The sequence below is a fragment of the Bordetella trematum genome (assembly GCF_900078335.1).
GTDB classification, from domain to species: domain Bacteria; phylum Pseudomonadota; class Gammaproteobacteria; order Burkholderiales; family Burkholderiaceae_B; genus Bordetella; species Bordetella trematum.
Genome location: NZ_FKBR01000008.1, coordinates 33,316 through 83,298 on the forward strand (window position 1 = coordinate 33,316; position 49,983 = coordinate 83,298).

Genomic DNA, 49,983 nt, shown 5'->3' on the forward strand with positions numbered 1-49,983 from the left:
CACACCGCTGGATGTGGTGAAGGAAGGCTCGGGCCCCGGCCTACCGGACGATGAGCGTTTTGATTCGGATTTCGCCCTGATGACCGGCGAGCTGGCAAAGCTGCTGGCCGAACTGGTTCATGCCCTGGGCGGCGAGACGGCCGCATAGCAATCCAAGGAGAGCCCCATGAGTGCATTTTGCGTTTTTTGGAATGACGGAAATTCTGGCGAAGAAGGCTGCCGAGAAGGCATGGCAAAAGCACGTGACCGCCATGCCCCCCCAGGAGCGACAACACGTCACTGAGGCCGATGAGTCCGCGTGGGTTTCCCTCAAGACGGCGGTGATCCTTCAGAAGGCCAAGCCGGTCCAGTTGTCAGCGCCATTTTCCACCCCGCACTTCGCGCAAGACTTCATGACCCTCGCCGGGCGGGCTGGCAGAACGTCCCGGCTCCGCATCATGGTTCGCGGAGAGCTTCACGACAAAAGCGGTGCTTTGCGCATTAGCAAAAGAACCAAGCGGCCAATCATCGGCTGGATTCCGTACTAATCCTGCGACTTCAGTCCAGCCCAGCCACGAACAGGAATCAGCATGGCAAAGAACAGCATCGACGCCTACGGCGCCAGCGGTAAAACCAACGTCCTTTTTTTCGACCCTGACGCCCTAACCCTAGTTGCCGATCCAGTATCGCCGCTGTACGACGAGCGCGTACACCTTCCGGTAGACGAACAGCTGGCCCGCAATATCGACTACCAGGGCGTGCTGGAACCCGTCGCGGTATCCAAAAACCCGGAAACAGGTGCCGTCGAAGTCGTCTATGGCCGCCAGCGTGTCAAGTCCACTCGCCTCGCAAACGAATGGCGCAAGGTCCGTGGCGAACCTCCCCGCATGGTGCCTGGCATCGTCTACCAGGGGAAACGCCAGAACGCCCCGGATGCCATCGCCAGCGAGAACGAAGCCCGTACCGCTGATACACCAATGGGCCGCGCCGAAAAGATGCGCCGGCACATGGCCTTGGGCCGTGGCGAAGATCAACTGGCGGTCATCTACAACTGCTCAGTGGCCACCGTGCGTAACACCCTGGCCTTGCTCGATTGCTCCGCCCCCGTGCAAAAGGCCGTCGAGGCTGGGCAGATCACGGTATCCCATGCAACAGCACTGGCCAAACTGGCGCCCGATGAACAGCGTTCCAAGGTGGCCGAATTGATCGATGCCGGCCAGGGTGTCAAACCCCATGAGCGCAGCCGTAAGCAGGCCGCAATCATGGGCGAGCGCCCCCGCCTCAAGTCCCGAAAGGAAATCACCGCCGCCCTGGCAGATGCCCAGGGCGAATACGCCGCCGCACTCCGCTGGGTGCTGGGCGCAGATCAAGCTACCGAAGGATCAACCCATGCGGAATAAGAAAACGGATTTTGATACCACCCCAGTCTGTCCCGCCACCCCTGCCGCAGACGAGCGCGCCCCTGTGGCCCCCAAGGCGAAGCAATGCGTTGCCTGCGAAGGCGCGCCATCCGGCGACAACATCCCATGTGCCGTGTGCGGGGCGGATCCCGCGCCACCGGCCAGCGAAAACCCGCTCAGCGATGAGTACGTCAATGTAGTGATCCGTGGCTACGGCTACGGCAGCCCGGAATGCGTGATTGCCCGGCTTCACCAATGGATCGGGCTGCACGGCGGTAAGAACAACGTCACCCTGCTCATGTACGAAGCCCACAAGGCGCTGGTAAAGCTGCGCACCCCTGTAGCCGATGAGCGGGCGGCGTTCACCGCGTGGCTGGCGGGCTCCTACCCGAGCGTCTACAGCGAGCCTGAAGCCGTGCGCCTTTGGCATCACGGGCACGTTGCCGCCCTGGCATGGCAAGAGCGCGGACGCCGCGCCGCCCTGGCAAGCGCCCCTGTAGCCAAGCCTTGCCCGGTGGAGGAACAGCCGGACGGCACCGTAACGCCAGTAGACCCCGTGGACATGGCAAGCGCCCCTGTAGCCGGGGAGGCGATCCAGAAAGCGAAACACGACACCGCCAACGCCGAGACAGAACGCGAGCGCGTTATGGCGCTGGCCTACTGGCTTGATCAGCAGACTTTCGAGCCAGGGATGCTTAGCTGCGCAGCCGCCACCCTGCGGGCCATGTTTGACCGGTATGCGGTGAATGAGCTTGTCGCCGCCGAGTACAACCGCTGGATACGCGCCCATGCAGCAGGGCAAAGCTATGACACCTTCCTGATTGCCGAGCTTGCCGCCCAGCAGGGCGAAGGGGGTGGGGTATGAAGCGCATGACGTTGGAAGATTTTCAGACCGCGTGCAAGACCCAAGCCCGCAGCAGTGAATTGACGACGGTGAAGTGCCCGATGTGTGGCTGCCTGCAGAACGCGATCGACTTCATCGCCGCGGGCGCCGGCAATGATTGGGACGGCGTGGCGCGCTATGTCGGCTTTTCCTGCATCGGGCGCTTCACTGGCGCCGAATCGCCCAGGAAGGTGCCGGACGGCAAACCCTGCAACTGGAGCTTAGGAGGGCTATTCAAGACCCACCGCATGGTGGTGGTCACACCCGACGGTAAAGAGCACCCACATTTCGAGCTGGCGAGCCCAGAGGAAGCTGCAGCGCATTGCGCCGCCCAGCAGCACAAGGGGGGAGCGTGATGCGAATCCTGGTCACAATACTGGCAGCCTGCACAATTGCGGGCTGCTCCAAGGACCCTATCTCCGTATCCGACACAGACAACGTCGGGATTCAGGTCGCAAAGCTGTTCACGCATAACGGTGTGACGGTCTTCCGTTTCAACGACGCCGGCCGCTGGGTCTACTTCACCAGTAATTCCAGCGATGTAACCGCGCTGCATACGGAGACATACGGAAAGGGACGTACTCGGACAGTAAGGGTTGAAACGAAAGGCGTTTGCCCATCCTGCCGAGGCGAAGGGAGGTGAGGCATGACAAACGGCCCCGATATCCTTAACGAGTTCACGAAGGAAGAAATCATTGCCTTCGTGCGTGAAAAGGGACTCTTCCTACGCATCAGCCGCCGAGACCTGCTTTTCATCCGCTGGAGGATTGCCAGCGAGAAGCTGCTGGCCGACTACGATGCGGAGTTAGCGCGCTGGGAAGCCGAGAAGCCCGACCTCGCGAAGCGCGACGCACTGGCCGCCCAATGTAACGCGACCACCGACCTCCAAGAAAAGCTCCGGCTGTTACGCGAGATCGAACCATACGACAAAGCCCTGCAGGACCACCTGACGCGCACCAGAAAGCTGGACGCCCGGCAGAAGACTGTGGACCGCATGTATCGCGACATCGGAAGGGAGGCAGCATGACCACCAACACCAGCAGCACTGTATTGACAGACGCCGAGCGCCGCACACTGCTCATTCGGGCAAACCACCCCGGAATCGAAGGCTGCCGCCGCGAGTATCTCATAGCAATTACGGAGTCTGCGGTACTGGAGAAGCTGCGCAGAAATGGCTCATATATGAGTCACAAATCCGCTTTTTGCTTGACTTATAGACCACCGAAATGACCGAAGCCATCCAGCAGATGCTGGACACCACACGTAATGCATAAGGCCCGCCTGGAGCGGGCCAATCTTTGGAGCCGACATGGCCATTCTGACACCAGCCGAAGTCGCGGCCAGGTTGCGGGTCAGCCCCAACACTGCGCGGCGACTGGCCGCCCCCGGCGGGCCTATCCCGTGCTATCGGGTAGGCAGGCAAATCCGCTTTGAATCCACCGATGTTGAGGAATACGAGAACTCATGTCGATCTACTTCGATAAAAGCCGCCGTCGATATCGCTTTGAGTTCGACCGCGTTATCTCCGGCCGGCGCGTCCGGGCTACGAAGCTTCTTCCAAAAGCATGGAGTCAAGCTCAAGCCGACGCGTTCGACCGGGAGGAAAGCAGCCGCCTCTACGCGATAGCGCAAGGAATCGAGCACGAATCGCCATTGATCGAGGCGGCGGTTCAGTTCTACCTGGAGAAAAAAACCGACCTGAAGTCCCATGGCACGGCCATGGGGCACCTGGCCGCAGTGCTTGAGCACTATGAGGGAAAGCGATTCAACGAACTGTCCGAAGTGTGCGAGCGGATCACCTCAGCAGGCCAGAATAAACTAGCACCCGCGACAATCAAGCAACGCATCGTCTTGCTGCGAGCGGCATGTCGGTTCTACTGGAAATCGAAACGACTTGGCATCCCTGACCCGGCCCAGCACGTGGCACTGCCGGAAGTGCGCAACGAGCGACATGAGTACCTGACCAGGCAGCAAGCCCTGCAATTGGCCAGGGCGTGTAAACGCCGCCCCGCTCGCGCACTGATCCTCATCGCCTTCTATACCGGCATGCGAAAAGGCGAAATATGGAAGGCAAAGATCGAGCCAGGGCGGTTTATTCTGGAAGACACAAAGAACGGCGAGCGGCGCGTGGTACCCATGCTGCCAAAAGTCGCGCGATACGCACTCAAGCACCTCCCGCCGAAGATCAGCTACCGGTCTATGATGATCTGGTTTCGAAAAGCAGCCGAAGCTGTGGACCGGCCAGGCCTCCACTTCCACGATCTACGGCACTCGACCGCAAGCGCAATGGTCCAGGCCGGCACACCGCTCTATACAGTCGGCAAAGTGCTAGGCCATAAGAGCGCACGATCAACCGCTCGGTACTCGCACTTGTCGACCGATAACCTGGCTGACGCCCTGGGGGCAATCACTCAAAAGGGTGTGGGGAAACTTTGACATTGCCCTGCTCTTTAAGCCCGTTTTGGCTTCGAATTTGAAGGTTGCTCCACTGGGAAGGCGCTGTATGCCCGTACAGTCACACCGCATTGCAAATCCGTGTACGTCGGTTCGATTCCGGCTTGCGCCTCCAAGTACCGAAAGGCCCACAGCAATGTGGGCCTTTTTCTTTTGCGGCGCTGTGTGGGGATGATTGCGCAGACATCGCTTGACCGCCCCCCTTGCTTTCCTGCCGGGCCTGAACGGCTGCCACTGCCTATAATGCCCAGGCACAGCCACTACGGAGCCCTCGATGGATCAAGCCGTCCTTGACGCCCTGCAACGCTGGCCCGATGTGCCCGCCGCCTACGGCTGGCTCTCTCTGGACAGGCGCGGCCGCTGGCACCTGCACCCCCAGGGCGCCCCCGAATCCATCACCAACCCGCAGATCCTGGCCTTCATCAATCGCAACTATGCCGCCAACGAGGCCGGCCAGTGGTTTTTCCAGAACGGCCCGCAACGCGTCTACGTCATGCTGGAGGGTGCGCCCTACATCCTGCGGCTGGACGATCAGGCCCATGGCCTGATCACGCACAACGGCCTGGAAGCCGGCACGGTGCTCGGCTGGTGGCTCGATGACGAAGGGCAGGTCTGGGCCCACACGCAGCAAGGGCCGGGCCTGATCGACGATCGCGACCTTCCCGCCATCCTGGAGCGCCTCACCCTGGACAGCGGGCGCCCTCTCCTGGCGGCCGACGATCTCACCCTAACGCAGACCGTGCACGGCCTGGGCGGCGCAGCCCCCTGGCGTCACGCGGATCGCGCAGCCATGCCCGCCCTGCTGGGGTTCGACCCCAGGCCGCAAGCCTGACCGCTTTTTCCGACCCGCAACGGAGCCGCCATGGACACTCCCACCGCCATGCAGACCTTTGTCAATGTCGTGGAGCTGGGCTCCTTTGCCGCGGCAGCCGAACGCGCCAACGCGGCACGCTCGGTGATCACCCGCCAGATCGCCTTTCTGGAACAGAAGTATGGCGTGCGGCTGCTCAACCGCAGCACGCGCAAGCTCAGCATGACCGAGGCCGGGCGGGCCTTCTACGACAGGGTGCGTCCGCTGCTGCACGAGCTGGATGAACTGAGCCTGGCGCTGCTGGCGCAGGGCCCGGGCCAGCCCCCCAGCGGGCAATTACGCATCGCCGCGCCAGTCTCTTTCGGGATACTGCAGCTGTCTCCGGCCATCAATGCCTATCTGCAGCGCTATCCGCAAGTCACGGTCGATCTGGATCTGAACGACCGCACCGTGGATCTGGTGGAAGAGGGCTTCGACGTGGCAGTGCGCATCGGGCCCTTGAATGACTCCTCCCTGGTCGCCCGACCGCTGGCGCCCCAGGCGCTGCACGTCTGCGCCTCGCCCGACTATCTCGATCGCCACGGGATGCCGGCCCATCCCGAGGCGCTGCGCCAGCACCGCTGCCTGCACTACCGCTACGCCAGTGGCGGCGTGGACTGGCCGTTCGAGAAAGACGGCCAGACCACCCTGGTGCGCATCACCCCGGCGATGCGCGCCAACAATGGCGATGTGCTGCGCACCGCCGCCCTGGCCGGCCAGGGCATCATCCTGCAACCCGAGTTCCTGGTGGGCGATGACCTGCGCGCCGCACGCCTGGTCGCCGTGCTGCCGGAGTATCGCCGCCCGCCCATCACCATGATGGCGGTCTATCCACAACGCCGCCTGCTCTCACCCAAGGTGCGCACCTTCGTGGATCATCTGGAGATGCATTTCGGCCAGCGCCGGGCGCAAACGGTAGAATCCGCATCATGACCGACCCCATCCGCTACTTCCCGGCGCCACGTCGCGCCCGCTTCTGCAGCCAGTGCGGCTCGCCCGTCCAGCATCGCGTCCCCGAAGATGACAACCGGGCCCGCGACATCTGCGACCACTGCGGCGCCATCCACTATCAGAATCCGCGCATGGTGGTCGGCACGGTGCCGGTCTGGGAAGGCAAGATCCTGCTGTGCCGGCGCGCCATCGAACCCCGCTACGACACCTGGACGCTGCCGGCCGGCTTCATGGAGCTGGGAGAAAGCACGGCCCAGGGTGCGGCACGCGAAACGCTCGAAGAAGCCGGCGCCCGGATCGAACTCGGGCAGTTGTACACCATCATCGACGTACCGCAGGTCGATCAGGTGCATATCTTCTATCTGGCCCGCGCCCTCGGTCCGGAGCTGGATCCGGGCCCGGAGAGCCTGGAGGCGCGTTATTTCGCCCTGGATGAAATCCCCTGGCCCGAACTGTCCTTCCGCACGGTGGCCACCACGCTGGAACGGTATCGCGAGGATCAGCGCGAGGGGCGCTTTCCCACCCACCACTGCACCCTTCCTTCGCATCGCACCTCTTGAAGCTGCCCTGGCTGGACGCCGACACCCCCTTTCCCGACGCCAGCCTGGCGCTGGCCGAGCCCAACGGCTTGCTGGCCGCCGGCGGCACCCTGTCGGTCGAACGGCTGCGCATGGCCTACGAGCAGGGGATATTCCCCTGGTATTCGGAAGGCGAACCGGTGCTGTGGTGGAGTCCCGATCCGCGCATGGTGCTGGCCTGCGCCGACTTCTCGCTCTCGCGCTCTATGCGCAAGACGCTGCGACGCCTGGCCCGCGACGAGGCCACTGACCACTCTCCTGTCCAGGTCCGGGTGGACACCGCCTTCCGGCAGGTGATCGCCGCCTGCGCGCAAAGCCGCGAAGGCCAGCAAGGCACGTGGATCACCGCTGACGTCCAGGCCGCCTACGCCGCCTGGCATGCCGCCGGACAAGTGCATAGCATCGAAACCTGGATCGACGGCGAACTGGCCGGCGGGCTGTACGGCATCAGCCTGGGCGGCATGTTCTTCGGCGAATCCATGTTTGCGCGCGTGACCGACGCCTCCAAGATCGCCCTCGCCTATCTGGTGGCCTTCCTGCGGCGCCACGGCGTGGCATGGATAGATTGCCAGCAACAGACCGGTCACTTGGCGAGTCTGGGCGCGCGCCCGCTGCCACGCCATGAGTTCCAGGCCCGCCTGGAACTCGCCCGGCAACAGCCAACCCCGCCCTGGCAGGCGGGCGTGCTGCGCCAGGACGGGCGCATCGTGACCGACGCCAATCAGCGTTAATATCGGACAGCAGGCGCACTGTCTGCGCCGTCACGTCACGCATGAGCCAGCTTAAAGAACTTCCCTTCGCCACGCTGCAGTTCTATGCCACCGCCCCTTATCCCTGCAGCTATCTGCCGGGACGGCAGGCTCGCTCCCAGGTGGCCGCCCCCAGCCACCTGATCCATGCCGGCACCTACTCGCAATTGGTGCAGCAGGGCTTTCGCCGCAGCGGCCTGTTCACCTACCGACCCTACTGCGACAACTGCAAGGCCTGCGTGCCGCTGCGCGTGGACGCGACAGCCTTCGCTCCCAACCGCAGCCAGCGACGCGCCTGGAAGGCCCACCAGGAACTGCGCCCGCTGGTAGCGGAGCTGGCCTGGTCGCCCGAGCACTATGAGCTCTACACCCGCTACCAGCAGAGCCGCCACCCCGGCGGCGGGATGGACGAGGACAGCCGCAGCCAGTACGCGCAGTTTCTGCTGACCTCACGCGTGAATACGCGGCTGGTCGAGTTCCGCTACCCCGACGACCAGCTGGCCATGGTCTCGCTCATCGACATCCTGGAAGACGGCCTGTCGTCGGTCTACACCTTCTACGATCCTGATGCGGCCGGCAGCCTGGGCACCTACAGCATCCTGTGGCAACTCGATCAATGTCGTCAGCTGGGCCTGCCCTGGCTCTATCTCGGTTACTGGATCCGCGACAGTCGGAAAATGGCATACAAATCCGGCTTCCTGCCGCAGCAGCTTTATGTTGACGGGCAGTGGCGCAACCCTTGATCATCCCCTCCCCGCACGCCCGGCCCTCGCATACAATTCCGCCTCATGTCTATCCTATTCAACGCCTACCCCCTGGCCCGTCCGGCGCTCTTCGCCATGGATGCGGAAACCGCCCACGAAGTCACGCTCGCCGGCCTGCAGCGCGCCTACGATTGCGGCACCACCCGGCGCTGGCTGCACGACCAGCCGCAATGGCCCGTCACGCTGATGGGGCTGTCGCTGCGCAATCCGGTCGGGCTGGCCGCGGGTCTGGACAAGAACGGGGCGCACATCGATGCGCTCGGCAACCTGGGGTTCGGTTTCGTTGAGGTCGGCACGGTGACGCCGCGCGCGCAGCCGGGCAACCCCAAGCCGCGGATGTTCCGTCTGCCCAAGGCCAATGCGCTCATCAACCGCCTGGGATTCAACAACCAGGGCTTGGACGCCTTTCTGGCCAACGTCACCCGCAGCCAGTTCCGCCAACAGGGCGGCGTGCTGGGGCTGAACATCGGCAAGAACGCGGACACCCCCATCGAGCGTGCCGCAGACGACTATCTGATCGGCCTGGCCGGCGTCTATCCGCACGCCGACTATGTCACGGTGAACATTTCATCGCCCAATACGCAGAACCTGCGGGCCCTGCAAGGCGGCGACGAGCTCTCGCAACTGCTGGCTGCGCTGCGCGACAAACGCAATGAACTGGCGCAGCTGCATCAGCGCCAGGTCCCCCTGGCGGTCAAGATCGCTCCCGACCTGACGCCCGAGCAGATCGACATCATTGCCGACACGCTGCTGGCCCACGGGGTGGATGGCGTCATCGCCACCAACACCACGCTGTCGCGCGACGCCGTACAAGGCATGGCCCATGCCCAGGAGGCCGGCGGCCTGTCGGGTGCGCCGGTCCACGAGCTGTCGCTGGCCGTCATCGAGCGCCTGCGTCAGCGCGTGGGGCAAGCGCTGGCCATCATCGGGGTGGGCGGGATTCTTTCAGGCCAGCAGGCGCGCGAGAAAATCGCCGCCGGCGCCGATGCCGTCCAGCTTTACACCGGCCTGATCTATCGCGGCCCGGCGCTGGTTGGCGAATGCGTGGCAACCCTGCGCAATACCGCCAGCAGATAAAGACATTGCGGCCATCGAAATGGCCGCAATGTCTCGCCCCGCGCTGCGCGAGCCAGGCATAAAAAAAGGCCACCCGAAGGTGGCCCTAATTCCAGCTCTGCTCTGTGACAACACGGTACTACATACCCGGTCGCCATCACAAGCCCAATCTGGTCATATGCGCCGCAAGCCAGGCTTGCGGCGCATGAGTCACGGCTGACGAATCAGGCGCGGCGGGCGCGGCCAGCGGCCTTGGAGGCCACTTCAGCGGCATCCGAAGCAGCCTTGAAGGTCGCATTGGTCGCGGCGTTCAGGTTGGACTCGGCCACGTCGGCAGCCTGCTTGGCAGCCTTGGTGAGCGACTCGTAGGCGCTGTTGGCGGTAGCCAGCGACGACTTGATCAGCGCCACAGCGCTTTCCGAGCCGTTGGGGGCGTTGCGCGACAGTTGCTCGACGGCCTCGTTGATGTGCTCCTGACCTTCGGCGATCTGCGCTTCGGCCAGCTTGGCCAGGTCGCTTTGCACGCTGTTCAGGATGTCATAGACATGCTTGCCGTAGGCCAGGGCCTTCTCGGCGCTGGGCTGCACCAGGCCCGTGGAGAAGGCGGCCGCGTCTTGCGGATCCTTCAGGTCAACGGCCTGCTGCGACTTCTGGGCCACTTCGTCCAGGGTGGCCTTGACCACCTTCAGGTTCAGGTCGACCAGCTTTTCAAAGCCGGTGAACATGGCGGTCTGGGCAGCGACCAGGGTATTGAGGGCCGACTTCTGACGGGCCAGGATCTGTTGCGGGATAGCGCTCATAGGGGTTCTCCTTCACGGTAATTAGGATCAGGACACCGCATTCACGATGACCTGCCACCAAACGGGCGCGGACCTGGCGTTGATCGCTGCCGGCTCGTTTGCTGCGATGCACAATGCCTATTGTAGGAGCTAAAAAAAACCTGTCAACAACTTTTTGTGCAACGCACAATTCCAAGCCGAACGCGTGTCTTCTCGCCCCGACTGCGGAATTTCCCCAGGGTGACGCGCCCTGCGCTGCTGTCTACACTGCGCGGACGCTGGCGCGTTGAAAGCCATCCGACAGCCAGACGATCCCAAAAAAAACAAGACATCCTTCATCGCAGCGCATTGCAAATCACAGGAGACGCCATGAACCGACTTCCCCGCATGTTTTCGCTCGCTGCTGCCCTGGGCGTGGCTTTTGCCGCGGGAGGCGCCCAGGCGAAATATCCCGACCATCCGGTCAACATGGTGGTGCCTTTTGCCGCCGGGGGCCCCACCGACAACGTCGCCCGCTCGCTGGCCGAAGCCATGCGCCCGGCCCTGGGTGAAACCATCGTGGTAGAAAACAAGGGCGGCGCCGGCGGCACGATCGGCACCACCCAGGTAGCGCGCGCCGCGCCCGATGGCTACCAGATTCTACTGATGCACGCCGGCTTTTCGACCGCCCCCTCGCTCTATAAGAATCCCGGCTACGACCCCTACAAGAGCTTCGCGCCGATCGGCCTGGTCGTCGATGTGCCGATGACCATCGTGGCGCGCTCCGACTTCCCGGCCGACAACATTCAGGAGCTGGTCGAATACGTCAAAAAGAACCCGGACAAGGTCTCTCTGGCCAATGCCGGGATCGGCGCTGCCAGCCACCTGTGCGGCGTGATGCTGGCCGAGGCCTTGGGCGTGGACCTGCTGACCGTTCCCTACAAGGGCACGGCGCCAGCAATGAACGATCTGCTAGGCAAACAGGTGGACATCCTGTGCGACCAGACCACCAACACCACACCTCAGATCACCTCGGGCAAGATCAAGGCCTATGCGGTAACCAGTCTGGAGCGCGTGCCCACCCTGCCGGATCTGCCTACGATGGACGAATCCGGCTTCAAGGGTTTCGAGGTCGGTATCTGGCACGGAATGTGGGCCCCCAAGGACACCCCTCCTGAGATCCAGAAGAAACTGCAGGAAGCCCTGCAAGCCGGCCTGGCCGACCCCCGTTTCCAGGACCGCATGCGCCAGCTGGGGGCTTCGGTACTGACCAAGGAAGCCAATCCCGAAGGCCTGGACGCCAAGGTGAAGCAGCAGGTCCCGCAATGGGAAAAGCTTTTCTCCAAGGCCAAGATCGAAAAACAATAACCCGCCAGCAGCCCACCGACGCACAAGGCCTCCCTGTCAGGGGAGGCCTTGCGCATTCCGGGGACAGCGTCGCAGCAGGCGGACTCAGGCGACCGCAGCGCTGGAATGGCTGTCGGGCTCGAAGCCCAGGGCCTCGGAAATGAGGGCAGCGGCATCCGTGAGCAGCGCTACCCATTCGTCCTGCAGACGCTCGGCGGGGGCGGAAATGGACAGCCCGGCCACCAGGCGGCCGGTGTCATCCTGGATGCCGGCAGCAATACAGCGCACGCCCAGCTCGAGTTCTTCGTTGTCGCGCGCGTAACCGTGACGGCGCACCAGCGCCAGCTCGCGCTCCAGGCGTTCCAGCTCGGTGAGGCTGTTGCGCGTATTGCCGGCCAGGCCGGTACGCAGGGCATAGGCACGCACCTGACGCTGATCCCAGGTTGCCAGAAACAGCTTGCCGGTGGAGGTCAGGTGCAAGGGAGCCCGCCCGCCGATGGCGCGCACCACCTGCATGCCGGAACGTTCGCTCCAGGCGCGGTCGATATAGACGATTTCATCGCCCTGCTGGACCGACAGGTTGATGGTCTGGCCGGTCGAGCGGTGCAGATTGCGCATGACGCCGATGGCCGCCTCGCGCACATTGAGCCGCCCCTTGACCAGCGACCCCAGCTCCAGCAGACGCATGCCGAGCTGGTACAGGCCATTGTCGACCCGCTCGACATAGCGGCCCACCACCAGATCATTGAGGATGCGGTGCGCCGTGGAGGCATGCAGGCCGGTGGTCGCCGACAATTCCTTGAGCGTGACCGGCTCTGGCTGGGCAGCCAAGGCGTCGAGCAGGCTCATCGCCCGCTCCAGAACCTGGATGGCGATTTGGGATTGGCCGACATCAACATCGGACGAGGAAACGGAGGCGGAAGGCGCTCGAGACATGTTTGGGCGTGGCGCCGTCAAGAATGCGGCAGCGCAGCAATATTTGTTTTACCGTATTGTGAAATTCAAGCGGCGATTTGGCAACCCTTATTTGTCCCGTCGGTCCGCCCCGTCCCCGTTCAGCGTGCCGGCGGCACGAAGCTGCCGCCCAGACGCTCGACCTCCGCGCGCAGGAATTCAAGCGCCTGCGCCGCGGCGTCGGGGTCGCCTTTGACCCCCAATTCGATGTGCGGCGCAGCACCCGCCTCGCCCACGCTGGGCAGGCTGAAGGCCTTGACGCCTGGCCAGCGCGATTCCAGCGTCTGCAGGGAAAGCGTGATGCGGGACTCGGGCAACCCGAAAACCAGGAAAGAGTGTTCGGTGTGCACCACCGTGTGCTGCAACTCGCGATAACGGGTATCCAGGGTCCATTCCAGCATGGGCCAGGCCATGACGGGAAAGCCCGGCACGAAGCTGTGATCCCGCAGATAGAAGCCGGGGATACGGTTATAGGGATTGGGGATGATTTCACAGCCCGAGGGGAACATCCCCATCTGCAGACGCTGCTGGTTCTCCGGGGTGCTCATGTCCAGGCTTCCCTGGCCCTTCGCCACCAGATCGCGGGTGCGCTGCACGATGGCCTCCTCGGCCAGGGGGTGCAAGGCCAGTGACAGGCCCAACGCGGCCGCTGCCGCCTGGCGGGTGTGGTCATCGGGCGTGGCGCCGATGCCCCCGCAGGAAAACACGATATCGCCACTGGCGAAGCTGCGCCGGTAGGCATCGGCCAGCACCTCGCGGTCATCGGGCAGCACCTGCGCCCACGACAGTTTCATGCCGCGCATGCTCAGCATTTCGACCACTTTGGCAAAGTGCTTGTCCTGGCGTCGACCGGAGAGAATTTCATCGCCGACGATGATGAGGCCGATCCGGCGCGAGGCAGTGTCAGTAACCATGGAAAGCCCTGGAAAAGAAAACGGGAAAAAGTGGATTCACTGTTCCAGCCGCGGCGGATCGCCCACCGTTGCGGCCTGCGTCGCCCGCAGGCGCTGCAGCGCGTCCAGCCCATAATGGGCGTAGACCAGGCTGGAGAAGGTGGGCAGGATGATCCAGGCCGGCGGCAACAGATTCAGCAGTGCGCAGATCAGGCCGATGATCCAGAACCCGATATTGTTGCGCGCAAGCAGGTGGCGGCGCTCTTCGGGACTGGCGTGCTCGACGATGGCATCCACGCGCAGCATGCGCGAAAAGGCAAACGCCCACCAGAAAACCGACAGCAGCAAAGCCATGGGCGGCACGAGCCAGAACGGCAGGGTCAGCAACCAGCCGGCGGCAAAGGCCAGGCTGACCCACAATGCGTTCCAGACGCTCACGGCAGTGGCATGGCGGCCCCGCGCCTGCAGTGCGGCGTATTCGCGCCGGCTGACATGACGCAACACAAGCGGCATGACGAAGACCGCCGCGATGGCCAGCCCCAGAATGCCCGAGATCGGCAGCAAGATGGCGGCCGCCAGCACCGGCACCAGATACAGCTTGAGCGAAAACAGCCCGACCGCCACCAGCCACTCATCGACGCGATTGACCACATCCGAGCGCGACGCTTCCAGCGTCAGCCAATCCGTCAATGGCGTCCAGAACAGCCAAAGCAGCAGAAACGCCCCGACCAGGGCGATGAGAAAAGGCAGCAACACCGCGAACAACATGTTCGGATGCAGCTGGGAGACCAGGGCGCGCTTGAACGCCCGCGCGATATGCGCGCTCGCGGCGGCGGCCGCAGGCGGCGTGGTGGAGGGCAGATTCATGGGCAGGCCAGGAGAGACGGCATGCCGGGTATCATAGTCAAACACGCCACGGTTTGCCCACATGCCTTTACTTCTGCCCGCCACCGACTCTCTGCCTCAGCGCGAAGCGCTCTCCCGCCCGGACAGCTGGCTGGTGGCCTGCTTCTGCGCCGCCTGGTGCGACACCTGTCAGCAATACCGCGCCCGCTTCGAAGCCCTGGCCCGCGAACGCCCGGATCTGGTGTTCGCCTGGATCGACATTGAAGATCATCCCGAACTGCTCGGCGATGAAGACGTCGAGAATTTCCCTACCCTGCTGGTGCAGGTCGGCGGGCAGACCCGCTTCTACGGCACCATGCTGCCGCATATCGCTCATCTGGAAAGGCTGCTCGACAGCCTGGCCGAAGGCGGGGAACGTCACATCGATACGACCCTGCCCGACCTGACGCGGCTGCTCAGCCGCAATGGCGGCCCGGCCTGAAGGCCGGGCATTGCGCTGCTCAGCCGGGCTTGCGCCCGCCGCCCAGCAGCACGGCCAGCTGGCGCTTGGGCGCCGGCGAAGCGGCCGCATCGGGCTCCGGCGTCAGGGCGTTTGCCGCCGCACCGGCTGACGGCTCATAGGGCTTGAAGAAGAACTCATCGACCGGCTGTCGCGGCGTGCGGCGCGCATGCTCGCGCCCGCCATTGTCGCGATGGTTGTCGCGACCTTCGCGACCGCCCTCACGGCTGCCGCGCTCGGCGCGACCCTGGTGGCCATGGCCCAGCAGTTCGGGCGGCAGCTCCAGCTTGCCACGCGGCACCTGACGCTTGATGAGTTTTTCGATGTCGAGCAGATAACGCTCTTCATCGGGGGCAAACAAGGCAATCGCCTCGCCGCTGGCGCCGGCCCGACCGGTACGGCCGATGCGGTGCACGTAGTCCTCGGCGTTGTACGGCAGGTCGTAGTTGATGACGCAGGGCACACCGGCGACGTCCAGGCCCCGGGCCGCGACGTCGGTCGCCACCAGCACCTCGAGTTCGCCGGCCTTGAAGGCTTCAAGAGCCTTCATGCGGTCGAGCTGCGACTTGTCGCCGTGAATCGACTCGGCCTTGACGCCGTCGCGCTCGAGCTGGCGGGCCAGACGCGCCGTGCCGAGTTTGGTGTTGGAGAACACGATGACCTGCTTGAGGCCGCGCGACTTGACCAGATGCACCACGGCGGCACGCTTGGCGTCGCCCGACATCGGATACGCAATCTGCGTGACGGTGTCGGCGGTGGCGTTGCGCGCGGCCACTTCGATCTCAACCGGCTGGTTGAGATAGGAGCGTCCGAGCTTGCGGATTTCATTGCTGAACGTAGCCGAAAACAGCAGGCCCTGGCGCTGCGCGGGCAACAGGCGGATGATCCGCTCCAGGTCCGGCAGGAATCCCATGTCCAGCATGCGGTCGGCCTCGTCCAGCACCAGGATGCCGACCTGGCTCAGGTTGACGTTTTTCTGCTCGACGTGGTCGAGCAGTCGGCCAGGCGTGGCGACCAGCACCTCGCAACCACGACGCAACGCCTCTTTCTGCGGACCGATGTCCACGCCGCCGAAGACTACGGCGCTGCGCAAGGGCGTGTGCAGGCTGTAGCGCCTGACGCTTTCATAGACCTGGTCGGCCAGCTCGCGCGTTGGCGCCAGAATCAAGGCGCGCACCGGATGGCGGGCGGGCGAGGCGCTGCTGTTGGCCAAGGGCATGAGCCGGTGCAGAATCGGCAGCGTGAACGCGGCCGTCTTGCCGGTGCCGGTCTGGGCCGCGCCCATGACGTCGCGACCTTCCACGACGACCGGAATCGCCTGCGCCTGGATAGGCGTGGGGCTGGTGTAGCCCGTTTCGGCAATGGACTTGAGCAGAAGCGGGTGCAGTCCGAATTCGGCAAAGGTACGCGTCTCAGGAGCAGACGCGGTGGAAGAAGTAGCTTGAGTCATCGAGATGGGCAGATACCGGGCGCCACAGAAAAAGAACAAAACGGAGGAATACGGCTAGCCCGGATTGCTGTGGATAACTTTATTTTAGCGCAGCCGCGCAGAAAAGCCCGCCGCCCCCCCGAGCGGGCCTGAACAAGGGGCTTCAGCCGACCAGCCAGCGCAGGCCCCAGAGGACCAGCATGCCTGCCACGATCACCATGACGGCACTGCGTGTGCGCAGGAAAACAACAATGCCGAATATCCCGGCAATGAGGCGGTAATCGAACACCGGACCGGCTTCGGGATGCCAGGGCAACAGATCCGGCACCACAATGGCCGTCAGCGCCGCCACCGGCGCATACCGCAGCGCGCGGCGCACGGAATCGGGCAGGGGCAGATAATCGCCAAACACCATATAGCCGGCGCGCGTGAGCAGGCTGCAGACGGTCAGCAGCAGAATGGCGCTGTAGACGTAATACTCGTGATCGTCCATCAGGCAGCCCTGCGCTTGAAATAATGCTCCGCCCAGATCCCGGCCACGATGCCTGCGATGACGGCCGCCGCCAACCCCAGGCGCAGCGGCAACGGCTGCCCCACCCAGGCCACGATGCCGGCGGCCAGCACCGAGATCACCATGGGTTTGGAGTTCACCAGCGGCACGGTGATGGCCATGAGCGCCAGCACGGCGGCAAAATCCAGCGACCAGGTCGACGGCACCATGGAGCCGAGATAAATACCCAGCACCGATGAGCTCTGCCACATCAGCCATCCCGGCACGATGGTGCCCAGGAAAAACCACAGCTGCTCGCGCGTACCCCGCACCGTGGCGTCGCCAAACCGCGGCATGAACAGCACGAAGCCCATGTCGGTAGTGAAATAACCCAGGCCGAGACGCTTGGGCCAGCTCAGATGACGGAAGAAGGGGTGCAGTGCCGCGCCGAAAATGACGAAGCGCAGATTCACCACACAGCCGGCTGCGAAGATGAGCCAGATCGGCGCGCCGGTGGCGATCAAGGGCAGTGACGTCAGCTGTGCCGAACCGGCGTACATCAGCAGGGTCATGGCCAGTGCCATCGACTCGGTCAGGCCGGATTTGACCATCGCCACCCCTGTGACCATGCCCCAGGTACCGGTGGCAATGAGCGCGGGGGCAATCGCGTGCACCCCTTGGCGGAAAGCAGTGGCGCGTTCGCGGCGAAGATGGGCGGGATCGTCAGCCGCCCAGTCGGAGGGTTCAGCGGCCACGGCCCGGCCCCTGGCGATACAAAGTCATGTGACTCGCAGGAAAGGTATGCGGAGAAGTGCCGGCGCAGCAGCCCGGGCCGCCGCTATCGCGGGCCCCGGCATCCCACCCGGGCACAAACGAGAAGGGTATTGTAACCCTGTCGCTTGATACAATACGAGCCACTGGAAGGAGTAGGGCACGCCGGCGCAGCACCGTGTTGGTTTCCACGGGACGCCCATGGCACCCTCTTTCGCCTTTCCGGATCGCCAGGCCAGCCCGGCCGGCGCCCTGGAAAGCGTTGAACCTTTCCCCAATTTTGATCGTCTTACGTTTTTTTAGGAACGTCACATGACTGCTGCTGCCCAAGCTGCGCACGAAGTCGTCGAACTCGGCGCGGAAGACCTCCCGGTGTACTGTCCTGGGCCGAAAGCGCCTCTGTGGAGCATGCATCCGCGTGTTTTCCTTGACGTCACTCACACCGGCGAAGCACAGTGCCCCTACTGTGGGGCGGAATACCGCCTGAAGCCCGGCACGGTCATCCACGGTCATTAATCCCGCGCGGCGCGCGCCATCCTGATCCGCCCATGTTCGCCACCCCTGACGAAGCAGAGCACGCCTTCTACGAAGCCCTGGAACAAGCCGACGCCGATCGACTCATGCAGATATGGGCGGACGACGAAGAGGTCGTCTGCATTCACCCTGGCGGCCTGCGGATCGTGGGCCACAGCGCGGTGCACGAATCGTGGCAACAGGTGCTGGCCAACGGCCCGCTGCATATCCATCCGCTGCGCCCGGTCGTGGTGCAAAGCATGATGTGCGCCGTACATGTGCTGGTCGAACAGATCACCATCCTCACGCGGGAAGGCACCGAGTTCGCCAACTGCTACGCCACCAACATCTACCACAAGGGGCCGACCGGCTGGCGCATGGTGCTGCACCATGCCTCGCAGGCGCCCGCCGAGGCCGGCGTGCTCGACCTGCACGACGTCCCCGACCGCTTGCACTGAGCACAGGCAGAGACTTGGCAGCGACCCGGATCGACCTCTCGCCTTGCCCCGTCCCGCCCTGGCTGCCTGGTGGCAATAGCCAGACGCTGTACGCGGCCACGCTGGCGCAATATCACCACATCGCCTTCGTGCGCGAACGTGTGGATACGCCCGACACCGATTTCGTCGACTTCGACTGGACCGGTCCCGGGCTGTTCCCGCACAAGGCGCCCGATGGCAGCCCCATCAGGACGGACGCGCCGGTCAACGGCAAGACCGCCGCCGCGCGCTGGATGTCCCCGCAAGACTGGAACAGCCTGCCACGCACGCCGGACACGCCCGCCCTGGTACTGTTCCACGGCCTGGAAGGCGGCAGCAACAGCCGCTACGCGCAATCCATCGCCCACCACTTCCGCGCACGCGGCTGGATCGTGGCGATCGCACATTTCCGAGGCTGTTCGGGCGTGCCCAATCGCCTCGCCCGGGCCTATTACTCCGGTGACTCCGAAGAAGTCGGTTTCATGCTGGAGACAGTGCGCGCCCGCCTGCCCCATGCCCGCTGGCATGCTGTGGGCGTCTCGCTGGGCGGCAACGCCCTGCTCAAATACCTCGGCGAACACCCCGAAACCAGCAGCTGGCTGGCCGGCGCGGCCGGGGTTTCCGTGCCGCTGGATCTGGTGGCCGGCGGCAAGGCGCTGTGCAGCGGTTTTTTCGGCCGCCGCATCTATACGCCCTACTTTCTGCGCACCATGAAGCACAAGGTACTGGAGAAGGCCAAGCGCTTTCCCGGCGCCATCGATGTCATGCGCATCGCCCACGCCAAGGATCTGCGCGACTTCGACGACGCCTATACCGCGCCCATGCACGGCTTTCGCAACGCGCTGGACTACTGGACGCGCGCATCCAGCAAACCCTGGCTGGCCAAGATCGCCGTACCCACGCTGGTGCTCAACGCCCGCAACGATCCCTTCATTCCTGAAAGCGCTCTGCCGGTGCCGGCCGATTGCGCCGAATCGGTGCTGCTGCACCAACCGGCCGCCGGCGGTCATGCCGGCTTTCCCACCGGCCCCTTCCCTGCTCACCTGAACTGGCTGCCGCAACGGCTGGGACGGTTTTTCGAAACAGGGAAATAGGGAAAGCCCCCATGCGGCGCGCGCTTTGCGCGCCTGCCGCCCCCAAAAGGGGGCAACCTCACCTCGGGGCGGCGGGGCGGACTGGGCTCGGATCAACCGGCGCGAAAGCGTTCCAGGAGGGCGCGTTCTTCGGCGAGTTTCTCCTTGGCTTCGCGGATCTGGACGTCGATCTGGGATTGCTCGTAGAAGTCGCGAGAGAGGTTGCGGGCTTGCTGGAGCTGGGATTCGGCCGCAGCATAGGCGCCGGTCGCCATGTAGTAGCGGGCCATGTCGCGCCGGGCCTGCACGCCGTTGCCGACGCGCGATTCGCTTTGAGCCAGGAGCTGGTAGAGCTCGGGTTCGTCGGCGCCCCACTTTTCTATGCGGTCGCGCAGGTAGGCCTGCGCTTCAGCATAACGGTCATTGTCCTGCAGGGCCTGGGCGTAGCTGACGGCCAGCGCGCGGTTGTCGGGCCATTGCTTGATGGCGGCCTGGGCCAGCGCGAGCTGGCGGCCGCGGTCCTTGCGCGCCGAAGCGATATCGATGTTGAGCCTGGCCATCATGGGCGAGCGTCGCTCACCGGCCATGGCTTCATTGAGCAGTTTCTGAGCCTGTTCCAGTTCGTTGCGCTGGTAGGCATACAGAGCCAGGCCGTACTGGGCTGCCGCGCGGCGCACCCCGGACAAGGTGTTGACCTCGTCACGCAACTGCTGCTGGGCGCTGCGCAGACTGGTGGCATCGCGCCCTTGCACCACGCGCATCTTGGCGCGGATGAACCAGAAATCATCGCTGTCGAGATAGCGCGACGACGGCAGTTCGCGGATGCGGTTCTGCACATCCGACATCCGTTCGATGGACAGGGGGTGGGTGCTTGCCCAGGCCCCGCCGCCCATGCCCTCGTTCAGGCGGGAGGCGTTCATCAGGCGCTCGAACATGCGCGCCATTCCAGCCGGATCGTAGCCGGCGCGGGTCAACATCTGCAGGCCGGTCCGGTCCGCCTCGCGCTCGGCATCGCGTGAAAAGCCCAGCTGACGGTTGATGGCGGCAGCCTGCCCGAAGGCCGCCACCCCCATGGCGAGGTTACCCCCACCACCTGCCAGGGCGGCCAGCAAGGCCGCCGCCAGGCTGGCCATCATGACCATGCTGTTCTGGCTCTGCTGCGTCATGCCGCGCGCGATGTGGCGCTGCGCCACGTGCCCGATTTCATGGGCCAGCACGCCGGCCAGTTCGGATTCGCTGGACGAGGACACGATCAGGCCGCTGTTGATGCCAATGAAGCCGCCCGGCATGGCAAACGCATTGATTTCCGGATCACGGACGCCGAATATTTCCACATCGGGCATCCCGCCGGGCGCGAACGCCGCCAGTTTTCGACCCATCGTGGTCAGATACTGCGCCAGTTCCGGATCGTGGATATAGGTGGGATCACGCCGGCCTTGCGCCATGATGGCTTCACCGAGCTGGCGCTCCAGCGCCGGAGAGAGATCGGCGCCCGATGCCGCCCCCATGGAAGGAAGGCCGACCGGTTGGGCCACCAGGGGAGCCGCAGGCAATACCAGCGCCAAACTCATGACGGCGGTCAAAATGCGGGTCCCAGCCGCAGACGAAAATGGACGAGAGCGCAAGTTCATAGCGTTATGATAGCGACAGCGGCGAAAAGTTTTCGCCGCTATTCCTTTTCCCGAACCATTTTGCTGGAGTCCCGATGAAGCCCGTGCGAAAAGCCGTCTTTCCCGTTGCAGGTTTGGGAACGAGGTTTTTGCCCGCCACCAAGGCAATGCCGAAAGAAATGCTGCCGGTGGTAGACAAGCCCCTGATCCAATACGCAGTCGAAGAAGCGGTAGCGGCAGGGATTACCGATCTGATCTTCGTCACCGGACGCAACAAGCGTGCCATCGAGGACCATTTCGACAGCGCCCCCGAGCTGCAGGCCGACCTGGAACGCAAGGGCAAAGACGATCTGCTCGCGCTGCTGCGCGACATCCTGCCGGCGCATGTCAATTGCCTGTATATCCGCCAGTCTGCCCCCCTTGGCCTGGGCCATGCCGTACTCAGCGCTGCGCCGGCCGTTGGCGACGAGCCTTTCGCCGTGCTGCTGGCCGATGACCTGATCGATGCCGATAAGCCGGTCATGTCGCAGCTGATCGAATGCGCAATGGCTCAGGATGGCAGCGTGCTGGGCGTGCAGGACGTGCCGCGAGCCGATACCGGCAAATACGGCATCGTCGCCGCCACGCCAGTGGCCGCCCAGACCGAACGGGTCCAGAGCATCGTGGAAAAACCCGCGCCCGAGGATGCGCCCTCGACGCTGGCCGTGGTTGGCCGCTATGTGCTGGCCCCGCAGATCTTCGACCACCTGCGCACCATCGGCCGCGGCGCCGGCAATGAAATCCAACTCACCGACGGCATCGCCTCGATGATGCGCGAACATCCGGTCTACGCCTATCGCTACGATGGCAAGCGCTATGACTGCGGCAGCAAGGCCGGCATGTTCCAGGCAACCGTGGCGTTTGGCCGCAAGTACCACGGCCTGGTTCCTGACCCGATCTGAGCCCTCGAAGGCTCATGTAAACCGGCCGCTGCCCTGCCCGGGCAGCGGCCGGTTTGCATGGGTAACGCTCAGAAGCGCTGGGTCAGGCCGACTCCAACCCGGGTGGTTCCGCCCCCCGAAGCGGTGAAGGTGTCGTCCAGCGTTCCGCCAATAAGCCGGCCCACAAAGGCATAGAGGCTGGTGCGGGCCGACAGGTCTTCGCGCCAGCCGACGGTGTAGAGCTGCACCCGGCCCGCGCGTCGGCCGTTTTCCCAGCGCCAGTCGGGACGCGCCAGCGACGCTTGCAGCAACAGGGCCGAGCGCGGCCCCACGGCCAGCTCGGAGCCCAGCAGCCAGGCGTCGGCCCGCCCACCCTGAATGAAGGCCTGCGGGCCCAGACCCTCGATGCCATCGCCGTTCTGGCCCACGAAACCATCGCGCTGACGCGACCAGGCCAGCGATACGCGCCAGCCTTCTGCCTGATAGGACACCCCTGCCTGCCAGGCGCTGGGACGGCGCCCGGCGGCTTCGCTGCCGCTGCCGGGGTGCAGGCGATCCCAGGTAAGCACGGCCAGCCAGGGTTCCGACTGATACATGAGGCCGGCGCTCAGGGCATGCCCCCTCCCCCCGGACTTCGGGCCATCCGGACCGGCCGCATCAAAGGCGTAGCCCAGCCCTGCCTGCCACCCGCCCCATTGAGGCGTGTAGTAATTCAGCAGATTGTTGCGCCGGTAGTTATCGGAAGCCTTGAACAAGGCGCCCATGCCCATGTCACGCCAGGAAGCGACCTCGAGTTCGCTGCCGTAGGTCATGGCGACTGTGGACGCCCGGCCCAGCTGCAGGCGCCCGATGCCGTCGTTGGCCAGCGCCACCCAGCTGCCGAAATCGAACAACCGGCCAGCCTCGTTCATCTGTCCGTTGCCGGCGTCAAAGCCGCTCTCCAGGCCGGCCTCGGTGGACCAGCCGCTACCCAGCGGCTCGACCACGCGCAAGCCCCACAGGCTGTCGGTCAGGCCCCCGGACAACAGGCCATTGCGCGTGCCTTTGTCGGCGCCGCTCACGCGGGTGCTGGCAACACCGAGATCGACCACGCCATAGAGTTGCAACGTGGTGTCGTCGGCGTGGCTGGCCGACGCCGCCAGCAGCAGGGCCGCCGCAGCCCCGAAGCGTTTATTGCCAGCCATAACGGCGCACCCATACGTTCTTGAGCGCCTGCGTCAGGCCGGCGTAGCCCAACAGAATGGCCAGGAGAAAGGGGAAGTAGGTCCAGGGCAAAGGCTGCATGTCGAAATAGCTCGCAAGCGGAGTGAAGGGCAAGGCCACACCGACCGCCATGATGAGCAAGGTCATCCACAACAGGGCGGGCGCCGCGCGACTTTGCAGGAAAGGCACGTGGCGGGTGCGGATCAGGTGCACGATCAAGGTCTGGGACAACAGGCCTTCGATGAACCAGCCGGACTGGAACAGGGTTTGATGCTCCGGCGTATTGGCCTGAAAGACATACCACATCAGTGCGAATGTCAGGATGTCAAAGATCGAACTGATGGGACCGAAAAACACCATAAATCGGCCCAAGCCTTCCGGGTCCCAGTGCTGCGGGACCTGCAGTTGCTCAGCATCCACCCGGTCAAAAGGAATGGCCGTCTGCGAAAAATCATAGAGCAGGTTCTGCAACAGCAACTGGATGGGCAGCATCGGCAAAAAAGGCAGAAACGCACTGGCCACCAGCACCGAGAAGACGTTGCCAAAATTGGAGCTGGCGGTCATCTTCAGATACTTGAGCATGTTACAAAAAATGCGCCGCCCTTCGATCACCCCGTCCTCCAGCACCGTCAGGCTTTTTTCCAGCAGAATGATGTCGGCGGCTTCCTTGGAAATATCGACGGCGGAATGCACGGAAATCCCGACGTCGGCGGCGCGCAGCGCTGGCGCATCATTGATGCCGTCCCCCATGAAACCGACTACCGCTCCCTGAGCGCGGAGTACGCGCACCAGGCGCTCCTTGTGGGCGGGGGTCAGGCGCGCGAACAGCGTTGCGCGGCTTGCGGCATTGCCCAGCTCCTGGTCATCCATGCGATCCAGATCCGGGCCCAGATACCAGTGCTCGACCTCCAGTCCGACCTCATGACAGACTTTGCGTGCCACCGCCTCGACATCACCGGTCAGCACCTTGACACTGATGCCCGCGCGCATCAGCGCGCACAAGGCCGGTGCGGCGGAGTCCTTGGGCGGATCCAGAAAGGCGACATAACCGACCAGCACCAGATCCCGTTCATCGTTCACGGAATAGACATCGCGCGCACCGTCGAGCCGCCGGATCGCCACCGCGATCACGCGCAGGCCATCTGCATTGAGCCTTCCGGTGCTGCGGCGGATGTCCGCCCGCGAGGCCGCATCGAGCGGCGTGTCCTGCCCATCGCGCCGCCAGTGCGAGCAGACCGCCAGCACCTCTTCCAGCGCCCCCTTGCAGATCAGTTCGTGGCTGCCATCGCCATCGCGCGGGCTGACCACCACCGACATGCGCCGGCGCGAGAAATCAAAGGGAATCTCGTCGATCTTGCGATAGGTCGCTGCGGGGTCGAGTTCGGCATGTTCCAGCACCGCCACATCCAGCAGGTTTTTCAAGCCGGTCTGGTAATGACTGTTCAGATAGGCATAGTGCAACACCTGCTCGCAATGGGCGCCGGCCACATCGATGTGGCGCTCGAGCACGATGCGGTCCTGGGTCAGGGTGCCGGTTTTATCGGTGCACAGCACCGTCATGGCGCCCAGGTTCTGGATCGCATCCAGGCGCTTGACCACGACTTTCTTGCGCGACATGGCGATGGCCCCCTTGGCCAGCGTCGAGGTCACGATCATCGGCAGCATTTCCGGCGTCAGCCCGACGGCCACGGCCAGCGCGAACAGCAATGCCTCCAGCCAGTCTCCCTTGGTGACGCCATTGATGATCAGCACCAACGGCGCCATCACCAGCATGAAGCGGATCAGCACCCAGCTGACGCGATTGATGCCGCGCTGGAACTGGGTAGGCGCGCGGCTGCTGGCCGTGATCGTGCCCGCCAGCTGGCCGAAGTTGCTCTGCGGACCGGTCGCCAGCACCAGGGCCAGGGCCGAGCCGCTGACCACATTGGTGCCCATGAACACCATGTTTTCCAGCTCCAGCGGATTGTCCAGCCCGACAGTGGGGCGGGTGGACTTCTCGACCGGGAGCGACTCGCCGGTGAGCGCGGCCTGCGCCACGAAGAGATCCTTGGCGCTGAGCAGCCGGCAGTCCGCCGGCACCATGTCGCCGGCGGACAAGGCCACCACATCCCCCGGCACCAGCTCATGCAAGGGAAGCTCGATGCCGCCCGGGGCATCGGGCCGCCATACCGTGGCCGTGTTCTGCACCATGGCGCGCAGCGATTCGGCCGCCCGGTTGGAGCGCCGCTCCTGCACGAAGCGCAACACCGTGGCGATAGCCACCATCGAGCCGATGATGATGACCGCAGCCCAACTGCGTTCTTCAGGTTCGGCCAGTCGCACATCCGTGACCCAGGACAAGGCCGCCAGAGCCGTCAGCAGCAGATTGAAGGGATTGCGAAAAGACAGCCACAGATGCGCCGGCCAGGAGAGCGGACGTTCGTGATCCACCTGATTGGGGCCATGCACTTGGCGCGCGGCCTCGGCCGCAGCCGCGCTCAGCCCCTGCGGGCCGGTGCCAAGTTCGACATACAGGTCTTCGATGGGGGCATAGGCCCGTTTCAGGCTGCGGGCGCCGCTGCGCCGGGCCAGCTCGGCCAGCGCCCCCGGGTCAGTGCCGCCCTGCTCAAGAATGGGATCGCGGCGGAAGTGGCGGCCAAAATGGCGCAGCTGTGCCGCCCGGGTAAACAAGGCTTTGAAAACATGCAACATCGGAGTGCTCCGAAGGCGTGCGCCAACGCGCCTCCCTCCTCAGGAAAAAGGCGAACGCGGGCGCCGGGGTTGACCGGAAGAAAGGGAAATCGCGCCGGAGGAGCGGAAGGGAACGGGACGCCAACGGCGTCCGGACGGCGGGCCAGCACTGACCCGCCGTTGGCTGAGGATCAGGACAAAGGCCGCGCCAGGCTCACCCAGCGCAATCGCGGCTCGGGTTCGTCACTGTTTGGCATGGCCAGGACTCCTGGTAGGGGGAAGGAAAACTGCAGCGTCAGGCACGCAGCATGCGCGCTGACGAACGGGCGCCGAAGCGAACCTGGCGCACGGCCGGGTTGGCGCTCAGACGGCGAGCCTGCGACATCAGTTCGCCACGCAGCTCGGGCGGGCAATTGACCGTGACGCAGGCCGAGGCCAGATCGGCGTGCTGCGAGCTGTCGATCTGGAAATGCGCCACATTCAGGCCGGCAGCGGAAAAATCCAGGCAGATCTGCTTGCGCAGATCATTCAATGCATCACGCGGGCACACGACTGTGATGCGCGACGTCCCGGGTCGTCGCTCCTGGACTCCGGCACGATCCACTCCGGCACGACGCAGAAACAAGTCGAAAAAGCGCATGATGACCTCCCGTACGGCAAGGCGGAACCCTACTGCGGACACACACACAGCCCGGCACGCGGGGGATCGAGGCGCATGAAGACGCGCGATCTGACCTCGCGGACCAACGGCGGTTCTGGCGGTAATGTTGGGGGCTTGCCCTGAATGCCGCCAACCGGAGGAACCGGGAGGGGCCAAAGCACGGAACGCAATCCGAAACTCTGAAGGGCCAGACGCCGCAACCTGCTTTTTCACAGGATGCGGCAGAAACTATTCTGCGGAAATCCTGTTCAAGCAGCGGTGTCGATACAAGATCGACTACTACTGTCGCCGGAATCGGTGCTCACAGAAAAGCTCCTGATGTTGAAAACCCATCGATTCTACGCGGGTTAGCCCTGATGGACAAGGGGTACCCCCGCGCTGAGTGTGGGAGCCCCCACGCGGCGCACGCTTGGCGTGCTTGCTGCCCCCCGAGGGGGCTGCCCCGCCTTGGGGCGGCCCGGCGGCGGGGCGGCTGTTCTTGCGTAGAGGTGGCCACACGCTGAGGGTGGGAGCCCCCACGCTGCACACGCTTGGCGTGCTTGCTGCCCCCGAGGGGGCTGCCCCCCCTTGGGGCGGCCCGGCGGCGGGGCGGCTGTTCTTGCGTAGAGGTGGCCACACGCTGAGGGTGGGAGCCCCCACGCGGCGCACGCTTTGCGTGCTTGCTGCCCCCCGGGGGGGCTGCCCCGCCTTGGGGCGGCCCGGCGGCGGGGCGGCTGTTTTGCATGGGGGTGGGGACTCAGGCGGTGAAGTGCCAGACCAGGTAGAGCGCGAACACGCCGTACAAGCCGCCGACCCGGGCCAGGGCGGGTACGGTCATGGTGTCGCTGCGGAAACGCAGCCACAGCAGGGAGATCGAGGCCAGGGTCAGGGCGCCGGCCACGAGCAGCGGGGCGTCGAGCAGCCAGGGGGTCATGAAGATGCCGAGCGCGCTCGGGATGGTGGCCTGGATCATCATGGCGCCGGAGATGTTGGCCAGCGCCAGGCGTTCCTTGCCCTGGCGCACCCAGATCAGGGCGTTCATGATCTCGGGCAGTTCGGTGGCGACCGGCGCCAGTAACAGCGCAGCCATGTGAGGCGATACTCCCATGGCGATCCCCAGCACCCCGATCTGCTGCACGAAGACGTGCGATGCCACGCCGATGACCACCAGCGCCAGCACCGACTGCGTACAGGCCCAGGCCATGGACGGCTCGGCGTCGCGCGGACGCAGCTTGAGCGGCTCCAGGTCTTCGCAATCCAGACAGTCTTCGTCGTTGGAGAGTTCGCGCTTGACGTAGACGCCGTAGACACAGAGAAACAGAATGCCCAACCAGGGTTTCCAGGCAAAGACCAGCAGCCCGAGGCCCAGCTTGACGATGAAAATGCCCATGAACCAGGCCTGATCACGCGCCAGGCGACGCTGGTCGGCGTGAATGGGGGCCGTCTGGCCGCGCGCATGCTTGCGCCACATGGCAAAGCCGACCACCGCATAGGCAAGCGTGGCCAGCACCAGCGGCCCGCCCATGGCGGCGCCCACGCCGATATCTTTTTCTTCCGGGGTATTGCCGAAGACAACGGCCATGAAAGTGACGGCGCTTTCCGGCAACGCCGTGCCGAAGGCCGCCAGAACCGTGCCGATGGCGGTAGCTCCCAGCTTCATGCGGTGGCCGACCCACTCGACACCGTTGACGAAGAATTCACAGGCGAAATAGATGATCGCCGCAGAGAGCAGGAACAGAAAGATGGAGAGCAACATAGGGGGCAGCCGGACGAGCAGAAAACTTTGGCGCAACATCGCGGCTCGCCCGGCTGGGGGTGAACGCGATGAGGCCAAAGGTCTCGCCTGGCATCTGACGGCGGGCACGAATGCCCTGCGTCAGGCCGTCAGCGCCATGAGGTTGAACCTCAAGCTTGTTGACGCTGACTCCCTTGGGGAAACAAAGGATGGCTACTCCCCAATGACAGTGCGGCGATTGTAGCAGCGCCCCGGCGAAAAGCCAGTCCAACCGCCCCGCCGATGGGGTTATCGCGCAGCGGGCGGCGCGGTACAGTACGGGGGTACCCTGCCTGTGCGAGTCTGACCATGAGCCTGCCCGTCGCTGATCTGATCCCTTTCGCGGCCCGCCGCCGCCGTGTCCTGGAGTGGATGCAGAGCCAGGGGGGCGGCATCGCCCTGGTGGCCACCGCGCCACAAGTCATGCGCAACCGCGATGGCGACTACCCCTACCGGCACGACAGCGATTTCTACTACCTGACCGGCTTCATCGAGCCCGAGGCCTGGCTGGTGCTGATCGCCGGGGCGCAGACCCGCAGCGTGCTGTTCTGCCGCCAGCGCAACGAGGCCCAGGAAATTTGGGAGGGCCGCCGTGTCGGCCCGGAGGCGGCGGCCGAACGCTTTGGCCTGGACGACGCCTATCCGGTGGAACAACTGTCGGAGTGCCTGCCGCCCTGGATGCTTGACCGCCCTTGCCTGTGGCTGTCGCAAAGCGCCCGGCCCGCCGTGCAGGAAACCGCCCGCACCGCCCTGCGGGCGGCCCACGACCAGGCGCGCGCCGGGGCACGCGCGCCCGCGACGTTGCGCGACCTGGATCCGGTACTGGCGGAGATGCGCCTGATCAAGGATGGCTCCGAGATCGCCGCCATGCGGCGTGCAGCACGCATTTCGGCCGGCGCGCATGCCCGCGCCATGCGGGCGGCCCGCCCCGGCATGCGTGAATATGAACTCGAAGCCGAACTGCTGTATGAATTCCGCCGTCATGGCGCCCAGGCCCCCGCCTACAACAGCATCGTGGCCGCCGGCGCCAATGCCTGCATCCTGCACTACCCGGCCGGCGACGCCGAGCTGCGCGATGGCGATCTGGTGCTGATCGACGCTGGCTGCGAATTCGACAGCTACGCCGCCGACATCACCCGAACCTTCCCCGTCAATGGCCGTTACAGCGGGCCGCAACGCGCCCTGTACGACCTGACGGTGGCTGCCCAGCAGGCGGCCGCCGACGCCACCGCGCCGGGCCGCCACTGGGACGAAGGCCACCAGGCAGCGCTGCGCGTCCTGGCCCAGGGCATGCTCGACGAGAAGCTGCTGCAGGGCAGCCTGGACGGCGTGCTGGAATCCGGCGCCTATGCGCGCTTTTACATGCATCGCACCGGCCACTGGCTGGGCCTGGATGTGCACGACGTGGGCGACTACCGCGGCCCGGCGCCGCAGCCCGGCGCCCCGCGCCCCTGGCGCCTGCTGGAACCCGGCATGACACTCACCATCGAACCGGGCATCTACGTGCCACGCGCCGATGACGTGCCGCCGGCCTTCTGGGATATCGGCATACGCACCGAAGATGACGCCCTGATCACCGAAGAAGGCTGTGAGTTGATCACACGCGGCGTGCCGGTCGATGCACGCGAGATCGAAGCGCTGATGCGCGAGTAATCCCGGACAACCCTGCCGCCTGGCGCAGCCGCTTGACGCGCCGGTTAAAATCCCGCCCCATGAATGCAATGGTCTATGACATCGCCATACTGGGCGCCGGCCCGGTCGGCCAGGCGTTGGCGCTGCTGCTGGCCCGCCAGCACCCCGATCCGGCGCGTATTGCCCTGTTGTCCGGCCCTGCCGCGCATGCCGCGCCGGCCGCCGATCCGCGCGTGCTCGCCCTGAACCAGGGCAGCCGCGTGCTGCTCGAAAGCCTGGCCGCCTGGCCGGCCCAGTCGGCCGACATCCGTCAGGTGCATGTCTCGCAACGAGGCCGCCTGGGCCGTACCGTCATCGACCACCAGGAGTTCGGCGTGCCCCAGCTGGGCAGCGTCGTGCCCTATTCCGGATTACATGCCCGCCTGGCCGACCAGGTGGCCCGCAGCGGCGTGACGCTGCTGCCGGGCCCGCTGGCCCACATCGCATCCCAGGATGCCGACACCGTGCTGGTCCGCCAGGGCGAACAGGACCTGCGTTGCCGGGTCGCCGTGCAATGCGACGGCGCGGCTGGCGCCGATGTGCAGCGCGACTACGGCCAGCATGCCCTGCTCACCAGCGCCCAGGCCAGTCTGCCGCGCGCCGGCTGGGCCTGGGAACGCTTCACCCGCGAAGGGCCGCTGGCATTGCTGCCGCACCCTCAGCTGGCGGGCAGCTATTCGGTGGTCTGGTGCGCCGCCCCCGCGCGCGCAGCCGAACTGGCCGCGCTCGACGATGCGCGCTTCTCTGCGGAACTGACCACCGCTTTTGGCGACCGCCTGGGCCGCCTGAGCAGCCAGGCCCCGCGCCATGTCTTCCCGCTGCAGCTCAAGGCCCGCCACACCCAGGTACAGGGCAGGGTGGCCACCATCGGCAACGCGGCCCAGACGCTGCATCCGGTGGCCGGCCAGGGCCTGAACCTGGGCCTGCGTGATACCGCGCAACTGGCCCAGGCCCTGCAAGGCTGGCAACCGGAACAGGATCCCCGCGAGCGGCTGGCTGGATTTGCCCGATCGCGGCGCGCCGACCGCTGGGTCACGGCCTGCCTGACCGACCTGATGCCGCGCGCTTTCGCCACCGGCCAGCCCGCCGTCGAACATGCCTGCGGCCTGAGCCTGCTGGCCCTGGATCTGGCCGCGCCCCTGCGCGCGCCACTGGCGCGGCATCTGCTGCAAGGGCTGCGGGTCTAGCCTGCCTCCGGCCCCGCCGCCAGCCGTTTTCCACGGCTTGCGACCCGTTACAAGCGAGGCCGGCGTCAAGACGGTTAAAATGTGAGCATGCGCATCGGCCCCTGGTCCCTTCCCAACAATGTTTTCGTCGCCCCCATGGCCGGGGTGACGGATCGTCCTTTCCGCCAGCTCTGCAAGCGGCTGGGGGCGGGTTATGCCGTGTCCGAGATGGCCGCCAGCAACCCGCGTCTGTGGGATAGCGTGAAGACCTCCCGACGCCTGAACCACGAAGGCGAGATAGCGCCAGTTTCGGTGCAGATCGCAGGCGCTGACCCCGAGATGATGGCAGAAGCCGCGGTGTTCAATGTGAACAAAGGCGCTCGCATCATCGATATCAACATGGGCTGCCCGGCCAAGAAGGTGTGCAACCTCGCCTCGGGCTCGGCCCTGCTGCGCCATGAAGACCTGATCGCGCGCATCCTGGACGCCGTGGTGAGTGCGTGTGCGCCGCTGGGCGTGCCGGTCACGCTCAAGACCCGCACCGGCTGGGACCGCGCCAGCCGCAATGCCCTGCGCGTGGCGCGCCTGGCCGAACAAAGCGGCATCGCCGCCCTGACCCTGCATGGCCGCACCCGCTGCGACCTGTATACCGGCGAGGCCGAGTACGACACGATCCGGGCCGTCAAGGCCGAGATCAGCATCCCGGTCATCGCCAACGGCGATATCGACAGTCCGGAGAAAGCCCGCCAGGTGCTGGACTATACCGGCGCCGATGCCATCATGATCGGCCGCGCCGCGCAGGGACGCCCCTGGATCTTCCGCGAAATCGATCATTTCCTGCGCACCGGGCAGAAGCTGCCGGCGCCGGACCTCACCGAGATGCGCGACCTGCTGCTCGAGCACCTGGACGACCACTACCGTTTCTATGGCGAACATACCGGCGTGCGCAGTGCGCGCAAGCATATCGGCTGGTATATCGACGCCTTGCCGGGCGCCGAAGCGTTCCGCAACCACATGAACCGCATCGACAACACCGCCGACCAGTTCCGCGCGGTGGCCGAGTGGTTCGATCACTCGCTTTCGGGCGACGGCGCCGCAAACCGGTCCGCCGCCCCCACCCTGCTGGTGGCATAAGCACCAGCCCCACCATAAAAATATTTGTACTCTCAGTCAAAATGAGCAAAAAAGATGTCCTGGAAGAATGCGTGCGTGTCAGCCTGGAGCGCTATTTCGAAGACCTGGGCGACTCCGAACCCCACGACATGTGGGATATGGTGATGCGCTGCGTCGAGCGTCCGGTGCTGGAAGTCGCACTGGAGCGTGCCGGCGGCAACCAGTCACGCGCTTCCGAGATGCTGGGCATCACCCGCAACACGCTGCGCAAAAAGCTGCTCGCCCACAATATCCAGCCCTAGGTCGCGCCGCCAGGCTGCCCGATTTCCTCTCTCTCCGCGTCCCTAGCACCGACGCCTCACACCATCCACAACATGAAGATCGAAACCGCCCTGCTTTCCGTGTCTGACAAGACCGGCATCGTCGAGTTTGCCCGGGCCCTGGCCGCCCGCGGCGTGCGCCTGCTGTCGACCGGCGGCACTGCTCGCCTGCTGGCCGAATCCGGCCTGGAGGTCACCGAAGTGGCCCAGCACACCGGCTCGCCGGAAATCCTCGACGGCCGCGTCAAGACCCTGCACCCCAAGATTCACGGCGGCCTGCTGGCGCGCCGCGACAGCCAGGAGCACATGGACACCATTGCCGGCGCAGGCATCGATCGCATCGACATGCTGGTGGTGAACCTCTACCCCTTCCGTGAAACGGTGGCCAAGCCCGGCTGCACTTTCGCCGACGCGGTCGAGAACATCGATATCGGCGGCCCGGCCATGCTGCGCGCCGCCGCCAAGAACCACGGCACCGAGGCCGGTGGCGTGACGGTCGTGATCGACCCGACCGACTACAGCCGCGTGCTGCACGAGATCGACCAGGCCGGCAGCCCCTCCTATGCGCTGCGTCTGGAGCTGGCCGCCAAAGTCTATGCCCACACGGCCGCCTACGACGGCGCCATCGCCTCCTATCTCACCAGCCTGACCGACGCCGCCCCCGCTCAGGAAGCGGCTCCGGCCCGCCAGGAATGGCCGCGCACCCTGACCATCCAGATGCAGCAGGCGCAGGCGCTGCGCTACGGCGAAAACCCCCACCAGACGGCCGCGTTCTACGTCGATCCGCAGCGTCCGGCCGGCCTGTTGGGCAACTACCGCCAGCTGCAGGGCAAGGAACTGTCGTACAACAACATTGCCGACGCCGACGCCGCCTGGGAGTGCGTGCGCAGCTTCGAATCGGCCGCCTGCGTGATCGTCAAACACGCCAACCCCTGCGGCGTGGCCGTGGGCGCAAACACGCTGGAGGCCTACCAGAAGGCCTTCAAGACCGACCCGACTTCGGCTTTCGGCGGCATCATCGCCTTCAACCGTCCGGTCGATGCGGCAACCGCCGAAGCCGTGAGCGGCCAGTTCGTGGAGGTGCTGCTGGCGCCGTCCTATGACGGCGCCGCCCTGGCCATCCTTGCCGCCAAGAAGAACGTGCGCGTGCTGGAGGTGCCCACCGGCGCCGGCCAGAACGCCTTTGACGTCAAGCGTGTGGGCGGTGGCTGGCTGGTGCAGACCCCGGACGCCTTCCAAGTGCCGCGCGACGCGCTCAAGGTGGTGTCGCGCCGCCAGCCCACCGAAGCCGAAATGAACGACCTGGCCTTCGCCTGGAAAGTCGCCAAGTACGTCAAGTCCAACGCCATCGTGTTCGTCGGCGGCGGCATGACGCTGGGCGTGGGCGCCGGCCAGATGAGCCGCATCGACTCTGCCCGCATTGCCTCGATCAAGGCCGAGAACGCCGGCCTGACACTGCAGGGTTCGGCCGTGGCTTCGGACGCCTTCTTCCCGTTCCGCGATGGCCTGGACGTGGTGGTGGCGGCAGGTGCGACCTGCGTGATCCAGCCCGGTGGCAGCGTGCGCGACGATGAGGTCATCGCCGCTGCCGACGAGCATGGCATTGCCATGGTGCTGACCGGCACCCGCCACTTCCGCCACTGATGCGGGTCCTCGGCGTCGACCCCGGCCTGCGCCGCACCGGCTTCGGTGTGGTCGACGTCGATGGCATGCACCTGCGCTATGTCGCCAGCGGCACGATTGTGGTGCCGCCGGATCTCGGCCTGGCGCAGCGTCTGCGCGTCATTCTCGACAATCTGCGCGAGGTGGCGCGCGAGACGCGGCCCGATGTGGCCGCGCTCGAGATCGTCTTTCTGAACACCAACCCGGCCTCGACCCTGCTGCTCGGGCAGGCGCGCGGCGCGGCGCTGTGCGCGCTGGCCGACAGCGGTCTGCTGGTGCACGAGTACACCGCGCTGCAGATCAAGAAGGCCGTGGTCGGCACCGGCCGGGCCGCCAAGGAACAGGTCCAGACCATGGTGCGCCACCTGCTGTCGCTGGATGGCACCCCCGCCCCCGACTCCGCCGACGCCCTGGCCTGCGCCATCTGCCATGCCCACATCGGACCGTTGCAGGATCGCCTGGCCGCCGTGTCTTCGGGCGCAAGCAGCGGCAAGGCCCGGCTGCGCCGCGGCCGCCTTCTCGGCTGACCGTATAGAATCCCGCCCATCGGCCGCGCCGCGGCCCCCCGAGGCGAGACGCTATCCATGATCGGACGCATTACTGGAACCCTGATCGAAAAATCCCCGCCCGTCGTCTGTGTCGACGTCAATGGCGTGGGGTATGACATCGACGTGCCCATGAGCACGCTGTACGCGCTGCCGGAAACCGGCGCGCGCGTCACGCTTTACACCCATCTGGTGGTGCGCGAGGACGCCCAGCTGTTGTACGGCTTCGGCACGGCCCAGGAACGAGCCACGTTCCGACAGCTAATCAAGGTCAGCGGCGTGGGCGCGCGCATCGCCCTGGCCGTGCTGTCGGGCATGTCGGTCAGCGAACTGTCGCAGGCCATCACCCTGCAGGAAACCGGCCGCCTGACGCGCGTGCCCGGCATCGGCAAGAAAACCGCCGAACGCCTGCTGCTGGAGATGCGCGGCAAGCTGGGCGCGGACATCGGCGCGGCCATCCAGGCCGTGCCCGACAACCAGAGCGACATTCTCAACGCCTTGCTGGCGCTGGGATACTCGGAAAAAGAGTCCTTGCTGGCACTCAAGACCCTGCCCGAAGGCGTGGATGTCTCCGACGGCATCCGCCAGGCCCTCAAGGCGCTGGCGCGCTGAGGCGCCGGGCGCGAGCCTTAACGCGCCGGCCGGCGCCCCAGATAACGTGGCGCCACCGCATCCAGGGCCGTGAGCCGTAACCGCAGCGCGGGATCCGGCGGACCGCTGGCGACGTTGTCGCGCGACATCGAATCGAGATTGTCGCGCGAAACCAGCGGCTCGCCCGGCAGGCACTCGAACAGGCGCGCCTGCAGGCGCGCCAGCCACGAAGGCAGGCCGAACACCGGGCGAGGATGACCGCTCCAGCGCGCGCAGCGCCGCGCCAGTTCGGCCATCGTGAAGGCCTCCGGGCCGGCCAGCTCGTAGATGCCGCCACCCGTGGTCGGGTCATCGAGCACGGTCTGCACCGCCCGCGCCACGTCGCCCACATAGACCGGCTGCATGCGGCTGTCGGCTCCCGGCAGCAGCAACACCGGCAGCCAGCGCGCCAGACGCGCGAACAGAGTGGTGAAATGGTCATCCGGCCCGAAGACGACCGAGGGACGCAGCACGGTCCAGCCCGCACGCCCGGGCGCGTCCCAGGCCTGCCGCAGCGCGGCCTCGCCATCGCCCTTGGAGCGCGCATACATGCTGGGGCCGGCGCTGTCAGCGCCCAGGGCGCTGACATGCACCAGACGCGGCACGCCATGCTGCCGGCAGGCGCGCGCCAGTCGTTGCGGCAGCTCCACGTGAGCCCGCGCAAAACCCGCGCCATACGGGTCGCCGCGACCACCATGCAGGATGCCGACCAGGTTGACCACGGCGTCGACGCCCGGCAACAGGCTCGTCAGCGCCGCGTCGTCGTGCACATCGCAAGCCAGCAATGTCACCCCGGGCAGTACGCGCAGCGCCTCACCGCGGCGCAAGGCGCGCACCGGCACCGTGAGCCGGTGGCCGGCATGCGCCAGACGCGCCAGCACGTGACGCCCGATGAAACCCGTGCCGCCGATGACCAGAATGTGCATATGACGCCCCTAGAGAATCACACCGGCATTCTGCCCGTGCCGGACGGTTTAGGGCAAACTGCTGGAGCCCGTCCCCACGACATGCGAAAATGCTGTACAAGCAACCAGTTACGTCGTTTATCCGCCATGGCCATCCAGTCTGACTCGCTTTCCTCCCGCCCGGACGCCCAGCGCCTGGTGACGCCGGCGCCCGTCTCGCCCAACGAAGAGTCGATCGAGCGCGCCCTGCGCCCCAAGTCGTTGCAAGATTACGTCGGCCAGCAGCGCGCCCGCGAGCAGCTGGAGATTTTCATCGCGGCCGCGCGCAAGCGGCGCGAGTCGCTCGACCACGTCCTGCTGTTCGGCCCGCCGGGGCTGGGCAAGACCACCCTGGCCCACATCATCGCCCATGAAATGGGGGTGCAGTTGCGCCAGACCTCCGGGCCGGTGCTCGAACGCCCGGGCGACCTGGCCGCGCTGCTCACCAACCTGGAGCCGAACGACGTCCTGTTCATCGACGAAATCCACCGGCTCTCGCCCATGGTCGAGGAAATCCTCTACCCGGCCCTGGAAGATTTCCAGATCGACATCCTCATCGGCGAGGGCCCGGCGGCACGCAGCGTCAAACTGGACCTGCAGCCGTTCACGCTGGTGGGCGCGACCACCCGTGCCGGCATGCTGACCAACCCGCTGCGCGACCGTTTCGGCATCGTCTCGCGGCTGGAGTTCTACAACACCGCCGATCTGGCCCATATCGTCACCCGCAGCGCCAAGCTGCTCAATGCGGACATCACGCCGGAAGGCGCCAATGAAGTGGCGCGGCGCGCTCGCGGCACGCCGCGCATCGCCAACCGCCTGCTGCGCCGGGTGCGCGATTACGCCGAGGTCAAGACCGACGGGCGCATCGACACCGCGTCGGCCGGGCAGGCCCTGGCCATGCTGGAGGTGGACCCGCAGGGGCTGGATCTGATGGACCGCAAGCTGCTAGAAGCGATCGTGCATAAATTCGATGGCGGCCCGGTCGGCGTGGACAGCCTGGCGGCGGCCATTGGCGAAGAACGCGACACCATCGAAGATGTCATCGAGCCCTACCTGATCCAGCACGGATACCTGCAGCGCACGCCGCGCGGGCGCATGGCCACCCAGACCACCTGGCGCCACCTGGGGCTGACGCCGCCGTCCGGCGCCCAGGCCGCCTCGGGCGAGCTGTTCGGCGCCTGATTCAACCCGGACGCGAGACGCAGCGCAGGATTTCCTTGCCGTAGGCTTCCAGCTTGCGCGCGCCGACGCCGCTGATATGGCCGAGATCCTGCAACGATTGCGGTTCGGCCAGCGCGATCTCGCGCAGCGTGGCGTCATGGAAGATCACATAGGCCGGCACGCCATTGCCGCGCGCCACCTCGGCGCGCCAGGCTCGCAGCGCCTCGAACACCGGCATGCGATCGGCCGGCAGGTCGATCACCGGCGCCTTGGTCCGCACGCCGCCACGGCTGCGGGCTTTCTTTTCCGGCTCGCGCCGCAGCATCAGCTGGGTTTCGCCACGCAGCACGTTGCGGCTGGCCTCGGTGAGCGCCAGGGTGCCGTAGCCATCGTGATCGACCATCAGCAAGCCCTTGGCCAGCAGCTGGCGCAAGACGCCGCGCCAGGCGCTTTCGGAGAGATCGGCGCCGATCCCGAACACGCTGAGCGACTCATGGTCGTGCTGGCGGGTGCGCTCGCTGCTCTTGCCGCGCAGGATGTCGATGATATGGCCGGCGCCATAGCGCTGGCCGCGCTCCTTGCCCAGGCGATATACCGCCGACAGCACTTTCTGGGCAGCCACGGTGCCGTCCCAGGTTTCGGGTGGTTCTAGGCAGACGTCGCAATTGCCGCAGGCCGTGATGTTCTGGCCGAAATAGGCCAGCAAGCGGACGCGCCGGCACTCGACCGTCTCGCACAGCGCGAGCATGGCGTCCAGTTGCTGCCCCAGACGACGCCGGTAGCCGTCATCGCCGGGAGACTCGTCGATCATGCGGCGCTGCTGCACCACGTCCTGCAGCCCATACGCCAGCCATGCGGTGGCAGGCAGGCCGTCGCGGCCGGCCCGGCCGGTTTCCTGGTAGTAGCCCTCGACCGACTTGGGCAGGTCGATGTGGGCGACGAAGCGCACATCAGGCTTGTCGATCCCCATGCCAAAAGCAATGGTGGCCACCATGACCACCCCATCCTCGCGCAGAAAGCGCGACTGGTTCTCCGCGCGCACCTGGGCGCTCAGGCCGGCATGGTAAGGCAGGGCATGGATGCCCTGCTCGCACAGAAAGTTGGCCGTATCCTCGACCCGGGCGCGCGACAGGCAATAGACCACGCCCGAATCGCCCTCGTGCTCGTTGCGGATCATTTCGAGCAGCTGCCGGCGCACCTCGTTCTTCTCGATGATGCGATAGCGGATGTTGGGACGATCGAAGCTGGCGACGAAATGGCGCGCCTGATCCAGCGACAGGCGCTGGGCGATCTCGCTGCGCGTGTCGGCGGTCGCCGTGGCCGTGAGCGCAATACGCGGCACGTCCGGCCAGCGTTCGTGCAGCATGGACAGGCCCAGATACTCGGGCCGGAAGTCATGCCCCCATTGCGATACGCAGTGCGCCTCGTCAATGGCGAACAGCGCAATGCGGCCCCGTTCGAGCAGTTGCAGGCAGCGGTCGGTCAGCAGCCTCTCGGGCGCCACGTAAAGCAGATCCAGCTCGCCGGCAACGAAAGCCTGCTCGACCTCGCGCACCTGCTGCCAGTCCTGGGTCGAATTGAGGAAGGCCGCACGCACGCCGAGCTCGGTCAGGGCGTCCACCTGATCCTGCATCAACGCAATCAGGGGGGAGACGACGATGCCGGTGCCTTCGCGCACCAGCGCGGGCACCTGATAGCACAGCGACTTGCCGCCGCCGGTAGGCATGAGCACCAGGGCATCGCCGCCGCCGATGACATGCTCGACGATGGCCTGCTGTTCGCCACGGAAGGATTCGTAACCAAAGACGCGCTGCAACACGCCGAGCGCGCGCGGGTCAGACATGGGAGGCCAGGATTTGAGTCATAGGGCGGGATTTTAAGCCAGCGCCGCCGCCAGGGTTCAGAAACCCAGCCAATGCCCACGCATGAACACATCCACGGGCAGGGACAAGCGGGCCCGCCAGCCATACTCGCCGGAAAGCAGATCACGGTCAGCCCCCACCGCCAGCTGGGCCTTCGACTCCAGTTCGATGCTGTGCTCCAGCCCGAATCGCCGCTCGGTGGCTTCGCCATGTCCCTGCGCGGTGGACGTGTAGGTGCCGCTCAGCGTGCCCATGCCATGCAGCGGCACCCCGGCCGACAGCGTGCTGCGCATCAGGGTCTGGCCGTTGGCGCCGGCGTAATAGTTGCCCAGATCGCCGAAACCGGCATCCACCCCCTCGCCCCGCACGCCCAGCCTGACGGTGTCGGCCATCATGACGCTGTAGCCGAAGCGATAGCGCCAGGCCTGCACATCCTCCAGCCGGCTCTGGGTGACGCCAGCCTCGAAAGTGCCCGCGCTGCCTGCGTCATAGCGCGTGCCCAGCCCGCGCGTAGTCAGCCCGGGAGCCGATTGCAGCTGCCCCTCCAGGGTCAGGCTGGACGTCAGACCATAGCGCACCGTGCCGCTGCCGGCGGCGGCCCCATAGGCCACTTCGCCCTCGGTGGCGGCCGGGTCCATCAGATTGAGCCGGCCCACCGAGGAGGAATAGCCCATTTCGCCTTGCTGCAGATTGCTGGCGCTGTCGTAGCGCTCGGAAATCTGCAAGCCACCGATCGTCGCCGAGCTGCCCCAGGCCGGCGCCCGGGCCGTGACATGGCCCAGACCCACGGCAGGCGCCTGATGGTCCTGATACAGCCAGTGGCGATCGCCATAGCTGAGCACCGGACGTGGCTGCACTGCCGAGAACCAACGCCGCTGCGGCAGGGACACGCCCTGCATCAATCGGGGTCGCATAGCGGTGAGCTCAGCCGGCTCCAGCCGCAGCCCCAGGGCGCCGACCGCCTCGCGACCGTCGGCGGCGTCCAGCTGGCATTCGGGCGGCGGCATGGTGCCGCCCTCGCCGGCCAGCGCCGGGGGCATGGGCGGTCCAGCCCAATCTGCGCAGAACTCGGCCGGTGGCGGCAGCGGCCGCGCGGCCACGCTGGCCTTCTCGGTCACCGGCAACACGGCATAAGGCGCCAACGCCTCGATACCGCGCGAAGGCTCGACAGGCGGCGCGGCGGAACGCTCGGTCGGCAGATAGGGAAGCAACACGTCGGGCGCGGCGCTGACCGCGGCAGCGGCCAGCCCGCAGGCGGCGGCGATGACTGCACGCGCGCCGCGCATGGCGCGCTTCCGAAAGACAATCCCCTGGCGTGGCATAGGAGAAACGGCAAAAAGAGAGCCGGCCGAGGCGCAAGCCAATGCCGGCAGCAAGAGAAGACTATTCTAGGGCGAATTGGTTCAAGTCTTATTTCAGGTCGTTACCCGGCTCTTGCCCGGCAAGCCCCGGTCCGGGCACTATGGCTCTATGGAAACTCCGCACACCAAGCTGCTGGTCGTCGATGACGACCCCGCCTTGCGCCAACTGCTGGCCGACTACCTGAACCGGCATGGCTACGACACCCTGCTGGCGCCGGACGCCAGCGACCTGGCCGCCCGCATCACGCGCTATGCCCCCGACCTGCTGGTGCTCGATCGCATGCTGCCCGGCGGAGATGGCGCCGATGCCTGCCGGCGCCTGCGCGAACAGGGAGAGGATATCCCTGTGATCCTGCTGACCGCCCGCGACGAGGCGGTCGATCGCATCATCGGCCTGGAGGCCGGGGCCGACGACTACCTCGGCAAGCCTTTCGATCCGCGCGAGCTGCTGGCCCGCATCGAGGCCGTACTGCGACGCAAGCGCGGCCCCTCGGCGCTGACCAAGGATCAGCCGGTGCGCTTCGGCCCCTTCGTTTTCGACCCGGCATTGCGCCAGCTGCTGCGCGACAATGAAGCGGTCAAGCTGACAGGCGGCGAGATCAATCTGCTGGAAGCCCTGGTGCGCAATGCCGGCAAGCCGCTGTCGCGCGAACGCCTGCTGGCGTTGGCGCGCGACGACGAAAGCGGCGAGCGCAATGACCGCGCCATCGATATCGCCATCCTGCGCCTGCGCCGCGCCATCGAAGAAGATCCCAAACAGCCGCGCTGGATCCAGACCGTCTGGGGCATCGGCTACCGTTTCGCCCCCTGACCCGCATGACCGCCCTGCTGCGCCACCTGCTGCCGCGCTCGCTGCGCACCCGCCTGATCCTGCTGGTGCTGGGAGCCGTGCTGCTGGCCCAGGCCGCCACGCTGGCAACCGTATCCTATTACCGTCACAAGTTCATCGAAGACGTGGCCATCGGCTATATCGCCACGACCATCCGCACCCTGCAGGCCGCGCTGCGGGCCGTGCCCGCCGACCAGCGCGCCGAGTTCGTGCGCAGTGCCTCGCAGAACCAATGGCGCTGGTGGGCGCGCGGTCTGCCAGCTGGCGCGCGCCTGCAACACCCGCATCACCGCGCCCAGGCCCGCCCCGACGGCGGCGCCATGGAGGGCAGCATGATGCGCCGGCGCGAAGGGCGCGAGGAACGGGGCGACGCGCGCGAAAGGCGCGACGAGCACGCAGACCTGCGCCGCCCCCCACCCCCTCCGCCGGCCTCGGACGATCTGCGCCGCGACCTGCGTGATCTGATCGACGAACTCAACCGCCACCTGGACGATGGCACGCGGGTAGCCCTGTCGCGCGGACCGCGCCCCGAGATCTTCATTTCGCTGGCGCCCGACACCAGCAACGACGACGCCCCCGGGCTGCGCGAATGGCTGGTCATCCCGCTGGACCGTCTGGATCCACCGGTGGCCACCCCGCTGGTCGCCATCTGGCTGGGAGGGCTGGGGCTGATCCTGCTGCTGGCCGTGGGCTTCTCCTGGCACATCACCCGTCCGCTCACCCGGCTGGCCGATGCCGCCGACCGTCTGGCTGCCGGCCAGCCGCAGCGGGTGGAACCCTCCGGCCCGCACGAAACCCAGGTGCTGGGCGAACGCTTCAATGCCATGCTCGATGCGTTGGCCGAATCCGATTCGGTGCGCCGCACGCTGCTGTCCGGCCTGCCCCATGATCTGAAAGGCCCGCTCTCGCGCATGTGGTTGCGCATCGAGATGACCGATGACCCCACCCTCAAGGAAGGGCTGCGCAAAGACCTCCAGGACATGCAGCACATGGTGGACCAGTTCATCGGCTTCGTGCGCGGCACCGATCCGGCGGCCTATCACTACGCGCCGCTGAATCTGGCCGAATGGATACGCGAACGCGTCCACGGCTGGCAGGGCGCCGGCACCACCATCACGCTGGACATGAACGATGACGCCGGCCCCACCATCGAAGGCGACGCCGTCGCCCTGGGCCGGCTGCTGGACAACCTGATCAGCAACGCCCTGCACCACGGCGCGCCACCCATCGACGTGCGCCTGCGCCAGGACGATCGGGAAGCCATCATTGAAGTGTCCGACCATGGGCCTGGCATTGCGCCCGAGCGGCATGAAGAAGCATTGCGACCGTTCGCCCGCCTGGATGACGCGCGCACCCGCAGTGGCAATGTCGGCCTGGGCCTGGCGCTGGCCGAGGCCATCGCCCGCGCCCACGGCGGCTCGCTCAAGCTGGAGCGTGGCCCCGCCGGCGGCCTGCTGGTACGCATCCGCCTGCCCAGAACCTGAGGTTCAGCCGGGAGGCGGCAGCAGGGGCACCGGGCGGCGCTCCTTGCCCAGCACGTTGCGGTAGACCAGCAGATTGAAGACCAAGAGCACCGGCACGCCGATTACCACACCGGCCAGAACCAGGCGCATGGCGTCAAGCGCGCCACTGCCGTCCCAGATGGTCATGTCGTCGGCGATCAGGTAGGGGAAGAAACTGTACGCCAGCCCGCCCAGCATGAGCAGGTAGAGCAACACACACAACACGAAGGGCAGCCAGGCGTAACGGTCTGCCTTGCCGGGCAGGCGCATGAGCAGCATCTCGGCGACCACGAAACCCAGCAGCATGGCGGCCCAGACTGCCGCGGCCGCACCCAGATGACCGGCATTGCTCCACTTGTAGAAGATGCCCGCATTGGCCAAGCCCAGGGTCACGGCGATGGCCACCATGCCGGCGGCCGTCCAGCGGATGCCGTGGCGGGCCCAGGTGGAGGCGCGGCGCTGCATTTCGCCCTCCAGGCGCATCACCAGCCAGCAGGCGCCCAGCAAGGCATAGGCCGCCACCGCGCACAAACCCACAAACAGGGTGAACCACCCATAGCCGGCATCGCTCTGGTAGTCGGTGGCCAGACGGCCAAGCACCATCCCTTGCCCGAAGGCGGTCAGCAGGGAGCCCAGCCAGAAACCGAAGATCCAGCGCGGCTTGTGCTCGTTGCGCGCACGGATACGGAACTCGAAGGCCACGCTGCGCAGCACGATGCCCAGCACCATGATCGTCAGCGGCCCGTAGAGCTTGCCCATGATGGCGCCCCAGGCGAACGGGAACGCCGCGCCGAACAGCCCGATCCCCAGCAGCGGCCAGGATTCGTTGGCATCGCGCCAGGGGCTGAGCATGCCCATCAGGCGGCCGCGCTCTTCGGCCGGGGCCAGTTGCAGCAGCAACCCCACGCCGATGTCAAAGCCGTCCAGGACGATGCCGGCGGCGATGAGCAACAACAGCAACCCCATGAAAACCAGCGGGATCCAGAACATCGGATCCTGGGGATTGAGCCCTTGCGAGGCAGCCAGTGTGGCAATCATACGGTTGCTCCGATCTTGCGCACGGGCACCACGCCGTAGCGCGCCGCGTGCAACAACATGCCGAAGAAGGCCGCGATCAAGATGCCATAAAGCACGGCATAGGCAGCCAGGCCCCAGCCCAGCGTGGCTGCAGACACGCTGCCCAGCACCTCGGCCTGGGTGACGCTGCGATTGACCATGTACGGCTGCAGCCCCACCTGCGCCACCCAGACGCCCAGCACCACGGTGAGCGCACCGGCGAACATCATGCCGGTCTGCACGCGTAGCCACACGCGCGGCAGCGCAGCCGGGTCTTGGCGACGCCGCAGGCCGAGAATGAGCGAGCCCAGCGCCACCCCCCCCATCAGCGCACCCAGCAGCCACTGCAAACGCAGCGAAAGGAACACGAAGGATACGGGCGGCGTCATGCCGGCATAGCGGTCCAGACCGATGGCGCCCTTGTCGGCATCGTGGGTCAGCCAGCGCGCGCCGCCATCGGCAATCTCCCAGGCGCCCAGATTGCGCTGCGCATCGGCGTCGGGCCAGCCGGCCAGCACCAGGGCAGGCGGCGTGCCGCTGTGCCAGTACCCGGCCAGGGCGGCTGCCTTGGCCGGCTGCAGGCGCGCCACGACTTCGCCCAGCCCCCAGGCCAGCGGCGCCTGCGCCAGCGAGGCGACCAGGGCCAGCACCAGCGCGCTGCGGTAGGCGTGGCGTTCGCCGTCATCGAGCCGGCGCCGCAGGGCCTGCAGCGCCATGACCCCCAGCATCAGGAAGGCGGCGGCCAGGAAGGCCTGCGCCACCGTCAGCCCCATGCGCCAGGCAAAAGAAGGATTGAGGACCACGCTGACCCAGTCATAGACCAGGTAGCGGCCATCGACCAGGGCCGCGCCGTCCGGGGTCTGCATCCAGGATTGCAGGCAGACCACCCAGCCGAGCGTCACCAGTTGGCCGAGCGCCACCATGAGGACGGCCAGGGTATGCGCCCAGGCGGGCACCCGACGCTGACCGAACAGCATCACACCGAGGAAACAGGATTTCAGGACGAACACCGACAGCACCCCGAAGCCGATCAGGGGGCCGGCCACGTTGCCGATCTTGTCCATCAGCCCGGGCCACAGACTTGGCAGCTGCAGCAGCACGGGCATCGCTCCGGCCAGGGCCAGAACAAAAGACAGGGCGAACACGCGGACCCAGAAACGATAGGCCGCGATCCAGCAGGGCTTGCCGCCATGGGCGCGCAGCTTGAAATACAGCAGCACCCAGGCCAGCGCCATGGAGAACGCCAGGAACAAGGCCAGAAAGCTCAGGCTTGCCGTGAACTGCACCCGGGCAAGCAAAAGAGGGGCGATATTCATGATGGACGGTAGTGTAGAGCGACTTCCCCGGCCGCGGGAGGCGTACTTGCAACGGAAATCCTGGCCGAACGTGGCAAAATGCCTCTTTTATGGCCGATTACTTCTCTTTCTCAGCAGAATGACCCAGACCCCGACGCCGCACGCTGCCAGTAACTTTTTGCGCAACATCATTGAAGACGATCTGGCCGCCCAACGCTTTCAGAACAAGCGATGGGCCGGCAAGCCCGGCCCGGCTGCCGTGCAGGCCTCGGGGGCGCCCGACCCCGCCCGCATCCGCACCCGCTTCCCGCCGGAACCCAACGGTTACCTGCATATCGGGCACGCCAAGAGCATCTGCGTGAACTTCGGGCTGGCCAAGGAGTACGGCGGCGTCTGCCATTTGCGCTTCGACGACACCAACCCCGAGAAAGAAGAGCAGGAATACGTCGACGCGATCATCGAGGCCGTGCGCTGGCTGGGCTTCGACTGGAACGCCGACGGCAACGAAAACCTGTACTTCGCCAGTGACTACTTCGAATTCATGTACGAATTCGCCGAGGCGCTGGTGCAGGCCGGCCATGCCTATGTCGACGAGCAGAGCGCCGAGGAGATCCGCGCCCTGCGCGGCACCCTGACCGAACCCGGCACCAACTCGCCCTTCCGCGACCGCCCGGCAGCCGAGTCGCTGCAGCGTCTGCGCGAGATGCGCGATGGCAAGCATCCGGACGGCAGCCTGGTTCTGCGCGCCAAGATCGACATGGCCTCGCCCAACATCAACCTGCGCGACCCGGTCATGTACCGCGTGCGCCATGCCGAGCATCACCGCACCGGCAACAAATGGTGCATCTACCCGATGTACAGCTGGGCCCACCCGGTCGAGGACGCGCTCGAAGGCATCACGCACAGCATCTGCACGCTGGAGTTCGAAGACCAGCGCCCCTTCTACAACTGGATCCTGGAGCGCCTGGCCGAACTGCAGAAGCTGGCCCGCCCGCTTCCGAATCAATACGAGTTCGCCCGTCTCAACCTGAGCTACATCGTCACCAGCAAGCGCAAGCTGCTGCAGCTGGTGCGTGAAAACCACGTCGATGGCTGGGATGATCCCCGCATGCCCACGCTGTTCGGCATGCGCCGCCGTGGCTATCCCGCGTCGGCCATCCGGCTGTTCTGCGACCGCACCGCCGTGAGCAAATCAGATGCCCGCATCGACTACAGCCTGCTGGAGCAGGCCGTGCGCGATGTGCTGGATCCGGTCGCCCCGCGCTCGGTGGCCGTGCTGGACCCGCTCAAGCTGGTCATCACCAACTATCCGGAAGGCCAGACCGAAGCATGCAGCGCGCCGCGCAACCCGCATGATCCGCAAGCCGGCCAGCGGGAGTTTCCCTTCTCGCGCGAGCTCTGGATCGAGCGCGACGACTTCCGCGAAGAGCCGCCCAAGAAGTACTTCCGCCTTTTCCCGGGCAACCAGGTGCGCTTGAAGTACGGCTACGTGGTGCGCTGCACCGGCTGCACCAAGGATGCCGACGGCAATGTGATCGAAGTCCAGGCCGAGTACCTGCCGGACACCAAGAGCGGCACGCCGGGCGCCGACAGCGTCAAGGTCAAGGGCAATATCACCTGGGTAAGCGCCGCGCATGCGGTGCCGGCCGAGGTGCGCCTGTATGACCGCCTGTTCGCCGATCCCCATCCGGACGGCGGCGACAAGGACTTCCTGACCTGCCTGAACCCGGACTCGATCCGCAGCGTGCAGGCCTGGCTGGAGCCGGGCACCGAACCGCTGCCGGGCGCGAGCTGGCAGTTCGAACGGTTGGGTTACTTCACCGTCGACAGCAAGGACTCCAGCGAGCAGGCCCCGGTGCTCAACCGCATCGTCACTCTCAAGGACTCCTGGGCTGCCTGAGCGCCCCGCCCCGCACAACGCCCCCGCAACCCGGGGGCGTTGCCCTATCCGGGCCGCAACGCCGGGCGAGCAGGCGGCCCCCTCTCTTCATCATCCCGAAGGCAGGCAGCCGGGTTATCATGCCCGACACCCTGACCGGCCCTCTGTCTGCCAGGCCGGCCGCAAGATACCGACATGACAACCGAATCCCTTGCCCTGGACTTCAAAAGCGCCACGCTCTATGCCATTCGCGTGGTATTGCACAGCGCCAACCTCGCTCAGCTGACCGAGGCGCTGGACAAACGCATGCACGACGCCGGCAGCTTCTTCGAGAACGAGCCGGTCGTCATCGACGCCAGCCGCGTGAGCGAGCCGCTGGACTGGCCGGCCCTGATAGAGGCTCTGCAGGGCCATAATCTGCCGGTCATCGGCGTGGTCGCCGAAGACGCCAACCTGGAGGCCGCCCGAGCCGCCGGCCTGACGCCGGTGGAACTGTCGGCCCTGCCGCAACGCGCGCCCCAGGCAGTCGATCCGGCGCCGCCCAATCATGTGGCCACGCCCGTGCCCGCCGCGCCCGAGGCCAGTCCGGCAGCGCAACAGCAACTGCGCGGAACAAGCGATGCGGACAGCAGCGCCGAAGCCGTACCCGCTCGCGCGGCACGCGAAACCACGGCCGCCGCCAGCCCGACGCCGGCCGGACCGCAGTCCTCCAGCGCGCTGGTGATCACCCGCCCGCTGCGCTCGGGACAGCGCATCTATGCGCGCCATACGGATCTGGTCGTGGTCGGGATGGTGAGCCAGGGCGCCGAAGTGATCGCCGACGGCAACATCCATGTCTATGGCCCCCTGCGCGGCAAGGCCATGGCCGGCGCGCGAGGCGACACCTCGGCAAGGATTTTCACCACCCAGCTCGACGCGGAACTGCTGGCTGTGGCCGGCGTCTACCGCGTGGTGGAAGACAAGCTGGATCGCAATTTGCACAACCAGCCGGCACTGGTCCGGCTCAATGGCGACACCCTGCACATCGAAGCGCTCAAGGGCTGATGGCAGGCCGCCTTTATACACACATGTAAAAAGCCATTAGCGGCTTTTTGCTTTACGATAACGCGATTTCTTCGGATATAAGGGTTCGATCGTCATGACACGTATTGTTGTGGTGACCTCCGGCAAGGGCGGTGTAGGAAAAACGACCAGCAGCGCCAGTTTTTCTTCGGGCCTTGCCATGCGCGGCTTCAAAACCGCGGTCATCGATTTCGACGTCGGCCTGCGCAATCTCGACCTCATCATGGGCTGCGAACGCCGCGTGGTGTATGACTTCGTGAACGTCGTGCAGGGCGAAGCGACGCTCAAACAGGCGCTCATCAAGGACAAGCAGCTCGAAAACCTGTTCATCCTGCCGGCCTCCCAGACGCGCGACAAGGATGCGCTGACCCAGGAAGGCGTGGGCAAGGTGCTCGACGAGCTCAAGGAAATGGGCTTTGACTACATCGTCTGCGACTCGCCCGCCGGCATCGAAACAGGCGCCCTGCTGGCCGCCTATTTTGCCGACGACGCGCTCGTGGTCACCAACCCGGAAGTCTCATCGGTGCGCGACTCCGATCGCATCCTGGGCATCCTGGCCGCCAAGTCGCGCCGCGCCGTCGAAGGCGACGAAGAGCCGGTCAAAGAGTACCTGCTGCTGACCCGCTACAACCCCAAGCGCGTCAACGAAGGCGAAATGCTGTCGCTCAGCGACATCGAAGACATTCTGCGCATCAAGCTGATCGGCGTCATCCCGGAATCCGAAGCGGTGCTGCAGGCATCCAACCAGGGCCTGCCGGCCATCCACCTGAAGGACACCGACGTCTCCGAAGCCTACAAGGACGTGGTGGCGCGCTATGTGGGTGAAGAACGCCCGATGCGCTTTACCGACTATGAAAAGCCCGGGCTCCTGAAGCGCCTGTTCGGAGGAAAGTAAACGATGTCTTTTCTGTCGTTTCTGCTCGGCCAGAAGAAAACCTCGGCCAGCGTTGCCAAAGAACGCTTGCAGATCATCCTCGCCCACGAACGCGGCCGTGACGACTCGCCCGACTACCTGCCGCAGTTGCAGCAAGAACTGCTGGCAGTGATCTCGAAGTACGTCCAGATCGATCCGGGCGACATCAAGGTGCATCTGGAACGCCAGGACTCGCTGGAAGTGCTCGAGGTCAAAATCGAGATGCCCCAGGGCGAACAGGCCTCGACCTGATCCCCTTGCCGCGCGTGCAGCGACCTGCGCGCGCGGCCCATCCCTGCTGCGGGCGTCCTGCCCCAATCGGCCATGCCCGCCTGGCGGGCGCTCAGGCCCGCCCCCCAAAGAGTACGGCCGCATCAATGGATGAATCACACAGCAAAAAGCCAGGGCTGCTGCCCTGGCTCAAATGCGGTGGCGGTTCCTACCAGACTACATTAATCCCCACCGTGCCCTGTAATGGCTGT

Annotated in this window: 51 protein-coding genes and 1 riboswitch; of the genes, 34 read left to right on the top strand and 17 right to left on the bottom strand. The window is 65.8% G+C overall.

What is annotated here, in order from left to right; translation table 11 throughout:
* The 14 genes from rdgC to A7V84_RS02525 form a co-directional block, all read left to right on the top strand.
* Nucleotides 1-148, top strand: a 148-nt coding sequence (gene rdgC / locus A7V84_RS21600) for a recombination-associated protein RdgC (RefSeq protein ID WP_235815945.1), incomplete at its 5' end; no start/stop codon positions are given.
* Nucleotides 149-170: 22 nt separating this feature from the next.
* Nucleotides 171-527, top strand: coding sequence for a hypothetical protein (locus tag A7V84_RS02470; RefSeq protein WP_231940136.1), 357 nt, complete (start codon nt 171-173; stop codon nt 525-527).
* Between the two features lie 42 nt (nt 528-569).
* Complete coding sequence (locus A7V84_RS02475) at nt 570-1,379, top strand: ParB/RepB/Spo0J family partition protein (RefSeq protein ID WP_063491471.1); 810 nt, start codon at nt 570-572, stop codon at nt 1,377-1,379.
* Nucleotides 1,369-2,244, top strand: coding sequence for a hypothetical protein (locus A7V84_RS02480; RefSeq protein ID WP_063491472.1), 876 nt, complete (start codon nt 1,369-1,371; stop codon nt 2,242-2,244). The genes A7V84_RS02475 and A7V84_RS02480 overlap by 11 nt, the downstream gene beginning before the upstream one ends.
* On the top strand, nt 2,241-2,618 hold the full coding sequence (locus tag A7V84_RS02485; RefSeq protein ID WP_127070885.1) for a VVA0879 family protein: 378 nt from the start codon (nt 2,241-2,243) through the stop codon (nt 2,616-2,618). Before A7V84_RS02480 ends, A7V84_RS02485 begins: the two co-directional genes overlap by 4 nt.
* Nucleotides 2,619-2,908: 290 nt before the next feature.
* Entirely contained in the window at nt 2,909-3,289 is a 381-nt protein-coding gene (locus tag A7V84_RS02490) for a hypothetical protein (RefSeq protein ID WP_063491474.1), read from the top strand.
* A gap of 282 nt (nt 3,290-3,571) precedes the next feature.
* Nucleotides 3,572-3,889, top strand: a complete 318-nt coding sequence (locus A7V84_RS21790; protein WP_081695098.1) for a helix-turn-helix domain-containing protein — start codon at nt 3,572-3,574, stop codon at nt 3,887-3,889.
* Nucleotides 3,784-4,698, top strand: coding sequence for a tyrosine-type recombinase/integrase (locus tag A7V84_RS02495; RefSeq protein WP_412778639.1), 915 nt, complete (start codon nt 3,784-3,786; stop codon nt 4,696-4,698). Before A7V84_RS21790 ends, A7V84_RS02495 begins: the two co-directional genes overlap by 106 nt.
* Before the next feature lie 292 nt (nt 4,699-4,990).
* On the top strand, nt 4,991-5,548 hold the full coding sequence (locus A7V84_RS02500) for a DUF2946 family protein (RefSeq protein ID WP_063491476.1): 558 nt from the start codon (nt 4,991-4,993) through the stop codon (nt 5,546-5,548).
* A 30-nt stretch (nt 5,549-5,578) separates the two neighbouring features.
* Nucleotides 5,579-6,499, top strand: coding sequence for a LysR family transcriptional regulator (locus A7V84_RS02505; RefSeq protein ID WP_033535275.1), 921 nt, complete (start codon nt 5,579-5,581; stop codon nt 6,497-6,499).
* On the top strand, nt 6,496-7,077 hold the full coding sequence (locus A7V84_RS02510; RefSeq protein WP_025516841.1) for an NUDIX hydrolase: 582 nt from the start codon (nt 6,496-6,498) through the stop codon (nt 7,075-7,077). The genes A7V84_RS02505 and A7V84_RS02510 overlap by 4 nt, the downstream gene beginning before the upstream one ends.
* The gene (gene aat, locus A7V84_RS02515; RefSeq protein WP_025516842.1) at nt 7,074-7,826 is read left to right on the top strand and encodes a leucyl/phenylalanyl-tRNA--protein transferase; all 753 of its coding nucleotides are present in this window, start codon (nt 7,074-7,076) and stop codon (nt 7,824-7,826) included. The genes A7V84_RS02510 and aat overlap by 4 nt, the downstream gene beginning before the upstream one ends.
* Before the next feature lie 41 nt (nt 7,827-7,867).
* A complete protein-coding gene (locus A7V84_RS02520) occupies nt 7,868-8,587 on the top strand; it encodes an arginyltransferase (protein ID WP_025516845.1) in 720 nt (239 codons plus the stop codon).
* A gap of 45 nt (nt 8,588-8,632) precedes the next feature.
* Complete coding sequence (locus tag A7V84_RS02525) at nt 8,633-9,685, top strand: quinone-dependent dihydroorotate dehydrogenase (protein ID WP_025516847.1); 1,053 nt, start codon at nt 8,633-8,635, stop codon at nt 9,683-9,685.
* Nucleotides 9,686-9,888: 203 nt separating this feature from the next.
* Here the strand turns inward: A7V84_RS02525 and phaP are convergent, their stop codons facing one another.
* The gene (phaP, locus tag A7V84_RS02530; protein ID WP_025516850.1) at nt 9,889-10,464 is read right to left on the bottom strand and encodes a TIGR01841 family phasin; all 576 of its coding nucleotides are present in this window, start codon (nt 10,462-10,464) and stop codon (nt 9,889-9,891) included.
* Between the two features lie 348 nt (nt 10,465-10,812).
* Between phaP and A7V84_RS02535 the strand changes: the two genes are divergently transcribed.
* Nucleotides 10,813-11,790 carry a tripartite tricarboxylate transporter substrate binding protein BugD gene (locus A7V84_RS02535; RefSeq protein WP_025516852.1) on the top strand — a complete coding sequence of 326 codons (978 nt, stop codon included), beginning with the start codon at nt 10,813-10,815 and terminating at the stop codon, nt 11,788-11,790.
* An 84-nt stretch (nt 11,791-11,874) separates the two neighbouring features.
* Here the strand turns inward: A7V84_RS02535 and A7V84_RS02540 are convergent, their stop codons facing one another.
* From A7V84_RS02540 to A7V84_RS02550, 3 genes are all read right to left on the bottom strand, one after another.
* On the bottom strand, nt 11,875-12,705 hold the full coding sequence (locus A7V84_RS02540; RefSeq protein WP_025516854.1) for an IclR family transcriptional regulator: 831 nt from the start codon (nt 12,703-12,705) through the stop codon (nt 11,875-11,877).
* 119 nt (nt 12,706-12,824) lie between these two features.
* Complete coding sequence (locus A7V84_RS02545) at nt 12,825-13,637, bottom strand: competence/damage-inducible protein A (RefSeq protein ID WP_025516856.1); 813 nt, start codon at nt 13,635-13,637, stop codon at nt 12,825-12,827.
* Nucleotides 13,638-13,673: 36 nt separating this feature from the next.
* Nucleotides 13,674-14,483 carry an EI24 domain-containing protein gene (locus A7V84_RS02550; protein ID WP_025516858.1) on the bottom strand — a complete coding sequence of 270 codons (810 nt, stop codon included), beginning with the start codon at nt 14,481-14,483 and terminating at the stop codon, nt 13,674-13,676.
* Between the two features lie 61 nt (nt 14,484-14,544).
* Here A7V84_RS02550 and A7V84_RS02555 point away from each other — a divergent pair, with 61 nt between their 5' ends.
* On the top strand, nt 14,545-14,943 hold the full coding sequence (locus A7V84_RS02555; RefSeq protein WP_033535278.1) for a thioredoxin family protein: 399 nt from the start codon (nt 14,545-14,547) through the stop codon (nt 14,941-14,943).
* Between the two features lie 19 nt (nt 14,944-14,962).
* On the opposite strand, the gene A7V84_RS02560 is transcribed toward A7V84_RS02555, so the two are convergent.
* From A7V84_RS02560 to A7V84_RS02570, 3 genes are all read right to left on the bottom strand, one after another.
* Nucleotides 14,963-16,411, bottom strand: a complete 1,449-nt coding sequence (locus A7V84_RS02560) for a DEAD/DEAH box helicase (protein WP_025516860.1) — start codon at nt 16,409-16,411, stop codon at nt 14,963-14,965.
* 142 nt (nt 16,412-16,553) lie between these two features.
* Nucleotides 16,554-16,883 carry an AzlD domain-containing protein gene (locus A7V84_RS02565; protein WP_025516861.1) on the bottom strand — a complete coding sequence of 110 codons (330 nt, stop codon included), beginning with the start codon at nt 16,881-16,883 and terminating at the stop codon, nt 16,554-16,556.
* A complete protein-coding gene (locus A7V84_RS02570) occupies nt 16,883-17,554 on the bottom strand; it encodes an AzlC family ABC transporter permease (protein WP_101605303.1) in 672 nt (223 codons plus the stop codon). The genes A7V84_RS02565 and A7V84_RS02570 overlap by 1 nt, the downstream gene beginning before the upstream one ends.
* Before the next feature lie 409 nt (nt 17,555-17,963).
* Here A7V84_RS02570 and A7V84_RS20585 point away from each other — a divergent pair, with 409 nt between their 5' ends.
* From A7V84_RS20585 to A7V84_RS02580, 3 genes are read left to right on the top strand one after another with little or no spacing between them, the layout of a single operon-like run.
* Complete coding sequence (locus A7V84_RS20585; RefSeq protein WP_025516864.1) at nt 17,964-18,167, top strand: zinc-finger domain-containing protein; 204 nt, start codon at nt 17,964-17,966, stop codon at nt 18,165-18,167.
* A gap of 32 nt (nt 18,168-18,199) precedes the next feature.
* Nucleotides 18,200-18,622 carry a YybH family protein gene (locus tag A7V84_RS02575; protein WP_033535279.1) on the top strand — a complete coding sequence of 141 codons (423 nt, stop codon included), beginning with the start codon at nt 18,200-18,202 and terminating at the stop codon, nt 18,620-18,622.
* Between the two features lie 14 nt (nt 18,623-18,636).
* A complete protein-coding gene (locus tag A7V84_RS02580) occupies nt 18,637-19,734 on the top strand; it encodes a YheT family hydrolase (protein ID WP_025516868.1) in 1,098 nt (365 codons plus the stop codon).
* 92 nt (nt 19,735-19,826) lie between these two features.
* On the opposite strand, the gene A7V84_RS02585 is transcribed toward A7V84_RS02580, so the two are convergent.
* Nucleotides 19,827-21,344, bottom strand: coding sequence for a M48 family metalloprotease (locus A7V84_RS02585; protein ID WP_063491477.1), 1,518 nt, complete (start codon nt 21,342-21,344; stop codon nt 19,827-19,829).
* Nucleotides 21,345-21,418: 74 nt separating this feature from the next.
* On the opposite strand from A7V84_RS02585, the gene galU reads away from it, so the two are divergent.
* Complete coding sequence (gene galU / locus A7V84_RS02590; protein ID WP_025516871.1) at nt 21,419-22,264, top strand: UTP--glucose-1-phosphate uridylyltransferase GalU; 846 nt, start codon at nt 21,419-21,421, stop codon at nt 22,262-22,264.
* A 68-nt stretch (nt 22,265-22,332) separates the two neighbouring features.
* Here the strand turns inward: galU and A7V84_RS02595 are convergent, their stop codons facing one another.
* The 4 genes from A7V84_RS02595 to A7V84_RS02610 all read right to left on the bottom strand — a co-directional run bounded on the left by A7V84_RS02595 (nt 22,333) and on the right by A7V84_RS02610 (nt 28,512).
* A complete protein-coding gene (locus tag A7V84_RS02595) occupies nt 22,333-23,427 on the bottom strand; it encodes a porin (RefSeq protein ID WP_025516873.1) in 1,095 nt (364 codons plus the stop codon).
* Nucleotides 23,414-26,137, bottom strand: coding sequence for a magnesium-translocating P-type ATPase (gene mgtA / locus A7V84_RS02600; RefSeq protein ID WP_063491478.1), 2,724 nt, complete (start codon nt 26,135-26,137; stop codon nt 23,414-23,416). The genes A7V84_RS02595 and mgtA overlap by 14 nt, the downstream gene beginning before the upstream one ends.
* Before the next feature lie 274 nt (nt 26,138-26,411).
* Nucleotides 26,412-26,756 (bottom strand): hypothetical protein, encoded by a 345-nt coding sequence (locus tag A7V84_RS02605; RefSeq protein ID WP_025516877.1) that lies wholly within the window; start codon nt 26,754-26,756, stop codon nt 26,412-26,414.
* Nucleotides 26,757-27,513: 757 nt separating this feature from the next.
* Nucleotides 27,514-28,512 (bottom strand): sodium:calcium antiporter, encoded by a 999-nt coding sequence (locus A7V84_RS02610; RefSeq protein ID WP_025516878.1) that lies wholly within the window; start codon nt 28,510-28,512, stop codon nt 27,514-27,516.
* Nucleotides 28,513-28,614: 102 nt separating this feature from the next.
* Nucleotides 28,615-28,725, bottom strand: a riboswitch (yybP-ykoY riboswitch).
* Nucleotides 28,726-28,839: 114 nt separating this feature from the next.
* On the opposite strand from A7V84_RS02610, the gene A7V84_RS02615 reads away from it, so the two are divergent.
* The 7 genes from A7V84_RS02615 (at nt 28,840) to ruvA (ending at nt 35,619) form a co-directional block, all read left to right on the top strand.
* Entirely contained in the window at nt 28,840-30,183 is a 1,344-nt protein-coding gene (locus A7V84_RS02615; RefSeq protein ID WP_063491479.1) for an aminopeptidase P N-terminal domain-containing protein, read from the top strand.
* A gap of 59 nt (nt 30,184-30,242) precedes the next feature.
* On the top strand, nt 30,243-31,388 hold the full coding sequence (locus A7V84_RS02620; protein ID WP_025516881.1) for a UbiH/UbiF/VisC/COQ6 family ubiquinone biosynthesis hydroxylase: 1,146 nt from the start codon (nt 30,243-30,245) through the stop codon (nt 31,386-31,388).
* Between the two features lie 87 nt (nt 31,389-31,475).
* The gene (gene dusB / locus A7V84_RS02625) at nt 31,476-32,501 is read left to right on the top strand and encodes a tRNA dihydrouridine synthase DusB (protein ID WP_033535283.1); all 1,026 of its coding nucleotides are present in this window, start codon (nt 31,476-31,478) and stop codon (nt 32,499-32,501) included.
* Nucleotides 32,502-32,542: 41 nt separating this feature from the next.
* On the top strand, nt 32,543-32,782 hold the full coding sequence (locus A7V84_RS02630; protein ID WP_025516884.1) for a helix-turn-helix domain-containing protein: 240 nt from the start codon (nt 32,543-32,545) through the stop codon (nt 32,780-32,782).
* Nucleotides 32,783-32,854: 72 nt separating this feature from the next.
* A complete protein-coding gene (gene purH / locus A7V84_RS02635) occupies nt 32,855-34,444 on the top strand; it encodes a bifunctional phosphoribosylaminoimidazolecarboxamide formyltransferase/IMP cyclohydrolase (protein WP_025516886.1) in 1,590 nt (529 codons plus the stop codon).
* Nucleotides 34,444-34,989 carry a crossover junction endodeoxyribonuclease RuvC gene (gene ruvC / locus A7V84_RS02640; RefSeq protein WP_025516888.1) on the top strand — a complete coding sequence of 182 codons (546 nt, stop codon included), beginning with the start codon at nt 34,444-34,446 and terminating at the stop codon, nt 34,987-34,989. The genes purH and ruvC overlap by 1 nt, the downstream gene beginning before the upstream one ends.
* Nucleotides 34,990-35,046: 57 nt before the next feature.
* Nucleotides 35,047-35,619 (top strand): Holliday junction branch migration protein RuvA, encoded by a 573-nt coding sequence (gene ruvA / locus A7V84_RS02645; protein WP_025516889.1) that lies wholly within the window; start codon nt 35,047-35,049, stop codon nt 35,617-35,619.
* Between the two features lie 17 nt (nt 35,620-35,636).
* On the opposite strand, the gene A7V84_RS02650 is transcribed toward ruvA, so the two are convergent.
* On the bottom strand, nt 35,637-36,563 hold the full coding sequence (locus tag A7V84_RS02650) for a complex I NDUFA9 subunit family protein (RefSeq protein ID WP_025516891.1): 927 nt from the start codon (nt 36,561-36,563) through the stop codon (nt 35,637-35,639).
* Between the two features lie 126 nt (nt 36,564-36,689).
* On the opposite strand from A7V84_RS02650, the gene ruvB reads away from it, so the two are divergent.
* Nucleotides 36,690-37,763 carry a Holliday junction branch migration DNA helicase RuvB gene (gene ruvB, locus A7V84_RS02655; protein ID WP_025516893.1) on the top strand — a complete coding sequence of 358 codons (1,074 nt, stop codon included), beginning with the start codon at nt 36,690-36,692 and terminating at the stop codon, nt 37,761-37,763.
* 1 nt (nt 37,764) lies between these two features.
* Here ruvB and recQ read toward each other — a convergent pair whose 3' ends face one another.
* On the bottom strand, nt 37,765-39,585 hold the full coding sequence (gene recQ, locus A7V84_RS02660) for a DNA helicase RecQ (protein WP_063491480.1): 1,821 nt from the start codon (nt 39,583-39,585) through the stop codon (nt 37,765-37,767).
* A 57-nt stretch (nt 39,586-39,642) separates the two neighbouring features.
* Nucleotides 39,643-40,890 (bottom strand): fimbria/pilus outer membrane usher protein, encoded by a 1,248-nt coding sequence (locus A7V84_RS02665; protein WP_101605055.1) that lies wholly within the window; start codon nt 40,888-40,890, stop codon nt 39,643-39,645.
* Nucleotides 40,891-41,074: 184 nt separating this feature from the next.
* On the opposite strand from A7V84_RS02665, the gene A7V84_RS02670 reads away from it, so the two are divergent.
* Complete coding sequence (locus A7V84_RS02670) at nt 41,075-41,776, top strand: response regulator (RefSeq protein WP_025516898.1); 702 nt, start codon at nt 41,075-41,077, stop codon at nt 41,774-41,776.
* A gap of 5 nt (nt 41,777-41,781) precedes the next feature.
* A complete protein-coding gene (gene risK, locus A7V84_RS02675) occupies nt 41,782-43,278 on the top strand; it encodes a sensor histidine kinase RisK (RefSeq protein WP_025516900.1) in 1,497 nt (498 codons plus the stop codon).
* A 3-nt stretch (nt 43,279-43,281) separates the two neighbouring features.
* Here risK and A7V84_RS02680 read toward each other — a convergent pair whose 3' ends face one another.
* Together A7V84_RS02680 and A7V84_RS02685 are read right to left on the bottom strand one after the other, a co-directional pair.
* Nucleotides 43,282-44,334: a cytochrome d ubiquinol oxidase subunit II gene (locus A7V84_RS02680; RefSeq protein WP_025516901.1), complete on the bottom strand. Its 1,053-nt coding sequence runs from the start codon at nt 44,332-44,334 to the stop codon at nt 43,282-43,284.
* Nucleotides 44,331-45,668, bottom strand: a complete 1,338-nt coding sequence (locus A7V84_RS02685; protein WP_025516903.1) for a cytochrome ubiquinol oxidase subunit I — start codon at nt 45,666-45,668, stop codon at nt 44,331-44,333. Before A7V84_RS02685 ends, A7V84_RS02680 begins: the two co-directional genes overlap by 4 nt.
* Nucleotides 45,669-45,786: 118 nt before the next feature.
* Between A7V84_RS02685 and A7V84_RS02690 the strand changes: the two genes are divergently transcribed.
* The 4 genes from A7V84_RS02690 (at nt 45,787) to minE (ending at nt 49,753) form a co-directional block, all read left to right on the top strand.
* Nucleotides 45,787-47,547 (top strand): glutamine--tRNA ligase/YqeY domain fusion protein, encoded by a 1,761-nt coding sequence (locus A7V84_RS02690; RefSeq protein WP_063491481.1) that lies wholly within the window; start codon nt 45,787-45,789, stop codon nt 47,545-47,547.
* Nucleotides 47,548-47,721: 174 nt separating this feature from the next.
* Nucleotides 47,722-48,570, top strand: coding sequence for a septum site-determining protein MinC (minC, locus tag A7V84_RS02695; RefSeq protein WP_063491482.1), 849 nt, complete (start codon nt 47,722-47,724; stop codon nt 48,568-48,570).
* Nucleotides 48,571-48,664: 94 nt separating this feature from the next.
* The gene (minD, locus tag A7V84_RS02700) at nt 48,665-49,483 is read left to right on the top strand and encodes a septum site-determining protein MinD (RefSeq protein ID WP_025516907.1); all 819 of its coding nucleotides are present in this window, start codon (nt 48,665-48,667) and stop codon (nt 49,481-49,483) included.
* Nucleotides 49,484-49,486: 3 nt separating this feature from the next.
* The gene (minE, locus tag A7V84_RS02705; RefSeq protein WP_025516909.1) at nt 49,487-49,753 is read left to right on the top strand and encodes a cell division topological specificity factor MinE; all 267 of its coding nucleotides are present in this window, start codon (nt 49,487-49,489) and stop codon (nt 49,751-49,753) included.
* The last annotated feature ends 230 nt before the right edge of the window (nt 49,754-49,983 follow it).

Coding starts and splice junctions, on each gene's coding strand:
- A7V84_RS02535 (WP_025516852.1), top strand. CDS start 10,813: ATGAACCGACTTCCCCGCATGTTTTCGCTCGCTGCTGCCCTGGGCGTG.
- phaP (WP_025516850.1), bottom strand. CDS start 10,464: ATGAGCGCTATCCCGCAACAGATCCTGGCCCGTCAGAAGTCGGCCCTC.
- risK (WP_025516900.1), top strand. CDS start 41,782: ATGACCGCCCTGCTGCGCCACCTGCTGCCGCGCTCGCTGCGCACCCGC.
- A7V84_RS02540 (WP_025516854.1), bottom strand. CDS start 12,705: ATGTCTCGAGCGCCTTCCGCCTCCGTTTCCTCGTCCGATGTTGATGTC.
- A7V84_RS02595 (WP_025516873.1), bottom strand. CDS start 23,427: ATGGCTGGCAATAAACGCTTCGGGGCTGCGGCGGCCCTGCTGCTGGCG.
- A7V84_RS02685 (WP_025516903.1), bottom strand. CDS start 45,668: ATGAATATCGCCCCTCTTTTGCTTGCCCGGGTGCAGTTCACGGCAAGC.
- A7V84_RS02610 (WP_025516878.1), bottom strand. CDS start 28,512: ATGTTGCTCTCCATCTTTCTGTTCCTGCTCTCTGCGGCGATCATCTAT.
- A7V84_RS02555 (WP_033535278.1), top strand. CDS start 14,545: ATGCCTTTACTTCTGCCCGCCACCGACTCTCTGCCTCAGCGCGAAGCG.
- A7V84_RS02560 (WP_025516860.1), bottom strand. CDS start 16,411: ATGACTCAAGCTACTTCTTCCACCGCGTCTGCTCCTGAGACGCGTACC.
- A7V84_RS02510 (WP_025516841.1), top strand. CDS start 6,496: ATGACCGACCCCATCCGCTACTTCCCGGCGCCACGTCGCGCCCGCTTC.
- minC (WP_063491482.1), top strand. CDS start 47,722: ATGACAACCGAATCCCTTGCCCTGGACTTCAAAAGCGCCACGCTCTAT.
- A7V84_RS02505 (WP_033535275.1), top strand. CDS start 5,579: ATGGACACTCCCACCGCCATGCAGACCTTTGTCAATGTCGTGGAGCTG.
- A7V84_RS02665 (WP_101605055.1), bottom strand. CDS start 40,890: ATGCGCGGCGCGCGTGCAGTCATCGCCGCCGCCTGCGGGCTGGCCGCT.
- A7V84_RS02650 (WP_025516891.1), bottom strand. CDS start 36,563: ATGCACATTCTGGTCATCGGCGGCACGGGTTTCATCGGGCGTCACGTG.
- ruvB (WP_025516893.1), top strand. CDS start 36,690: ATGGCCATCCAGTCTGACTCGCTTTCCTCCCGCCCGGACGCCCAGCGC.
- A7V84_RS02550 (WP_025516858.1), bottom strand. CDS start 14,483: ATGAATCTGCCCTCCACCACGCCGCCTGCGGCCGCCGCCGCGAGCGCG.
- dusB (WP_033535283.1), top strand. CDS start 31,476: ATGCGCATCGGCCCCTGGTCCCTTCCCAACAATGTTTTCGTCGCCCCC.
- A7V84_RS21790 (WP_081695098.1), top strand. CDS start 3,572: ATGGCCATTCTGACACCAGCCGAAGTCGCGGCCAGGTTGCGGGTCAGC.
- A7V84_RS02490 (WP_063491474.1), top strand. CDS start 2,909: ATGACAAACGGCCCCGATATCCTTAACGAGTTCACGAAGGAAGAAATC.
- ruvC (WP_025516888.1), top strand. CDS start 34,444: ATGCGGGTCCTCGGCGTCGACCCCGGCCTGCGCCGCACCGGCTTCGGT.
- A7V84_RS02545 (WP_025516856.1), bottom strand. CDS start 13,637: ATGGTTACTGACACTGCCTCGCGCCGGATCGGCCTCATCATCGTCGGC.
- A7V84_RS02585 (WP_063491477.1), bottom strand. CDS start 21,344: ATGAACTTGCGCTCTCGTCCATTTTCGTCTGCGGCTGGGACCCGCATT.
- A7V84_RS02475 (WP_063491471.1), top strand. CDS start 570: ATGGCAAAGAACAGCATCGACGCCTACGGCGCCAGCGGTAAAACCAAC.
- purH (WP_025516886.1), top strand. CDS start 32,855: ATGAAGATCGAAACCGCCCTGCTTTCCGTGTCTGACAAGACCGGCATC.
- A7V84_RS02575 (WP_033535279.1), top strand. CDS start 18,200: ATGTTCGCCACCCCTGACGAAGCAGAGCACGCCTTCTACGAAGCCCTG.
- A7V84_RS02485 (WP_127070885.1), top strand. CDS start 2,241: ATGAAGCGCATGACGTTGGAAGATTTTCAGACCGCGTGCAAGACCCAA.
- A7V84_RS02630 (WP_025516884.1), top strand. CDS start 32,543: ATGAGCAAAAAAGATGTCCTGGAAGAATGCGTGCGTGTCAGCCTGGAG.
- A7V84_RS02615 (WP_063491479.1), top strand. CDS start 28,840: ATGAGCCTGCCCGTCGCTGATCTGATCCCTTTCGCGGCCCGCCGCCGC.
- recQ (WP_063491480.1), bottom strand. CDS start 39,585: ATGTCTGACCCGCGCGCGCTCGGCGTGTTGCAGCGCGTCTTTGGTTAC.
- A7V84_RS02670 (WP_025516898.1), top strand. CDS start 41,075: ATGGAAACTCCGCACACCAAGCTGCTGGTCGTCGATGACGACCCCGCC.
- ruvA (WP_025516889.1), top strand. CDS start 35,047: ATGATCGGACGCATTACTGGAACCCTGATCGAAAAATCCCCGCCCGTC.
- A7V84_RS02680 (WP_025516901.1), bottom strand. CDS start 44,334: ATGATTGCCACACTGGCTGCCTCGCAAGGGCTCAATCCCCAGGATCCG.
- A7V84_RS02565 (WP_025516861.1), bottom strand. CDS start 16,883: ATGGACGATCACGAGTATTACGTCTACAGCGCCATTCTGCTGCTGACC.
- A7V84_RS02520 (WP_025516845.1), top strand. CDS start 7,868: ATGAGCCAGCTTAAAGAACTTCCCTTCGCCACGCTGCAGTTCTATGCC.
- minD (WP_025516907.1), top strand. CDS start 48,665: ATGACACGTATTGTTGTGGTGACCTCCGGCAAGGGCGGTGTAGGAAAA.
- A7V84_RS02500 (WP_063491476.1), top strand. CDS start 4,991: ATGGATCAAGCCGTCCTTGACGCCCTGCAACGCTGGCCCGATGTGCCC.
- galU (WP_025516871.1), top strand. CDS start 21,419: ATGAAGCCCGTGCGAAAAGCCGTCTTTCCCGTTGCAGGTTTGGGAACG.
- minE (WP_025516909.1), top strand. CDS start 49,487: ATGTCTTTTCTGTCGTTTCTGCTCGGCCAGAAGAAAACCTCGGCCAGC.
- A7V84_RS02480 (WP_063491472.1), top strand. CDS start 1,369: ATGCGGAATAAGAAAACGGATTTTGATACCACCCCAGTCTGTCCCGCC.
- A7V84_RS02605 (WP_025516877.1), bottom strand. CDS start 26,756: ATGCGCTTTTTCGACTTGTTTCTGCGTCGTGCCGGAGTGGATCGTGCC.
- A7V84_RS02620 (WP_025516881.1), top strand. CDS start 30,243: ATGAATGCAATGGTCTATGACATCGCCATACTGGGCGCCGGCCCGGTC.
- A7V84_RS02525 (WP_025516847.1), top strand. CDS start 8,633: ATGTCTATCCTATTCAACGCCTACCCCCTGGCCCGTCCGGCGCTCTTC.
- mgtA (WP_063491478.1), bottom strand. CDS start 26,137: ATGTTGCATGTTTTCAAAGCCTTGTTTACCCGGGCGGCACAGCTGCGC.
- A7V84_RS20585 (WP_025516864.1), top strand. CDS start 17,964: ATGACTGCTGCTGCCCAAGCTGCGCACGAAGTCGTCGAACTCGGCGCG.
- A7V84_RS02690 (WP_063491481.1), top strand. CDS start 45,787: ATGACCCAGACCCCGACGCCGCACGCTGCCAGTAACTTTTTGCGCAAC.